The 57,671-nt window shown below is 72.1% G+C and carries 42 protein-coding genes (1 of these 42 running past the window's edge); 24 read left to right on the top strand and 18 right to left on the bottom strand.

The genetic code is table 11. The features are described 5' to 3' along the window. From gcvT to ACIBCA_RS33715, 5 genes are all read left to right on the top strand, one after another. Nucleotides 1–268, top strand: the 3' end of a protein-coding gene (gene gcvT / locus ACIBCA_RS33735) for a glycine cleavage system aminomethyltransferase GcvT (RefSeq protein WP_396286905.1). The gene continues 854 nt to the left of window position 1, outside the view; 268 of the gene's 1,122 nt are visible here — the last part of the coding sequence; its start codon lies beyond the left edge, outside the window; it ends in the stop codon at nt 266–268. 113 nt (nt 269–381) lie between these two features. Further along, nucleotides 382–765 carry a glycine cleavage system protein GcvH gene (gene gcvH, locus ACIBCA_RS33730; RefSeq protein ID WP_396286904.1) on the top strand — a complete coding sequence of 128 codons (384 nt, stop codon included), beginning with the start codon at nt 382–384 and terminating at the stop codon, nt 763–765. Nucleotides 766–850: 85 nt separating this feature from the next. Further along, on the top strand, nt 851–2,131 hold the full coding sequence (gene glyA, locus ACIBCA_RS33725; protein WP_396286903.1) for a serine hydroxymethyltransferase: 1,281 nt from the start codon (nt 851–853) through the stop codon (nt 2,129–2,131). 153 nt (nt 2,132–2,284) lie between these two features. Continuing rightward, the gene (locus tag ACIBCA_RS33720; protein ID WP_396286902.1) at nt 2,285–3,652 is read left to right on the top strand and encodes an L-serine ammonia-lyase; all 1,368 of its coding nucleotides are present in this window, start codon (nt 2,285–2,287) and stop codon (nt 3,650–3,652) included. Between the two features lie 372 nt (nt 3,653–4,024). Further along, nucleotides 4,025–4,741 carry a hypothetical protein gene (locus tag ACIBCA_RS33715; protein WP_396286901.1) on the top strand — a complete coding sequence of 239 codons (717 nt, stop codon included), beginning with the start codon at nt 4,025–4,027 and terminating at the stop codon, nt 4,739–4,741. A 23-nt stretch (nt 4,742–4,764) separates the two neighbouring features. On the opposite strand, the gene ACIBCA_RS33710 is transcribed toward ACIBCA_RS33715, so the two are convergent. Together ACIBCA_RS33710 and ACIBCA_RS33705 are read right to left on the bottom strand one after the other, a co-directional pair. Continuing rightward, nucleotides 4,765–6,324 carry an MDR family MFS transporter gene (locus tag ACIBCA_RS33710; protein WP_396286900.1) on the bottom strand — a complete coding sequence of 520 codons (1,560 nt, stop codon included), beginning with the start codon at nt 6,322–6,324 and terminating at the stop codon, nt 4,765–4,767. Nucleotides 6,325–6,347: 23 nt separating this feature from the next. Continuing rightward, nucleotides 6,348–6,941, bottom strand: a complete 594-nt coding sequence (locus ACIBCA_RS33705; RefSeq protein WP_396286899.1) for an NADPH-dependent FMN reductase — start codon at nt 6,939–6,941, stop codon at nt 6,348–6,350. Nucleotides 6,942–7,086: 145 nt separating this feature from the next. On the opposite strand from ACIBCA_RS33705, the gene ACIBCA_RS33700 reads away from it, so the two are divergent. Continuing rightward, a complete protein-coding gene (locus ACIBCA_RS33700; RefSeq protein ID WP_396286898.1) occupies nt 7,087–7,812 on the top strand; it encodes a TetR/AcrR family transcriptional regulator C-terminal domain-containing protein in 726 nt (241 codons plus the stop codon). Nucleotides 7,813–8,266: 454 nt separating this feature from the next. Here ACIBCA_RS33700 and ACIBCA_RS33695 read toward each other — a convergent pair whose 3' ends face one another. From ACIBCA_RS33695 to ACIBCA_RS33675, 5 genes are all read right to left on the bottom strand, one after another. After that, a complete protein-coding gene (locus ACIBCA_RS33695; protein ID WP_396286897.1) occupies nt 8,267–9,157 on the bottom strand; it encodes a DMT family transporter in 891 nt (296 codons plus the stop codon). A gap of 465 nt (nt 9,158–9,622) precedes the next feature. After that, nucleotides 9,623–10,171 carry an ATP-binding protein gene (locus ACIBCA_RS33690; protein WP_396286896.1) on the bottom strand — a complete coding sequence of 183 codons (549 nt, stop codon included), beginning with the start codon at nt 10,169–10,171 and terminating at the stop codon, nt 9,623–9,625. Between the two features lie 150 nt (nt 10,172–10,321). After that, on the bottom strand, nt 10,322–11,542 hold the full coding sequence (locus tag ACIBCA_RS33685; RefSeq protein ID WP_396286895.1) for an Ig-like domain-containing protein: 1,221 nt from the start codon (nt 11,540–11,542) through the stop codon (nt 10,322–10,324). 209 nt (nt 11,543–11,751) lie between these two features. After that, entirely contained in the window at nt 11,752–12,999 is a 1,248-nt protein-coding gene (locus tag ACIBCA_RS33680; protein WP_396286894.1) for an Ig-like domain-containing protein, read from the bottom strand. Nucleotides 13,000–13,186: 187 nt separating this feature from the next. After that, on the bottom strand, nt 13,187–14,416 hold the full coding sequence (locus ACIBCA_RS33675) for an Ig-like domain-containing protein (protein ID WP_396286893.1): 1,230 nt from the start codon (nt 14,414–14,416) through the stop codon (nt 13,187–13,189). Between the two features lie 220 nt (nt 14,417–14,636). Here ACIBCA_RS33675 and glgX point away from each other — a divergent pair, with 220 nt between their 5' ends. After that, nucleotides 14,637–16,820 (top strand): glycogen debranching protein GlgX, encoded by a 2,184-nt coding sequence (glgX, locus tag ACIBCA_RS33670; protein WP_396286892.1) that lies wholly within the window; start codon nt 14,637–14,639, stop codon nt 16,818–16,820. Here the strand turns inward: glgX and ACIBCA_RS33665 are convergent. Beyond that, the gene (locus tag ACIBCA_RS33665) at nt 16,745–18,175 is read right to left on the bottom strand and encodes a family 2B encapsulin nanocompartment shell protein (protein WP_396286891.1); all 1,431 of its coding nucleotides are present in this window, start codon (nt 18,173–18,175) and stop codon (nt 16,745–16,747) included. The genes glgX and ACIBCA_RS33665 overlap by 76 nt on opposite strands. Nucleotides 18,176–18,411: 236 nt before the next feature. On the opposite strand from ACIBCA_RS33665, the gene ACIBCA_RS33660 reads away from it, so the two are divergent. Both ACIBCA_RS33660 and ACIBCA_RS33655 read left to right on the top strand, forming a co-directional pair. Then, complete coding sequence (locus tag ACIBCA_RS33660) at nt 18,412–20,253, top strand: ABC transporter ATP-binding protein (RefSeq protein ID WP_396286890.1); 1,842 nt, start codon at nt 18,412–18,414, stop codon at nt 20,251–20,253. After that, nucleotides 20,250–22,148, top strand: coding sequence for an ABC transporter ATP-binding protein (locus ACIBCA_RS33655; RefSeq protein ID WP_396286889.1), 1,899 nt, complete (start codon nt 20,250–20,252; stop codon nt 22,146–22,148). The genes ACIBCA_RS33660 and ACIBCA_RS33655 overlap by 4 nt, the downstream gene beginning before the upstream one ends. Before the next feature lie 152 nt (nt 22,149–22,300). Here ACIBCA_RS33655 and ACIBCA_RS33650 read toward each other — a convergent pair whose 3' ends face one another. Both ACIBCA_RS33650 and glgP read right to left on the bottom strand, forming a co-directional pair. Then, nucleotides 22,301–23,203: a hypothetical protein gene (locus ACIBCA_RS33650; protein WP_396286887.1), complete on the bottom strand. Its 903-nt coding sequence runs from the start codon at nt 23,201–23,203 to the stop codon at nt 22,301–22,303. 91 nt (nt 23,204–23,294) lie between these two features. Next, nucleotides 23,295–25,961: an alpha-glucan family phosphorylase gene (glgP, locus tag ACIBCA_RS33645; protein ID WP_396286886.1), complete on the bottom strand. Its 2,667-nt coding sequence runs from the start codon at nt 25,959–25,961 to the stop codon at nt 23,295–23,297. A gap of 1,043 nt (nt 25,962–27,004) precedes the next feature. Here glgP and ACIBCA_RS33640 point away from each other — a divergent pair. From ACIBCA_RS33640 to pyk, 7 genes are all read left to right on the top strand, one after another. Further along, nucleotides 27,005–28,960, top strand: coding sequence for an alpha-1,4-glucan--maltose-1-phosphate maltosyltransferase (locus ACIBCA_RS33640; RefSeq protein ID WP_396286939.1), 1,956 nt, complete (start codon nt 27,005–27,007; stop codon nt 28,958–28,960). Beyond that, the gene (gene treS, locus ACIBCA_RS33635) at nt 28,957–30,681 is read left to right on the top strand and encodes a maltose alpha-D-glucosyltransferase (RefSeq protein WP_396286885.1); all 1,725 of its coding nucleotides are present in this window, start codon (nt 28,957–28,959) and stop codon (nt 30,679–30,681) included. The genes ACIBCA_RS33640 and treS overlap by 4 nt, the downstream gene beginning before the upstream one ends. 243 nt (nt 30,682–30,924) lie before the next feature. Continuing rightward, nucleotides 30,925–32,397: a phosphotransferase gene (locus tag ACIBCA_RS33630; protein WP_396286884.1), complete on the top strand. Its 1,473-nt coding sequence runs from the start codon at nt 30,925–30,927 to the stop codon at nt 32,395–32,397. A gap of 124 nt (nt 32,398–32,521) precedes the next feature. Beyond that, entirely contained in the window at nt 32,522–34,846 is a 2,325-nt protein-coding gene (glgB, locus tag ACIBCA_RS33625; RefSeq protein ID WP_396286883.1) for a 1,4-alpha-glucan branching enzyme, read from the top strand. Nucleotides 34,847–35,044: 198 nt separating this feature from the next. Beyond that, a complete protein-coding gene (gene pta / locus ACIBCA_RS33620) occupies nt 35,045–37,174 on the top strand; it encodes a phosphate acetyltransferase (RefSeq protein WP_396286882.1) in 2,130 nt (709 codons plus the stop codon). After that, a complete protein-coding gene (locus ACIBCA_RS33615) occupies nt 37,171–38,409 on the top strand; it encodes an acetate kinase (RefSeq protein ID WP_396286881.1) in 1,239 nt (412 codons plus the stop codon). Before pta ends, ACIBCA_RS33615 begins: the two co-directional genes overlap by 4 nt. A 94-nt stretch (nt 38,410–38,503) precedes the next feature. Beyond that, complete coding sequence (gene pyk / locus ACIBCA_RS33610) at nt 38,504–39,931, top strand: pyruvate kinase (RefSeq protein WP_396286880.1); 1,428 nt, start codon at nt 38,504–38,506, stop codon at nt 39,929–39,931. 78 nt (nt 39,932–40,009) lie between these two features. On the opposite strand, the gene ACIBCA_RS33605 is transcribed toward pyk, so the two are convergent. The 4 genes from ACIBCA_RS33605 to ACIBCA_RS33590 all read right to left on the bottom strand — a co-directional run bounded on the left by ACIBCA_RS33605 (nt 40,010) and on the right by ACIBCA_RS33590 (nt 44,668). Beyond that, nucleotides 40,010–41,383 (bottom strand): hypothetical protein, encoded by a 1,374-nt coding sequence (locus ACIBCA_RS33605; protein ID WP_396286879.1) that lies wholly within the window; start codon nt 41,381–41,383, stop codon nt 40,010–40,012. After that, nucleotides 41,380–42,129 carry a DUF6114 domain-containing protein gene (locus ACIBCA_RS33600; protein WP_396286878.1) on the bottom strand — a complete coding sequence of 250 codons (750 nt, stop codon included), beginning with the start codon at nt 42,127–42,129 and terminating at the stop codon, nt 41,380–41,382. The genes ACIBCA_RS33605 and ACIBCA_RS33600 overlap by 4 nt, the downstream gene beginning before the upstream one ends. Nucleotides 42,130–42,287: 158 nt before the next feature. Beyond that, entirely contained in the window at nt 42,288–42,959 is a 672-nt protein-coding gene (locus ACIBCA_RS33595) for a DUF6230 family protein (RefSeq protein ID WP_396286877.1), read from the bottom strand. A 707-nt stretch (nt 42,960–43,666) separates the two neighbouring features. After that, the gene (locus ACIBCA_RS33590; protein ID WP_396286875.1) at nt 43,667–44,668 is read right to left on the bottom strand and encodes a tetratricopeptide repeat protein; all 1,002 of its coding nucleotides are present in this window, start codon (nt 44,666–44,668) and stop codon (nt 43,667–43,669) included. A gap of 368 nt (nt 44,669–45,036) precedes the next feature. On the opposite strand from ACIBCA_RS33590, the gene ACIBCA_RS33585 reads away from it, so the two are divergent. After that, on the top strand, nt 45,037–45,687 hold the full coding sequence (locus ACIBCA_RS33585; RefSeq protein ID WP_396286874.1) for a TetR/AcrR family transcriptional regulator: 651 nt from the start codon (nt 45,037–45,039) through the stop codon (nt 45,685–45,687). Between the two features lie 245 nt (nt 45,688–45,932). Here ACIBCA_RS33585 and ACIBCA_RS33580 read toward each other — a convergent pair whose 3' ends face one another. From ACIBCA_RS33580 to ACIBCA_RS33570, 3 genes are all read right to left on the bottom strand, one after another. Next, complete coding sequence (locus ACIBCA_RS33580; protein ID WP_396286873.1) at nt 45,933–47,618, bottom strand: methylmalonyl-CoA mutase; 1,686 nt, start codon at nt 47,616–47,618, stop codon at nt 45,933–45,935. 214 nt (nt 47,619–47,832) lie between these two features. Then, nucleotides 47,833–48,165 (bottom strand): DUF3817 domain-containing protein, encoded by a 333-nt coding sequence (locus ACIBCA_RS33575; protein ID WP_031068217.1) that lies wholly within the window; start codon nt 48,163–48,165, stop codon nt 47,833–47,835. A 20-nt stretch (nt 48,166–48,185) separates the two neighbouring features. Beyond that, nucleotides 48,186–48,722, bottom strand: a complete 537-nt coding sequence (locus ACIBCA_RS33570; RefSeq protein WP_396286871.1) for a MarR family winged helix-turn-helix transcriptional regulator — start codon at nt 48,720–48,722, stop codon at nt 48,186–48,188. A gap of 501 nt (nt 48,723–49,223) precedes the next feature. On the opposite strand from ACIBCA_RS33570, the gene ACIBCA_RS33565 reads away from it, so the two are divergent. Continuing rightward, nucleotides 49,224–50,810 (top strand): M4 family metallopeptidase, encoded by a 1,587-nt coding sequence (locus ACIBCA_RS33565; RefSeq protein WP_396286870.1) that lies wholly within the window; start codon nt 49,224–49,226, stop codon nt 50,808–50,810. A 369-nt stretch (nt 50,811–51,179) separates the two neighbouring features. Further along, nucleotides 51,180–52,805 carry a M4 family metallopeptidase gene (locus ACIBCA_RS33560; protein WP_396286869.1) on the top strand — a complete coding sequence of 542 codons (1,626 nt, stop codon included), beginning with the start codon at nt 51,180–51,182 and terminating at the stop codon, nt 52,803–52,805. A 112-nt stretch (nt 52,806–52,917) separates the two neighbouring features. Here the strand turns inward: ACIBCA_RS33560 and ACIBCA_RS33555 are convergent, their stop codons facing one another. Continuing rightward, entirely contained in the window at nt 52,918–53,229 is a 312-nt protein-coding gene (locus tag ACIBCA_RS33555) for a DUF3817 domain-containing protein (RefSeq protein WP_396286868.1), read from the bottom strand. A 242-nt stretch (nt 53,230–53,471) separates the two neighbouring features. Between ACIBCA_RS33555 and ACIBCA_RS33550 the strand changes: the two genes are divergently transcribed. The 5 genes from ACIBCA_RS33550 to ACIBCA_RS33530 all read left to right on the top strand — a co-directional run bounded on the left by ACIBCA_RS33550 (nt 53,472) and on the right by ACIBCA_RS33530 (nt 57,135). Then, the gene (locus ACIBCA_RS33550) at nt 53,472–54,269 is read left to right on the top strand and encodes a DUF2127 domain-containing protein (protein ID WP_396286867.1); all 798 of its coding nucleotides are present in this window, start codon (nt 53,472–53,474) and stop codon (nt 54,267–54,269) included. An 83-nt stretch (nt 54,270–54,352) separates the two neighbouring features. Beyond that, the gene (locus ACIBCA_RS33545; protein WP_396286866.1) at nt 54,353–54,991 is read left to right on the top strand and encodes an AIM24 family protein; all 639 of its coding nucleotides are present in this window, start codon (nt 54,353–54,355) and stop codon (nt 54,989–54,991) included. After that, on the top strand, nt 54,991–55,641 hold the full coding sequence (locus tag ACIBCA_RS33540; protein ID WP_396286865.1) for an AIM24 family protein: 651 nt from the start codon (nt 54,991–54,993) through the stop codon (nt 55,639–55,641). Before ACIBCA_RS33545 ends, ACIBCA_RS33540 begins: the two co-directional genes overlap by 1 nt. Continuing rightward, nucleotides 55,641–56,579, top strand: a complete 939-nt coding sequence (locus ACIBCA_RS33535; RefSeq protein ID WP_396286864.1) for an AIM24 family protein — start codon at nt 55,641–55,643, stop codon at nt 56,577–56,579. The genes ACIBCA_RS33540 and ACIBCA_RS33535 overlap by 1 nt, the downstream gene beginning before the upstream one ends. 40 nt (nt 56,580–56,619) lie before the next feature. Further along, nucleotides 56,620–57,135, top strand: coding sequence for a MarR family winged helix-turn-helix transcriptional regulator (locus tag ACIBCA_RS33530; RefSeq protein ID WP_396286863.1), 516 nt, complete (start codon nt 56,620–56,622; stop codon nt 57,133–57,135). Nucleotides 57,136–57,671 lie beyond the last annotated feature (536 nt).

Below are 57,671 nucleotides of genomic sequence, written 5' to 3'. Positions count from 1 at the left end.
CGAGACCAACCCGCCGAGGATCCTGGTCGGCCTGGTCTCCGAGGGCAAGCGCGTGCCGCGCGCCGAGTACACCGTGGTGTCCACCGAGGGCGCCCCGATCGGCCGGATCACCTCCGGCTCGCCGTCCCCGACGCTCGGCAAGCCGATCGCCATGGCGTACGTCGACGCCGCCCACGCCACCCCCGGCACCACCGTCGCGGTGGACGTGCGCGGCAAGCACGAGCCGGTCCAGGTCGTGGCGCTGCCCTTCTACAAGCGCACCCGCTGACCCGCGCGCTTCCCGCCGCGCTTCCCCCGCGTTTCCCCCATCACCGCACGTCGCAGCCGCCCCGGTGACGGCCCGCGTCGTCGTACCCGCTTCGCATCCTGGAGAATGACGCCATGAGCAGCAAGAACCCCCAGCACCTGAAGTACACCAAGGAGCACGAGTGGCTGAGCATCGCCGAGGACGGTGTCTCCACGATCGGCATCACCAAGCACGCCGCCGACGCCCTCGGTGACATCGTCTACGTGCAGCTGCCCGAGGTGGGCGACACGGTGACCGCCGGCGAGACCTGCGGCGAGCTGGAGTCCACCAAGTCGGTCAGCGACCTGTACTCCCCGGTGTCCGGCGAGGTCGTCGAGGTCAACCAGGACGTCCTGGACGACAACGCGCTGGTCAACGGTGCCCCGTTCGAGGGCGGCTGGCTGTTCAAGGTCCGCGTCGAGGACACCGACGAGCTGCTCAGCGCCGAAGAGTACGACGCGCTCACCCACGCCGGCTGACGCCCGCGTGACCCGGGTGGGCCTTGACGGCGAGGCCCACCCACCACCGTCCCCCTCGCTCTCCTCCTCCCGGGAAGACCACACCATGACGGTTCTGAACCAGTCCCTGCACGCCCTCGACCCGGAGATCGCCGCCGCGGTCGACGCCGAGTTGCACCGCCAGCAGACCACCCTGGAGATGATCGCCTCCGAGAACTTCGCCCCGGTGGCGGTCATGGAGGCCCAGGGCTCGGTGCTCACCAACAAGTACGCCGAGGGCTACCCCGGCCGCCGCTACTACGGTGGCTGCGAGCACGTCGACGTGGTCGAGCAGATCGCGATCGACCGGATCAAGGCCCTGTTCGGCGCCGAGCACGCCAACGTCCAGCCGCACTCGGGCGCGCAGGCCAACGCCGCCGCCATGTTCGCGCTGATCCAGCCGGGCGACACCATCCTGGGCCTGAACCTGGCCCACGGCGGTCACCTGACCCACGGCATGAAGATCAACTTCTCCGGCAAGCTCTACAACGTGGTCGCGTACCACGTGGACGACAAGACCGGCCAGGTCGACATGGCCGAGGTCGAGCGCCTCGCCAAGGAGCACCAGCCGAAGCTGATCATCGCCGGCTGGTCCGCCTACCCGCGCCAGCTGGACTTCGCCGAGTTCCGCCGCGTCGCGGACGAGGTCGGCGCGCTGCTGATGGTCGACATGGCCCACTTCGCGGGCCTCGTCGCCGCGGGCCTGCACCCCAACCCGGTGCCGTACGCGGACGTGGTCACCACCACCACCCACAAGACCCTGGGCGGCCCGCGCGGCGGCGTGATCCTGTCCAAGGCCGAGTTCGCCAAGAAGATCAACTCCGCGGTCTTCCCCGGCCAGCAGGGCGGCCCGCTGGAGCACGTCATCGCGGGCAAGGCGGTCGCCTTCAAGGTCGCCGCCTCCGAGGAGTTCAAGGAGCGCCAGCAGCGCACCCTGGACGGCGCGCGCATCCTCGCCGAGCGCCTCCTCCAGGCCGACGTCGCCGAGGCCGGCGCCTCCGTGCTCTCCGGCGGCACCGACGTCCACCTCGTCCTGGTCGACCTGCGCAACAGCCAGCTCGACGGCCAGCAGGCCGAGGACCGTCTGCACACGGTCGGCATCACCGTGAACCGCAACGCGATCCCCAACGACCCGCGCCCGCCGATGGTCACCTCCGGCCTGCGCATCGGCACCCCGGCCCTCGCCACCCGCGGCTTCCAGGCCGAGGACTTCCGCGAGGTCGCCGACATCATCGCCGAGGCCCTCAAGCCGAGCTTCGACGACACCGTCGCCGAGGCGCTCAAGGCCCGCGTCACCGCGCTGGCCGAGAAGTACCCGCTGTACCCGAACCTGGCCAACCAGGACTGACGCCGTACGGGCTGGGGTGACCGGCCTCACCCCGTACGCGTACCTGGGACCCCGGGGCACCGCGCACACTGGACAGTGCGTGCGGTGCCCCGTCCCGTGTCCCCACTCGCCTTCTGCTCTGTCCTTCCACGAGACCAGACAAGGACGTCCCCCGTGGCCATCAGCGTCTTCGACCTCTTCTCCATCGGCATCGGCCCCTCGAGCTCCCACACCGTCGGCCCGATGCGTGCGGCCCGGATGTTCGCCCGCCGCCTGCGGTCCGAAGCCCTGCTGCCCCGGGTGACGGCCGTACGCGCCGAGCTCTTCGGCTCCCTGGGCGCCACCGGCCACGGCCACGGCACGCCGAAGGCCGTCCTCCTCGGCCTCGAGAACAACTCCCCGCGCACCGTCGACGTCGACCAGGCCGACCGGGACGTCGCGCGGATCACCGCCGAGAAGAAGCTCAGCCTCGTCGGCGAGCACACCATCGACTTCGACCCCGACACCCAGCTGGTGCTGCACCGCCGCCGCTCGCTGCCGTACCACGCCAACGGCATGACCCTGTGGGCGTTCGCGGAGGACGGCTCCACGCTGCTGGAGAAGACGTACTACTCCGTCGGCGGCGGGTTCGTCGTCGACGAGGACGCGATCGGCGCCGACCGGGTCAAGCCCGACGACACCGCGCTGCGCTACCCGTTCCGTACGGGAGAGGAACTGCTGCGCCTGACCCGGGAGACCGGGCTGTCGATCTCCGGCCTGATGCTGGAGAACGAGAAGGCGTGGCGCAGCGAGGAGGAGATCCGCACCGGCCTGCTGCAGATCTGGGCCGTGATGCAGGAGTGCGTCCGCGCCGGCATGAGCCGCGAGGGCATCCTGCCGGGCGGCCTCAAGGTGCGCCGCCGGGCCGCCGCCGGGGCGCGGGCGCTGCGGGCGGAGGGCATCGGCCCGGCCAACGCGATGGAGTGGGTGACCCTCTACGCGATGGCCGTCAACGAGGAGAACGCCTCGGGCCGCCGGGTGGTCACCGCCCCGACCAACGGCGCGGCGGGCATCATCCCGGCCACCCTGCACTACTACCTGAACTTCATCCCGGGCGCCGACGACGACGGCATCGTCCGCTTCCTGCTCGCGGCCGGCGCCATCGGCATGCTCTTCAAGGAGAACGCCTCCATCTCCGGCGCCGAGGTCGGCTGCCAGGGCGAGGTCGGCTCCGCCTGCTCCATGGCCGCCGGCGGCCTCGCCGAGGTCCTGGGCGGCACGCCCGAGCAGGTCGAGAACGCCGCCGAGATCGGCATCGAGCACAACCTCGGCCTCACCTGCGACCCGGTCGGCGGGCTCGTCCAGATCCCCTGCATCGAGCGCAACGGCATGGCCTCGGTGAAGGCCGTCACGGCGGCCCGGATGGCCCTGCGCGGGGACGGGCGGCACCACGTCTCGCTGGACAAGGCGATCAAGACGATGAAGGAGACCGGCGCCGACATGAAGATCAAGTACAAGGAGACCTCGCGCGGCGGCCTCGCCGTCAACGTCATCGAGTGCTGACGGGGAACGCGTAGTAGTCGCGCGGAACGGGGGCTACCGCTACAGGGCGGCGCTCCGTAGCGGTAGTCTCCGGTCTCGCCCCCGGCCGTCGCCGGACGGGCGGGGCAGGTCTCGAACTTGGGGGGCGGCGTGGGGGCGTACTGGGACGAGCAGCGGCGGCAGTGGGTGCAGCAGGCTCCGCCCGCGCCCCCGCTGGGCGCGGTACCACCGCCCATCGGGGCGGTGCCGCCCCCGCCGATGGCTCCGCCGCCGCTGACGGCGCCGCTGCTGGGCGGCGCTCAGCCGGTGCCGCCGCCGCCTTTCTCTCCCTCCGCACCCCCTGCGGCTGCTCCCCCGCCTCCCCCGCTTCCCCCGGAGCGCTCGGGCGGGCGGATGCGGCCGCGGGCGGTGCTGGTGGCCGCGCTCATCGGGGTGCTCGCCGGGGCGGGCGTGGGCGGCGGGTGGTACCTGTACTCGCGGAACGACGGCGGCTCGAACGGCTCGAAGGTGCCGGCCGCGCTCGGCACGCCGCTTCCGACCACCCCGGGCGCCGCGCCACCCTACTCGGACTTCACCTTCCCGGCCTCGCCGACCGGCAGCCCGACGGCGACGCCGACCCCCACCCCGACCACCGGGCCGCACTCGACGACCGTCCAGGACGCGGCCGGGTTCACACTGACCGTGCCGGACGGGTGGCAGCGGCGGGTGGACGGCACCTCGGTCTTCTACGACTCGCCGGACGGCGGCAGCCTCGTCCAGGTGTTCTCCATGGGCACCGACAGCCCGTACAACCAGGCCGTCGCCACCGACGCCAGCCTCGCCTCCAACCCCTCGCGGTTCCCCAACTACCGGAAGCTCTCGCTCACCCAGACGCCGGACGGCGGCGCGGTGCTGGAGTACTCGTACGACCTCGCGGGGAAGGGGGTGCGGCACACCGTCGACCAGATGGTCACCACCCCTGGGGGGCAGGTGTACGCCCTGCTCGTCGCCGGGCCCGAGACCGGCTGGCCCACGCCGCTGCGCGACGTCCAGCAGTCCCTGGTGTCCTCCTTCTGCCTCGCCGGCCACTGCCCGGCCACCCCGGCCACCCCGACCACCCCCGGCGGCTGACGGGCCCTCTCCCCGGGCCGGAGTCACGCCCGCTGTGACACCGGGCCCTCGCCGGGGCTGGGGGCGGGCGCCGGGCTCGGGGCGGGCGCCGGGCTCGCGTTCGGCCGGGTCAGGCAGGCGACGGCCGTGGCCACCGCCGCCAGGGCCACGCCGCCGATCACCGTGGCGTGCAGGCCACTGGTGACGGCGCTGCCGACGGCGTGTCGGACGGTCGGGGGCAGGCCCGTCAGGGAGGCCGGGGTGAGGCCGCCACCGGTGAGGCGGGCGGCCTCCGCCGGGCCGAGGCGTTCCTCCAGCGAGGCGGTCAGCCGCGCGGTGTAGGCCGCGCCGAGGGCGGCCATGCCGAGCGAGCCGCCGATGCTGCGCAGCAGGGTCACCACGCCCATCGCCGCGCCCATGTCCTGGAGCGGCACCGCGCCCATCGACGTCAGCATGGTGCTCTGCATCAACAGTCCGATGCCGATCCCGGCGACCGCCGTGAGCCCGGAGGCCAGGGCCACCGGGGTGTCCGTCCCCAGGAGCAGCAGGAGCGCGGCCCCGGTCAGGGTCAGCGCGCCGCCCAGCAGCGGGTAGCGCCGTTCGCCGCCGGGGCGGCCCATCAGCCGGGCGGTGACCAGCTGGGTGCCCATCATGCCGAGCATCAGTGGCAGCAGGAGCAGGCCGCCGGTGGTCGGTGACACGCCCTGGACGAACTGGAAGTACTGCGGCACGTAGCCGATCAGGGCGATCATGACCGCGCCGGTGAGGAAGCCCAGCACCTGGGACACCGTGAAGTTGCGGCTGCAGAACAGCGCGGGCGGGATCAGCGGCCCGGGGGCGCGCCGTTCGGTCCGGACGAAGCCGGCCAGTGCGGCCACCGCGAGCAGAGCTGTCCCGAGGATCAGCGGCGACGCCCAGGCGTACTGCGTGCCGCCCCAGCTGCCGACCAGGGTGAGCCCGAGGATGCCGGTGGTCAGCAGGGCGACCCCGGCCCGGTCGAAGGGGGCGCGGACCGGCTCGGCCTTCGCCAGCCGTACGCCGACGCCGACCGCGAACAGGGCGAACAGGCCGACCGGCAGGTTGACGTAGAAGGCCCAGCGCCAGCTGAGCCGGTCGGTGAGGAAACCGCCGAGCAGCGGCCCGCCGACGAAGGCGACGGGCATCAGCACGCCGATCACCGACTGCACCCGGCCCCGGTCGGAGGCGGGCACGAGCACCCCGATCACCGAGAGCGCACCGACCATCAGCCCGCCCGCACCGACGCCCTGGAGGGCGCGGAAGGCGATCAGCTCGGTCATGTCCTGCGCCAGTCCGGACAGGGCCGTGCCGGCCAGGAAGACCACCACCGCCCACTGGTAGGCGCCCTTGCGGCCGTAGAGGTCACCGAGCCGGCCCCAGAGCGGGGTGGCGGCGGCGGAGGTGAGCAGGTAGGCGGTGACGGCCCAGGCGAGGTGTTCCAGCCCGCCGAGGTCGCCGACGACGGTCGGCAGTGCGGTGCCGATGATCTGCCCGTCGAGGGCCGCGAGGAAGATGCCGAGCATCAGCCCGATCACGCCGATCAGCGGCGGCTTGGGGCGGTCGTCGGCGACCGGTTCCGTGGTCATGGTGGCGCCGTGCCCTTCCCGGCTCAGGCTGCGAACGGACGGGCCTGCCGGGCGACCCTCAGCCCCCGGGCCCACCAGTCCAGTTGGTCGAGCAGCGCGTCGGCGGCGGCGTCGGCGGCCGGATCGCGCGGCCTGCCGTGCTCGTCGAAGCTCTGGGCGGCGCCGTGGAAGCTGACGGTGTTGCGGATCGTCACGGCGTTCAGCTCGGCCATCACCACGCGCAGCTGCTCGACGGCCCGGAGCCCGCCGGAGAGCCCGCCGTACGAGACGAAGCCGACCGGCTTGGCGTGCCACTGGTGGTTGTGCCAGTCGATGGCGTTCTTCAGCGCGGCCGGGAAGCTGTGGTTGTACTCGGGCGTGACGACCACGAAGGCGTCGGCCGCCTCCAGCCGGGGCGAGACGGCGCCGAGCAGTTCGATCTCCTCCGGCGGGAGTTCGCCGCCGAAGGAGGGCATGACGGTCGGCAGCGGGGTGGTCTTCAGGTCGACCAGGTCGGCGGTCATGTCGCCGCGGGCCTTGAGGTGGCCGAGCAGCCAGTCGGCGACGACCGGGCCGAAGCGGCCGTCGCGGGTGCTGCCCAGGAGGACGGCGACCTTGAGGTTCTGGTGCGTGGACATGGAGATCCCCTCCGGACAACGGGTACGGGTACGACGGGTACGGCGACTCTGTGTACGCCGTATCACCTTCGATACAACGTACACATCGGCGCGTACGTCGTCCACTCGCCGATACGACGTACACTCAAGTGGTACCGTGGGCCTCATGCCCGCCCAGCAGACGCCCTCCGACCAGCCCTCACTCTGGGAGCGGCTCGACCGCCCGAGCCCCGCGCCGCGCAGCACCCTGACCCCTCAGCGGATCGCCGCCGCCGCGGTCGCCATCGCCGACACCGAGGGCCTGGACGCCGTCACCATGCGCCGCCTGGCCGCCGTCCTCGACGTCGCCCCGATGGCCGCCTACCGGTACGTCTCCGGCAAGGACGAACTCATCGAGCTGATGGTCGACTTCGTCTACGGCCGCCTCCCCCTGGACACCCCGGCCGGCGGCTGGCGCGCGACCATGCACTCACTGGCCGTCCACCTGCGCGCGATGAACCTGGAGCACCCCTGGATCGTCCGGGCGGCCGCCCCGACCGTCCTCAGCCCCAACCAACTCGCGGTTCCCGAACGGGCCTTCGCCGCCCTCGCCGAACACGGCCTGGACGCCGACACCACCATGGCGGTCTTCCGCACCGTCACGGGCTACGTCTACGGCTCCGTCGCCACCGAACTCGCCCTGGAGAACCTGCGCCGCGACCACGGCTGGGCCGACGGCGAGGAGACCCGAGCCGCCCTGGCCCCCCGGATGTCCTACCTGATGGGCACCGGCCGCTACCCCGCCTACGAGCAGTACCTCCACCGCGCCACCCGCAAGGACGACCCCGCCTGGCACTTCCACACGGGCCTCGACTGCGTCCTCGACGGCGTCGCCACCCACTTCGGGCTCTAGCGCCGCGTCAGATTGAGGAGCCGGAATGGGTCGGATGCCTCCCGCCCTTCACCGCCCCCGCTGAGCGGGGAGGTGCCGGTGGCGTCGACCGGCGATTCCCGGCGCCTGCCGCGCAGGATCACCTGGTCCGCGCGCCGTCCTCGCCGAGCCGATCGGGCTCCACACGGCACAGGGCCATCAGGTGGTTCGCCCAGAACCCGGCGCGCTCCAGCAGAGGTTCACCTGCCACACAAGGCCCGTCCGGGTACCCGCCGATGGACACGCTCGGAGATTCGCTCACCCGCCGAGTCAACCAGCCTCCCCCGCGCAGGAAGTCGGCCGGGCCGACTTCCTGCGCGAACCGATCCCAGCGGGTTGAGCGGGGCTGGGGTTGTGACGCGGCCGCCTCTGCCTCGTCATGGACCCGGACCGGACCCGCAGGGAGGAGAAGGACCTCCTTCGCAAGCCCCCGTGATCAGGCGGCGAGGGCGGCCAGGCCCGTGGCGAGGAGGGCGAGGCCGCACCAGGAGAGGGGCGGGAGGTGTTCGCCGAGGGCCAGGACGCCGAGGAGGGCGGCTACGGCGGGTTCGGCGAGGGTGAGGGTGGTGGCGGTTTGGGCGGTGGTGTGGCGGAGGCCGTGGCCGAAGAGGCGGTAGGCGAGGTAGGTGGTGATGACGGCGAGGTGGAGGACCACGGCCGTGCCGCGCACGGAGGCGAGCCAGTGGGCCGGTTCCAGGGCGAGCACGGGGAGGACCAGCACCGCCGCGCCGCCGAACATCGCGCCCATGACGGCGCCGGAGGGGTGCCCGGCGGTGATGAGGCGCCCGCCGATCAGCGAGTAGAGGGCGTACGAGAACCCGGCGAGCACCGCGAGCAGCACGCCGAGGGGGTCGATCGGGGTGCCGCCCGAAAAACGGGGGCCGAGGACGAGGAGGGCGCATCCGAGGACGGACAGCGCCGTCGCGCCGGTCCAGCGCGCACCGGGGCGCCCCTGCCCGGTGAGCCAGGCGAGGAGGCCCGTGAACACGGGCGCGCTGCCGAGGGCGATCACGGTGGAGACGGCGACGCCCGTACGGACGACGGCCGGGTAGAAGGTGACCGGGTACCCGACCACCCCCACCGCGCCGAGGGCGAGCAGCCACCGTTCGCGCGCACGGCAGGCCCGGGGCAGGGTCCAGGCGGCGCGGGAGGTGAGGAAGAGCAGCAGCCCGCCGAGCACCAGGGCGGCGGCGCCGATGCCGGCCGCCGGGGCGCCGCCGGGTGCCAGGGAGCTGGCGGTTCCGGTGGTGCCCCACAGCAGGGCGGCGGCGAGGATCGGGGCGGGCCCGTCGAGAAGGCGGGCAGGGAGGAACGTACGCGTCGTCACAGTCGTGAACTTCCGTCGTCGAAAACCAGCGGATGGGGTGGTTTCGAGAACGGGCGCACGCAGAACTCAGACCACCGTCGCGTACGCCCGGTCAGGCGGCGAGCGGTGGCAGGCAGACGCGCCAGTAGTGGTTCACGGAGCCGATGCTACTCGGCACCCCGGACCGTGGCAGGAGGATGGGCGAGTTGTGACGCCGACGCGCGATCACGGTGAATATTCACAGGCGCCAGCGTTAACCTATGCAAAATCCAAAGGTGAAGTAGGTTACAAACCTTTCATTCCAAGCCACCGGGTTTGCCCACATGCTGAGATCCGTGCGATAGTCAAGACACGACTTCGGCGGGCCCGACCTGGCACTGCCGACGACCATCGCACGGCACGCACCCCCTTGGCCGGCGCGATGACTAGCAAGGGCCCCCTCCGCCGAACAAACGGCGCACCCGGGGGCCCTGCGTGTTTCCCGGCTCAGCCGCGCTCGCGCACCTTCAGCTCGAACCACACGCCCTTGCCGCGCGGCAGCAGATCAGCCCCCCAGCGGTCCGCCAGGTCATCCACGATCTTCAGCCCCCGCCCCCGCTCGTTCACCGGGTTCGGCTCCGCCAGGATCATGCACGGCAGCGACCGCGACGAGTCCCTCACTTCGATCCGCAGCCACCCGGGCTTCCGGCCGACGTGCAGCCCGATCGTCCTCCCGCCCGCGTGCCGCACCGCGTTGCTCACCAGCTCGCTCGTGAGTAACTCCCCCACCTCCAGGTGCTGGTGCAGGTCCCAGGACTCCAGCACCGACAGCACCAGCCGCCGCGCCACCGGCCCCGACTCCGTCCTGGACGGCAACCGCACCTCACTGGGCGAGGACGGGTCGCACAGCCTCCCGGAATACATCTCCTCCAGCTCCTCGGAGCTGAGCCGTTCCAGCGCCGAGAGCGTGCCCTGGACGTCGATCCAGGACGCCCCGACAACCGGGCCGCCGACCCCGGGAACCGTTGACTGATCTGTTTCGCCCCAACCCGCCATGCGGACCATCATTGCGGAACGCAAGCGGCCGCGTACGGACAATGAGCAAACGATCTCCCACGAGTCGGCATATGCCGGAAGCAACCCGGCCACGAAAACGGGTCAACCCGGGCCGACGCACGTCAAGCCCGGGTTGACCCGTACAGCGACCTACCAGGCAGTCCAGGGGATGTTCCACCCGCTGAGCCCGTTGTCCGGCTCCAGGGTCTCCTTCTTGATGGAGTTCTTCACGATCACCACGTCCCCGACGATCGAACCGGCGTAGAACTTGCCGGCCGCCGACGAGTCGCTGCCGCCCTCCACGTCCTTGAGCGCGACGCAGCCGTGGCTGACGTTGTCCCCGCCGAACACCCCGTTCCTGGCCCAGTAGTTGCCGTGGAAGTACGTCCCCGAGGTGGTCAGCCGCATGGAGTGCGGCACCTGGAGGTCGTACGAGGGGCCGCTCATGCCGGGCAGGGTGCTGGACTGCATCCGCACCGTGCCCTCCTTCGACATGATCACCATCGTGCCGTTCCAGGTCGGGTGGTCGTCCGATCCGGAGGTGATGTCGAGCTGCGAGGTCTGCCCGGCGGAGACCAGCGTCATCTGGTGCGCGGCGGCGTCAACCGTCGCGATCTGGCTTCGCCCGATAGTGAAGGGCTCGTCTCGGTCCGTGCCGTAGATGCCGGGGGCGATCTCCACGCTCTTCAGCCGGTAGTGGACGGTCACCTTGGTGCCCGGCTTCCAGTACTCGGCCGGACGGAAGTCCAGCCGCCGGTCGCCGAACCAGTGGCCCTTGACCGCCGTGCCGTTGTCCGTGTCGAAGGTGATGGCCTTCGCCACCGCCTCCTTGTTCTTCACGTCCTTGCTGAACTCGACCGAGACGATCATGCCGACGCCGTACGTGGCGTCGTTGTCCACGTTGTCGGCCGCCTTCGCCAGCGCCTCGGGCGTCAGCGTCGTGAAGTTGCTGTCTGCCTCCGCCACGACTCCGTCGGCGTCCGCCGCCATCGCGCTGACCAGGTACGCGGTGCCGACCGACAGGCCCGTCGTCGGCGTCCAGGAGAGGCCGTCCGCGGCGATGGTGCCGGGAACCTCCTTCCCGGTCTTGTCACTGACCTTGACGGTGGTCAGCTTGCCGCCCGTCGCACCGACCTTGAGCGCGCCCGGCGCCACGTCCACCGCGCCCGCCTTCGGCTCGATGGACACCTTGGCCTGCGACACCTTCGGCGCCGCGCTGGTCGGCGCCGCCGACGCCGAGGCGGGGGCCGCACCGGCCCCGATGTCGGCCTTGGCACCGCCGCCGCCGCTCCCGCCGCTGCTGCACGCCGCCGTCATCACCATCGCGCCGCCGACCAGTCCGGCGGCCACGACCCTGCGTATCGACCTCACAGCCGATCCCTCCCTTGCTCCCCACGGGCCAGAAGCCCCGACCGCTACACGCTCCGGCCCTCGGAAAGGTTGCGCCTTTCGAGGGTCTGCTTGCCCCGAAAATCCGGACGGTCCGACCCCAACGGGTGAGGTCGGACCGCCCGGCTGTGAAAAACCCCGCACAAACCCCCGGGAAGCCCGGATTCACCAGGCCGACTCCCGGGTAGGGCCTACCAGTTGGCCCAGGAGATGTTCCAGCCGCCCAGCCCGTTGGAGGGCGAGACGGTCTTCTCCTTGCTGTTCACGATCTTGACGACGTCGCCGACCATCGAGTCGTTGAAGAACTTCCCGGCGACCGAACCGTCGCTGCCGCCCTTCTCGTCGGCCATCGACACGCAGCCGTGGCTGGCGTTGGTCTTGCCGAACGGGCTGGCCCAGTAGTTGCCGTGGACGAACGTGCCCGAGGTGGTCAGCCGCATCGCGTGCGGCACGTCCTGGATGTCGTACTCCCCGCCGAGACCGACGGTCTGCGAGTTCATCCGGGTGACCTTCTCCTTGGACATGATCACCATCGTCCCGCCCCAGGAAGGCGTGGCGTCCGCGCCCAGGGTCACCGGCAGGGTCGTGGACTTGCCGGCCGTCTCGACGGTCATCATGTGCGACTTGGCGTCCGCCGTGGAGACCCGGGAGCGGCCGACGGTGAACGGCTCATCCTTGTCGATGTCCCCGTAGATGCCCGGCGCGACCTCGACGCTCTTCAGCCGGTACTTGATGGTGACCTTGGTGCCCGGCTTCCAGTACTCGGCCGGACGGAAGTCCAGCCGCCGGTCGCCGAACCAGTGGCCCTTCACCTCGGTGTTGTTGTCCGTCGCGAAGGTGATGCCCTTCAGCACGGCGTCCTTGTTCTTGACGTCCTTGTTGAACTCGACGGAAACGATCATGCCGACGCCGTAGGTGGAGCCGTCACTGATGTTGTCGTTCGTCGAGACCTTCTTCGCCGGCGTCAGCGTGGTGAAGCTCGTCGTCGACGCGGCGACCAGGCCGTCCGCGTCCTTCGCCTGCGCGTTCACCTTGTACGCCATGCCCACGGCCAGCGCCGCGGACGGCTTCCAGCCGGTGCCGTCCGGGGTGATCGCGCCCTCGACCGGCTTGCCGTTCTTGTCCGTCACCTCGACGGTCGTCAGCTTGCCGTTCGCGACCGCCACCGCCAGCGCACCCGGCGCCACGTCCTGGGCGCCGTCCTTCGGCTCGACGCTCAGCACCGCTGCCGAGTTCTTCGGCGCCGCCGAAGCCGCGCCCGTACCCGCTCCCGCATCCGCCGGCGCCGTGGCGGCCGCGTCCGTGGACCCGCCGCCCTTGTCGTCGTTGCAGGCCGCCGTGAGCAGCAGCACCCCACCCATCAGCACCGCCGCCGCACCCCTGCGCCCGAAGCGCCGACCGGTGCGTATCGCGGCGCCTGCCGCCGTACCCGTACTCACGGTTCTCTCCCTCCCGGTGTCCACTCAGATGACGCCTCGAACGCCCTCCCGAGTTGCACCGGGCGCCGATCTTCCACGCCGGGACCCCGGCGCGCCGGAGAAGGATAGCTGGGCCGTCTGAGTGAATCCCGAGGGGAGGTGGGTGGAGCAGGGGTGAATCCCCCGTGAAGAGTCGCCCCCGCCGCTCTCAGCGCAGCGCGCTGCCCGCCAGCCACTGGTCCCAGGGCAGGTTCCAGCCGTTCAGCCCGTTCGACGGCGGCACCGTGTCGCCCGTCGCGGCCCTCACCTCCACCACGTCCCCGGGGACGGTGTGCTCGAACAGCCAGCCCGCCGGGGTGTCCCTGCCCGCGCCGCCCTTCGCGTCGGCCAGGCCGATGCATCCGTGGCTCGTGTTCGCCGAGCCGAACACGGACGGGTTGGCCCAGTAGTTCCCGTGGACGAACGTGCCCGAAGCCGTCAGCCGCATCGCGTGCGGGACGTCCTTGATGTCGTACTCGTCGCCCATGCCCACGGTCTGCGAGTTCATCCGCGTCACCTGGTACTTCTCCGACACCACCATCACGCCGCGGTACGTCGAGTGCTCGGGGCTCCCGCCCGACACCTTGAGCACCCGGACCACCTTGCCGCCCTGGCCCGCCCGGACCGTCAGCGTGTGCGCGTCCAGGTCGACCGTGGAGACCTGCGCCCGGCCGATCACGAAGCGCAGATCACGGTTCTGCGAGCCGAAGTCGCCCGGCGCGCCCTGCACGTCCTTGAGGCGCAGCGCCACCGAGACCTTCGTGCCCGCCGCCCAGTACTGCTGCGGACGGAAGTCCAGCCGCTGGTTCCCGAACCAGTGCGCGGCCACCGGCACCGGCGGATCCGCGCTCACCTGCACGGCGCGCTCCACCGCCGCCCGATCCACGATCGGGCGGCTGAAGCGCAGGGAGACGGGCATACCGACGCCGACCGTCGAACCGTCCTCCGGGGTGAAGAACGCCACGAAGGTGTGGGCGCGGGCCACGGTCGAGAACTCCGAGTGCTGGGCGGCCTTCTGGCCCTGCTCGTCCTCGGCGACGGCGTCCAGCGTGAACGCCGTCCCCAACGGCAGCGGCCCGTCCGGCGCCCAGGACGCCCCGTCCGCGGCGATCGCCCCCGGAACCTCCGCGCCCTTGGCGTCCGCCAGCCGCACGGAGACCAGCCGCCCCTGCGCCGCACTCACCCGCACGGCGCCCTCCGGCTGGACGTCCTGCGCCCCGTCGGCCGGCTGCGCGCTCACCACCGCCCGCGACATCGCCGGCGGAGCACTCGGCCCGGCCGACGCCACGTCCCCGGCCGGACCCGCGCCACCGCCGCTGCACCCGCTGAGCAACACCAGCCCCCAGGCCGCCGCCCCCACACGCCGCGCCCACACCCACATTCCGGGGCCTCCCACCATCCACAACCGCTGCCCCCGGCACAACGAGAACCAACCCGCCGGAGACACGCCGACCACCCCGAAAGCCCCGGGCGCGCAGCCGCGAACGACACCGTGGGCGGGTGCGTGGGGTGGGTGTCGGGTGTTGGCAAGGTGCCGTTCATCTGCTTCCCCTCGCCTCAATCCGGGAAAGAGAAAGCGAACGGGCCCCCACCCACCCCCACGCACGGAGGGCACAGCCATGGACACCGCAACGCCCCCGTGGCCCGGTAGCTGGCAGCCCCTGGGGGCCCGCGTGCATTCCGACGGGACGAACTTCGCGCTCTGGGCGCCCGACGCCGAGGCGGTCGACCTCTGCCTGTTCGACGAGGACGACCGAGAGACCCGCCTCCGCCTCACCGAGCAGACCTTCCAGGTCTGGCACGGCTTCGTCCCCGGCGTCACCCCCGGCACCCGCTACGGTTTCCGCGTGCACGGCCGGTGGGACCCGTGGACGGGCGCCCGCTGGAACCCCGCCAAGCTGCTGCTGGACCCGTACGCCCGCGCCGTCGACGGCGACTACGCCTCCCACGACGCCGCCTGCGCCGCCGTCCGCAACTGGCCGGAGGCCTCCGTCGCCGACACCGTCCGCGACAACCGCGACTCGGCCCCGCACGTGCCCCGCTCGGTCGTCGTCCACGACGACGACGACTGGTTCGACGACCACCGCCCCAAGACCCCCTGGGCGGAGACCGTCCTCTACGAGCTGCACGTGCGCGGCTTCACCATGCGCCACCCCGACGTCCCGCCGCCCCTGCGCGGCACCTACGCGGGCCTCGCCCACCCGGCCGCGATCGCCCACCTCACCCGCCTCGGGGTGACGGCCGTCGAGCTGCTGCCCGTCCACCAGTTCGCCAGCGAGGACCACCTCCAGGCCCGGGGCCTGGTCAACTACTGGGGCTACAACACGATCGGCTACTTCGCCCCGCACGCCGCCTACTCCTCCTCCGGCTCCCGCGGCGCCCAGGTGGGCGAGTTCAAGCGCATGGTCCGCGCCCTCCACGCGGCCGGCATCGAGGTGATCCTGGACGTGGTGTTCAACCACACCGCCGAGGGCGCCGAGCTGGGTCCGAGCCTGTCCTTCCGGGGTGTCGACAACGCCGCCTACTACCGCCTCGCCCCTCACCGCCCGCGCGGCTACGCCGACTTCACGGGCTGCGGCAACACCCTGGACACCCGCCACCCGCAGGTGATCCGCCTGATCACCGACTCACTGCGCTACTGGGTGACCGAGATGGGCGTCGACGGTTTCCGCTTCGACCTGGCCGCCGCCCTGGCCCGCACCGCCGACGGCGTGGACATGCACCACCCGTTCCTGGCCGCCGTCTCCCAGGACCCGCTCCTCAGCCGGGTGAAGCTCATCGCCGAGCCCTGGGACGTGGCCCCCGGCGGCTACCAGGTCGGCGGCTTCCCGCCGCTGTGGGCGGAGTGGAACGACCGGTACCGCGACACCGTACGGGACTTCTGGCGCGGCGCCCGCCCGGACGTCCGCGAGCTCGGCTACCGCCTGTCCGGCTCCTCCGACCTCTACCAGCGCGGCGGGAGACGCCCGTACGCCTCCGTCAACTACGTGACGGCGCACGACGGTTTCACCCTCCGGGACCTGGTCTCGTACGACCACAAGCACAACCACCCCAACGGCGAGCAGAACCGGGACGGCACGGACGACAACCGCTCCTGGAACCACGGCGCCGAGGGCGAGACCGCCGACCCGGCGGTCACCGCGCTGCGCCTGCGCCAACTCCGCAACCTGATGGCCACGTTGCTGCTCTCCACCGGCGTCCCCATGATCACCGCCGGGGACGAGCTCGGCCGCACCCAGCGCGGCAACAACAACGCCTACTGCCAGGACAACGAGACGAGTTGGCTCGACTGGTCGCTCCTCGACCACCCCGACTGGCGCGAACTCGCCGACCTGACCGCCCGCCTGGTCCACCTGCGCCGCGCCCACCCCGTGCTGCGCCGGCGCGCGTTCTTCTCCGGCCGTGCCGCCGGGCCGGACGGCCGGCCCGACCTGGCCTGGTTCACCCCCCAGGGCAAGGAGATGACGGAGGCGGACTGGTTCACCCCCACGGCCTGTCTGGGCATGCTGCTCGCGGGCACCGAGCCGGCGGACGACAGCTTCCTCCTGCTGCTCAACGCGGGGCACGAACCGGCGCTGTTCACCCTGCCCGAGGAGCCCTGGGCCGCCCCCGACAGCCCGTACACCACGCTCGTCGACACCGCCGGCACCACCGAGCGGCACCCCCGCACCGCGGTCCCGCTGGGCGGGCGCGCACTGCTCCTGCTGCGCGCGCCCGCCCGGGAGGATCAGCCCCGCGCGTGCCCGACCTCGACGTTCTCCAGCACGCCGATCGCGTCGGGCACCAGCACCGCCGCCGAGTAGTACGCGCTGACCAGGTACGAGGCGATGGCCTTCTCGTCGATCCCCATGAACCGGACGTTCAGCGAGGGCTCGACCTCGTCGGGGATGCCGATCTGGTTGAGCCCGATGACGCCCTGGTTCTGCTCGCCGACCCGCATCGCGATGATGGAACTGGTCTGGTCGGCCGCCACCGGGATCTTGTTGCACGGGAAGAGCGGCACCCCGCGCCAGGTCGGCCGCTGCCTGCCGAGCACCTCCGCGGTGCCGGGGTAGACGCCGAGCCGGTTGCACTCGCGCTCGAACGCGGCGATGGCCCGCGGGTGCGCGAACAGGTAGTCGGTGTCGCGGCGCATCGCGAGCAGGTCGTCCAGGTCGTCGGGGGTGGGCGCCCCGGAGTGGGTCTGGATGCGCTGGTCGAAGTCGGTGTTGCCGAGCAGGCCGAACTCGGGGTTGTTGATCAGCTCGTACTCCTGGCGCTCGCGCAGCGCCTCGATGGTCAGCCGGAGCTGGTGCTCGGTCTGGTTCATCGGCTGGTTGTAGAGGTCGGCGACGCGGGTGTGCACCTTGAGCACGGTCTGGGCGACGCTGAGCTCGTACTCGCGCGGCCTGAGCTCGTAGTCCACGAAGGCGCCGGGCAGCTCGTACTCGCCCTCGTGGCCGGCGGAGAGGTCGATCTCCGCCTCGCCGTGCGCGTTCTGGGCCTGGGCGGCGTCGGCCGCGAAGCCCAGCAGGTGCTCCCGCAGTTCGGGCGAGCGGTCGGTCAGCTCCTGGAACTGCGACCACGGCAGCGCCATCGCCACGCCCGGCGTCGCCGCCCGGACGGTGTACGGCCAGTCGCCGGACGCCTCGGTCAGCCCCTCGTCGCCGATGTGGTCGCCGTCGGCGAGGGTGCCGACGACGGTCTCCTCGCCGTACTTGCCGGTGCCGAGCCGCTCGACCTTGCCGTGCGCGATCAGGAACACCTCGGCGATCGGCTCGCCCTCGCGCACCAGCACGTCGCCCGGCGCGAAGTCCCGCTGCACGAACCGGCGGGCCAGCTCCTCCAGCACCGCCTCGTCCCCGAATCCGCGCAGGGCGGGCACCTCGGTCAGCGAGGGCGCGATCACCGTCACCGTGGAGCCGGTCTTGGCGAAGCCGACCCGGCCGCGCCCGGTGGAGTAGCTCAGCCGCCGGTTGACCCGGTACGTGCCGGCGTTGACCTGCACCCAGGGCAGCATCCTGAGCAGCCAGCGGGAGGTGATCTCCTGCATCTGCGGGGCCGACTTGGTCGTCGTGGCCAGGTTCCGCGCGGCCGCCGTGCTGAGGCTGAGCTGGGCCCGTACCTGGACGAATGCGGCGCCGCCGCCGGGGGCCGTGGGTTCCGTGTCGACCGTCATGTCCTGAATCTCCCGCCACTCGTTTCACAGGTGAACACTCGTCAGGAGATGTAATCGGCCGTTTCGGGGGCGCCCGCAAGAGGCGCGCGGCGCACTGCTCCCTGCACGAACCGCCGCGCGCGCCCCGGGATTCGCCTCCACCCCGCCCGTTCGGGTGGCCGGTTCTCAACGGGCTGCGGCGACAGGGGCGAAAAACCGGATGATAAATGTCGCCCTCCCGGCCTACCCTCACCGCGATGGCCGAGAACAGACAAGCCGAGACCGGACAATCCGAGAACAGCCGAGCCGACCTCCCGACCGGGCGCCGCTCCACGGTCCGCTCCCTGCTGCGCCTGTGGCCCTACGCCCGGCCCGTGCGCCGCCGGATCGCCGTGTCGATGGCGACGGCCACCCTCGGCATGCTCACCACCATCGCCGTCCCCGTGGTGCTCGGCTGGATCGTCGACGGCCCGCTCACCCGGCCCGACCTCGCGGGCCTGTGGCCGCTGATCGGCCTGGTGCTGCTCCTCGGCCTGGTCGAGGCCGGGCTCTTCTACACCCGCCGGGTGGTGCTGGCCCGCCCGCTGGCCGCGGTGGAGGGGCGGATGCGCGCCGACCTGTTCGCCAAGCTCCAGCGGCTGCCCGTCGCCTTCCACGACCGCTGGGGTTCCGGCCAGCTGCTCTCCCGGGCCACGGCCGACCTGTTCGTCATCCGGCTGTTCCTGGCCTTCGCCCTGATCTTCCTGCTCGTCAACACGACGGCCTTCGTGGCCGGCGCGGTGGTGATGTTCGCCCAGGACTGGCGGCTCGCGCTGCTCTTCCTGCTGCCCGCCGCCCCGATCCTGCTGCTCACCAAGCGCTTCGAGACGGACTACTCCGCGGCCTCCCGCCGCGCCCAGGACCAGAACGGCGACCTCGCCACCGTGGTCGAGGAGTCCGTGCTCGGCATCCGCATCCTCAAGGCGTTCGGCCGCCACCGCTCGATGGCCGAGCGCTTCCGCGCCCAGTCCCGGGAGCTGCGCGGCACCGAGATGCACAAGGCCCACCTGCTGGCCCGCCTGTCGGCCGTGGTCGTCGGGCTGCCCGAGGTCGCCCTGTGCTGCGCCCTCGCGGTCGGCGCCTACCTCGTCGCCCACGACGAGATGAGCGCCGGAAGCCTCGTCGCCTTCCTGTCGACGGCGCTCGCCCTGCGCTGGCCCATCGAGTCGCTCGGCTGGCTGCTCGCCTACACCAACGAGGCCGCCACCGCGACGGACCGTTTCTTCGAGGTGATGGACGAGCCCGCCACCGAAACCGTCACATACCAGGACGGGGGCACCGTCACCGACCTCGACGGCGGGAAGGACGGCATCCGCCTCACCGGCGTCCGCTTCCGCTACCCCGACGCCCCCGACGGCACCCCCGACCTGCTCACCGGCATCGACCTGCACATACGCAGCGGCGAGACGATGGCCCTGGTCGGCGCCACCGGCAGCGGCAAGACCACCCTGACCGCCCTGCTCCCCCGGCTGTACGAGGCCACCGCAGGAACGATCACCCTGGACGGCGTGGACGTCCGCGAGCTGCCCCGCGAGCGGCTGCGCGAGCTCGTCGCCGTCGCCTTCGAGGAGCCCACGCTCTTCTCCGCCACCGTCCGGGAGAACGTCCTGATGGGCGCCCCCGGCGCGAGCGCGGAGCAACTGGCCGCCGCCCTCGCCACCGCCCAGGCCGGCTTCGTCGACAAGCTGCCCGAGGGCGTGGACACGGAGGTCGGCGAGCAGGGCCTGAGCCTGTCCGGCGGCCAGCGCCAGCGGCTCGCCCTGGCCCGCGCGGTGGTCGGCGCCCCGGCCTTCCTCGTCCTGGACGACCCGCTCTCCGCGCTGGACGTGCACACCGAGGCCCTGGTCGAACGGGCGCTGCGCCAGGTGCTCGGCTCCACCACCGCCCTGGTGGTCGCTCACCGGCCCAGCACGGTGCTGCTCGCCGACCGGGTCGCGGTGCTGGCCGACGGCCGGATCGAGGCGGTCGGCACCCACCAGGACCTGCTGCGCGACTGTCCGCGCTACCGCGCACTGATGTCGGGCGAGGCCTCCCTCGTCCCCGAGGGGAGCAGCGCGTGACGACCGTCCAGGCCGAGCCGGCCAAGCCCGCCGAACCCACCGACCCCGTCGAGCCCGTCCAGCCCGCCGAGCCCGTCGAGCCCGTCGAGGAGGAACTGCCCCCGCCGTCGGAGGACGAGGAGGACATCCCCGTCCCGCCCGGCGCGGCGAGGGCGCTGCTGCGCTCGCTGCTGGGCCCGCACCGGGGCCGGATCGCCGTCGCGATGACGGCCATCCTCGTCCAGCAGGCCGTCCTGCAGTCCGGCCCGCTGCTGGTCGCCGTCGCGATGGACCGCGGCATCCCGGCCCTGCGCGAGCACGACGCCGGGCCGCTGATCGCCGTGATCGGCGCGTACGCGCTCTGCGCGGTGCTCGGCCCGCTGCTCCAGTGGGCGTTCGTCAAGATCGGCGCCCGGATCAACCAGGACGTCCTGCTGGAGCTGCGCGGCCGGATCTTCCGCCACGCCCAGCGCCTCAGCCTGGACTTCCACGAGCGCTACACCTCGGGCCGGATCATCTCCCGCGCCACCAGCGACATCGACGCGCTGCGCGAGCTGCTCTCCGAGGGCCTCCAGGAGCTGCTGACCGTCTTCCTGTCGGTCTGCTACATCTCGGTGCTGATGCTGGTGATGGACTGGCGCCTCGGCCTGGTCTCGCTGGCGTCGTTCGTGCCGCTGGGCCTGATCGCCCGCTCCTTCCGCCGCCGCTCGCTGCGGGTCTACCGCCGCTCCCGCACCAAGGCCGCCTCCATGATCGTCCGGTTCACGGAGACCATGAACGGCATCCGCCCCGTCCAGGCGTTCCGCCGCGAGCGGGCCGGGGACGCGGCCTTCGCGGTGGTCAACGAGGAGTCGGTGCGGGCGACGGCCGACGGCCTGCTGGAGATCGCCCGCTACGTGGGCCTGTCCCGCGTCACCGCCAACGTGTGGATCACCGGCGTCGTGCTGCTCGGCGCCTACCGCGTCTCCGACGGCACGCTGGCCCTGGGCGTGCTCACCGCCCTGACGCTGTACCTGCGGCGGCTGTTCGACCCGATCGACCACCTGGCGATGTTCCTGAACTCCTACCAGTCGGCCGCCGCCGCCCTGGAGAAGATCGCGGGCCTGCTCGCCCACGAGCCGACCGTCGCCGAGCCCGCCGAGCCCGCGCCCCTGCCCGTACGCGCCGACCGGGACGGCAAGGGCCGCGAGGTCCGGTTCGAGCGGACGGCCTTCGGCTACCGCACCGGCAAGCAGGTGCTGGAGCCCTTCGACCTGGCCGTCCCGGCCGGGCAGACCGTGGCCGTGGTCGGCGCGACGGGCGCGGGCAAGTCGACGGTCGCCAAGCTGCTGGCCCGCTTCTACGACCCGACGGACGGACGCGTCCTGCTGGACGGCGTGGACCTGCGCGAGCTCGCCACCCCCGAGCTGCGCCGCGGCGTGGTGATGGTGACGCAGGAATCCTTCCTGTTCTCCGGCACCGTCGCCGAGAACATCGCCATCGGCCGCCCCGGCGCCGGCCGCGCCGAGGTCGAGCAGGCCGCCCGGGACATCGGCGCGTACGAGTTCATCGCCGCCCTGCCCGACGGCTTCGACACCGACGTGCGCAAGCGCGGCGGCCGGATCTCGGCCGGCCAGCGCCAGTTGGTGGCCTTCGCCCGCGCCCTGCTGGCGGACCCGGCCGTGCTGATCCTGGACGAGGCGACCAGCTCGCTGGACGTCCCCGGGGAGCGGGCCGTCCAGCACGCGATGCGGACGGTGCTGGCCGGCCGTACGGCGGTGATCATCGCGCACCGGCTCTCCACCGTGGAGATCGCCGACCGCGTCCTGGTGATGGACCAGGGCCGGATCGTCGAGGACGGCTCCCCGCAGGAGCTGATCGACGGCTCGGGGCGGTTCGCCGCCCTCCACCGCGCATGGCGGGACAGTCTCGTCTAGCGTGGCCACAGATGTGCCCGGCCGGGTGCGCCGTCACGTACCCGGCCGGGCCTTTACGTTTCCCGGATTCGCTTCCCGGATTCGTCTCCCGGATTCGCTTCCCGGATTCGCTTCCCGGAGCGGGTCGGTCGGAGCGGGCCGGTCGGAGCGGCTCAGTCCACGGTCACCACGAAGTCGGTGTGCCAGTCGGACATCGGGCCGCTGTCCTCCTCGGCCGAGGGGATCACGTCGAACGTCCCGCCGGGGAGGACCTGCCCGGCGACGGTGTCCGGGTCGATCTCCACGGACGGGCCGATGTAGATCGCGTTCTGGTAGCGCGGCCCCTCCCCGAAGTGGCAGGCCAGCGACCTCGGCCCGGTGGCAGCGCAGCCGAACGGCGGGGTGCCGGTCAGCGCGGTGTGCTCGGGCACGGTGACCAGCAGGTCGATCGGGTGCCGCGAGTAGGAAGGACCGGCGTTGTACACCCACAGCGGCAGGGTGATCGTCGACCCGGGCTTACCGGTGAGGTCGCCCGGCTGCGGGACGGGGTGCCCGGCCTGCCAGGCGGAGGAGGCGCCGACCATCATGTGCGCCTTGGTGTCGGCGACGGTGAAGCTGTACGGCGTGGTGTGGCCGGACTGGTCCGGGTCGCCCGGGTAGAACGCCTTGACGTCGCCGCTGATGGTCTCGCCCGGCAGGGTGATCGGCGCGACGTACATCGCCAGCTTCTCCACCGAGGCGGCACCGGGGGCGAGGCCCGCCGGGATCGAGTAGGAGCTGCCGGTGCCGAAGTAGGTGAGCGCCACGGGCGGGTCGGCGGACTTGACGACCCCGGGCGGCGGGAAGTGCACGACCACCAGGGTGGCGTCGGTGGTGGCGTTCGGGCCGTTGTTGGTGACCTTCACCTCCAGCGTCCCGGACTCGCCGGGGACGACCGCGTCCGGCGGGCACAGCTCCACGGAGATCTGCGCCTCGGCCGGAGGGGCGGCCAGGGGGCGGGCGGCGGCCTGGGCCGGGCCCGCCACGAGGACGGCGGACAGCGCGGCGAGGGCGACCGCGCGCAGGGTTCGCATCATGGCCCTCACGCTCCCGCCGCCCGACACGCCGGGCAACCGGACGGCTGCCGTCCGTAGTACCCGGCGCATCGGGCGGGGTCGGGCGGGAGCGTCAGCGCAGCAGCCCCGCGTCCATCCCGGCCGACTCGGCCGGAAGGGCGACAAGCCCGAGCTCGGCCGGGGAGGCCAGCCGGGGGTGGGAGGGCAGCACCCGGACGGTGTAGCCGAAGGGGCCCGTCCGGTCCAGCTCCAGCGAGCCCTCGTAGCGGGTCCGCCCGTCGAGGTCGGGCCCGCCGACCGGCTTGAGGGCGAGCACGGCGGCGTCGGAGATGCCGTCCCCCTCGTCCACCCGGCCGGAGACCACCTGCACCTCGACGTCCCCGGGCTCCAGCGCCCCGAGCGCGACCTGCACCCGCAGCGCGAGCGCCCCGCCGAGCTCCTGCGCCTCGCCCGTCCCCTCCGCCTCCACGTGCTCGACCCGCACGGCCGGCCAAGCTTCGCGCACCTTGGCCTTCCACAGCGCCAGCTCGCGCGCCCCGGCGTGCCGGCCCGCCGCCAGCTCCCGCTGGGCCAGCGCGCCGGGGGCGTACAGCCGGTCGACGTACTCGCGGACCATCCGGCCGGCCAGCACCTTGGGCCCGAGGGTGACCAGGGTGTGCCGGACCATCGCGATCCAGCGGTGCGGCAGCCCGTCCCCGTCGCGGTCGTAGAAGCGGGCGGCGACCTGGTCCTCGATCAGGTCGTAGAGCGCGGCCGCCTCGATGTCGTCGCGCCGCTCGGCCTCGCTGCTGTCCGGGTCGAGGACGCCGGCGCCCTCGTCGGCGGTGGGGATCGCCCAGCCGTTCTGGCCGTCGTACCACTCGTCCCACCAGCCGTCCAGGACGGACAGGTTGAGGCAGCCGTTGAGCGCCGCCTTCATCCCGGAGGTGCCGCAGGCCTCCAGCGGGCGCAGCGGGTTGTTGAGCCACACGTCGCAGCCCGGGTAGAGGTGCCGGGCCATCGCCATGTCGTAGTCGGGCAGGAAGACGATCCGGTGGCGCACGGCCGGGTCGTCGGCGAAGGCGACCATCTGCTGGATCAGCCGCTTGCCGCCGTCGTCGGCCGGGTGGGCCTTGCCGGCGACGACGATCTGCACGGGCCTGGTCGGGTGCAGCAGCAGGGCGCGCAGCCGGTCGGCGTCGCGCAGCATCAGGGTGAGCCGCTTGTACGAGGGCACGCGGCGGGCGAAGCCGATGGTGAGCACGTCGGGGTCGAGCACGGAGGAGACCCAGCCGAGCTCGGCCTCGCCGGCGCCGCGCTGGCGCCAGGAGGCGCGCAGCCGGTGGCGGGCCTCCTCGACCAGCTGGGCGCGCAGGCTGCGGCGCAGGTCCCAGATCTCGGTGTTGCCGATCCGCTCCAGGCCCGTCCAGCGCTGCGTCTCGCCGGTGGTCATCGCCTCCTCGGCGCGGTCGGCGCCGATCTCGGCGGCGCCCAGGCGCACCACGGCCGGGTCGATCCAGGTGGCGGCGTGCACGCCGTTGGTGACGGAGGTGATCGGCACCTCGGCGGGGTCGAATCCGGGCCAGAGGCCGTTGAACATGGCCCGGCTGACCTCGCCGTGCAGGGTGGAGACCCCGTTGGCGCGCTGGGCCAGGCGCAGGCCCATGGCGGCCATGTTGAAGAGCTCGGGGTCGCCGCCGGGCCAGGTCTCGGCGCCGAGGGCGAGCACCTGCTCGACGGGCACGCCGGGCAGGGCGGTCCCGCCGCCGAAGTGACGGGCGACCAGCTCGCGGTCGAAGCGGTCGATGCCGGCGGGGACGGGCGTGTGGGTGGTGAACAGGGTGCCCGCCCGGACGGACTCCAGGGCGGCGGCGAAGTCCAGGTCGGCGGCCTCGTCGGCGACCAGCTCGCGGATGCGCTCGACGCCGAGGAAACCGGCGTGGCCCTCGTTGGTGTGGAAGACCTCGGGCGCGGGGTGCCCGGTGAGGCGGCAGTACGCGCGCACGGCCCGGACGCCGCCAATGCCGAGCAGCATCTCCTGGAGGAGCCGGTGCTCGCTGCCGCCGCCGTACAGCCGGTCGGTGACGTCGCGTTCGGCGGGCGAGTTCTCCTCGGTGTCGGAGTCGAGGAGCAGCAGGGGGACGCGCCCGACCTGGGCCTTCCAGATCCGGGCGGCCAGGGTGCGGCCGCCGGGCAGGGCGAGGTCCACGCGGGCGGGGGCGCCGTCGGCCTCGCGCAGGAGGCTGACGGCGAGCTCGTCCGGGTCGAGCAGCGGGTAGCGCTCCTGCTGCCAGCCGTCGCGGTCCAGGGACTGCCGGAAGTAGCCGTGCCGGTAGAACAGGCCGACGCCGATGATCGGCACGCCCAGGTCACTGGCGGCCTTGAGGTGGTCGCCGGCCAGGATGCCGAGCCCGCCGGAGTACTGGGGCAGCGCGGCGGCGATGCCGTACTCGGGGGAGAAGTAGGCGATGGCGGCGGGCGGCGGGGCGGACCCGCCGGCCTGCTGCGCCTGGTACCAGCGCGGGCCGCTCAGGTACTCGTGCAGGTCGTCGGCGAGGTCGCCGAGTCTGCGCAGGAAGCGCCGGTCGGTGGCGAGGGCGGCGAGCCTGGCGGCCGGGACCTCTCCGAGCAGCCGCACCGGGTCCTCACCGGCGGCCGCCCAGACCTCCGGGTCCACGGACCGGAAGAGGTCCCTGGTCTCGGGGTGCCAGGACCAGCGCAGATTGAGGGCCAGCTCGTGCAACGGCTGGAGTTGTTCGGGCAGGACGGTGCGGACGGTGAATCTGCGGATTGCCTTCACGGCGTGAAGCGTAGCCCCGACGGCCGTCATGACAGTGCGTCAAGCGGGCTATTGGGCATCCGTTCGGCCTATTGATGAGATCGCATTCGGCGCATCCGTCGGCACGGGGGGCGCGCGGGGCGCACATTTCGGGGGTTCGCACCACCGCTTCTGTGAACTCCGTGGAACGAATCCATTTCCGCGCTCTCCTGGGATCACGGCCATACCCGAAACTACTGTCGTACCGCTGCAAAAATCCTCTCCCCGGTGCGAGGATGGGCCGGAGTCGTTAGATGTCGTGGGGACTACGGCGACGGGTGGAGCCCCCTTCGGCAGCACGTCCGAACCCTTTTCATGTCGGCCCTTCACCTTCCTCCTTAGCCCATTCGGCGTGCGCCGCGCACCGACGCGTGTCCTCCCGCCCGGGCCGCTCGTTCACGGGTGGACCGGACCGCCAGGGGGCGCGTCGCGGCAGCCGCGCGCCGGGACGCGCGGCTCCGGGGCTCCCCGCCACCGGCTCGACGGGCGCCGGGCGGGTTGCCGGGGCGAGCGGCACGGGCAGGCTTCCGGTCGCGCGTCCACCCCCACCCACGCAGTCCTCCCGGTACTCCCCCTGCCCGCGGGCCGCGGGAGTTGCCGCCGATCTCGGGCAGGAGCTTGGCATGCACGGCGACACGCGGGACCAGTCCACACCGGTGGCCGACACTCTCGGCGCAGCGGTCGCGGAATCCGCCGTACGGACGGATTCTGACCCTCGGACGGACACGGCGATGCCGGCCCCCCGGGCCGCCGGGGCCGTCCGCGAGGAACGCGAGGAACGCGAGGAGCCCGCCGAGGCCCGACAACCCGGGGCCGAGGAGGGCCGGACGGCCGCACCCCGCCGGCGCGCCACCACCACGCGCCGCACGGCCGCCACCGCGACCACCGCCGCCACCGCCTCCGCCTCCGCCGCGAAGCACCCGAAGCCCGCGACCGCCGACAAGGCCGCGGCGGCCCCGAAGACGCCCGCCCGCAAGACCCCCGCTCGCAAGACCGCCGCCCGCAAGACGACAGAGAGCGACACCGTGATCGGCCGCATCCCCGTCCTGGACGTCAGCCCCCTCGTCGACGCCGGCCGCCGCCCGGCCAAGGCGGTCGCCGGCGAGTCCTTCCCGGTCACCGCGACCGTATTCCGCGAGGGCCACGACGCCGTCAACGCCAACGTGGTGCTGCGCGACCCGCGCGGCCGCAGCGGCCCGTGGACGCCGATGCGCGAGCTCGCCGAGGGCACCGACCGCTGGGGCGCGTACGTCACCCCGACCGCCCCCGGCCGCTGGTCGTACCTGGTGGAGGCGTGGAGCGACCCGGTCGCCACCTGGCGCAAGGCCGCCGCGATCAAGCTGCCCGCCGGGATCGACACCGCGCTCGTCCTGGAGGAGGGCGCGCGGCTGCTGGAGCGCGCCGCCGCCGGGGTGCCGAAGAAGGAGGGCCGCGCGCACGTGCTGGCCGCCGCCGACTCCCTGCGCGACCCCGGCCTGCCGCCGCTGTCCCGCCTGGCCGCCGCCCTCGCCCCCGAGGTGCTGGAGCTGCTGGCCCGCTACCCGCTGCGCGAGCTGCTCAGCTCCTCCCGTCCGCTGCCGCTGCAGGTGGACCGCGAGCGCGCGCTGTTCGGCTCCTGGTACGAGTTCTTCCCCCGCTCCGAGGGCGCCGTGGTGGACCCGACCGGCGTGGAGCCCCCGCGCTCGGGCACCCTGCGCACCGCCGCCGAGCGGCTGCCGGCCGTCGCCGCGATGGGCTTCGACGTGGTCTACCTGCCGCCCGTCCACCCGATCGGCCGAGCCTTCCGCAAGGGCCCGGACAACACCCTGACGGCCGGTCCGCACGACGTCGGCTCGCCCTGGGCGATCGGCTCCCCCGAGGGCGGCCACGACGCCGTCCACCCGGACCTGGGCACCATCGAGGACTTCGACCACTTCGTCGCCGAGGCGCAGGCCCTGCACCTGGAGGTGGCGCTGGACTTCGCGCTCCAGTGCTCCCCCGACCACCCGTGGGTCAACAAGCACCCGGAATGGTTCAGCCACCGCGCGGACGGCACCATCGCGTACGCCGAGAACCCGCCGAAGAAGTACCAGGACATCTATCCGATCAACTTCGATCAGGACATGGACGGAATCGTCAAGGAAACCCTCCGCGTCCTGCACTTCTGGATGTCCCACGGCGTAAGGATCTTCCGCGTCGACAACCCCCACACCAAACCGGTGGTGTTCTGGGAGAAGGTCCTCGCCGACGTCGCCCGCACCGACCCGGACGTGGTGTTCCTCGCGGAGGCGTTCACCCGCCCCGCGATGATGCACACCCTCGGGAAGATCGGATTCCACCAGTCGTACACGTACTTCACCTGGCGCAACGACAAAACCGAACTCACCGAGTACCTCACCGAACTCACCGGTGACGCCGCCGCCTACATGCGGCCCAACTTCTTCGCCAACACCCCCGACATCCTGCACGCCTACCTCCAGCACGGAGGCCGCGCCGCCTTCGCGATCCGCGCCGTCCTCGCCGCCACCCTCTCCCCCAGCTACGGCGTCTACGCCGGCTTCGAGCTGTACGAGAACGAGCCGGCCCACCCCGGCTCCGAGGAGTACCTGCACTCGGAGAAGTACGAGCTGCGCCCGCGCGACTGGAACCGCACCGACACCCTCGCCCCGCTGCTGACCGTGCTCAACCGGCTGCGCCGGCGCCACCCCGCCCTCCAGCAGCTGCGCGACCTGCGCTTCCACGCCACCGACAACGACCGGGTGATCGCCTACTCCAAGACCGCGACCACCGAGGACGGCCTCACCGACCAGGTCATCACCGTGGTCAACCTCGACCCGCACCACGCGCAGGAGGCCACCGTCACGCTGGACGGCGACGGCCCCCACCTGGTGCACGACGAGCTGACCGGCGCCGCGTACACCTGGGGCCGGCACAACTACGTCCGGCTCGATCCCTCAGCCGAGCCGGCTCACCTCCTCACGGTTCGGAGGAACCCAGCGTGACAGTGAACGAGCCCGTCCCCGACACCTTCCCGGAGACCTCGACGAAGAACCTGGACCCGGATTGGTTCAAGCGCGCGGTCTTCTACGAGGTGCTGGTGCGGTCCTTCCAGGACAGCAACGGCGACGGTGTCGGAGACCTCAAGGGGCTCACGACCAAACTCGACTACCTGCAGTGGCTCGGTGTCGACTGCCTCTGGCTCCCGCCCTTCTTCGCCTCACCCCTGCGCGACGGCGGGTACGACGTGGCCGACTACAAGTCGGTGCTGCCCGAGTTCGGCGACCTCGCCGACTTCATGGAGTTCGTCGACGCCGCCCACGCCCGCGGCATGCGCGTCATCATCGACTTCGTCATGAACCACACCAGCGACCAGCACCCGTGGTTCCAGGCGTCCCGCTCCGACCCGGACGGGCCCTACGGCGACTTCTACATGTGGGCCGACGACGACAAGCAGTACCCCGACGCCCGGATCATCTTCGTCGACACCGAGACCTCCAACTGGACGTACGACCCCGTCCGCAAGCAGTACTACTGGCACCGCTTCTTCTCGCACCAGCCGGACCTCAACTACGACAACCCCCGGGTCCAGGACGAGATGATCGCCGGCCTGAGGTTCTGGCTGGACCTCGGCATCGACGGCTTCCGGCTCGACGCGGTGCCGTACCTGTTCGCCCGCGAGGGCACCAACTGCGAGAACCTGCCGGAGACCCACGAGTTCCTCAGGCGGGTCCGCAAGGAGATCGACGCCGACTACCCGGACACCGTCCTCCTCGCCGAGGCCAACCAGTGGCCCGAGGACGTCGTCGACTACTTCGGCGACTTCACCGCCGGCGGCGACGAGTGCCACATGGCCTTCCACTTCCCGGTGATGCCGCGGATCTTCATGGCCGTGCGGCGCGAGTCCCGCTACCCCGTCTCGGAGATCCTCGCCAAGACCCCGGCGATCCCGGGCGGCTGCCAGTGGGGCATCTTCCTGCGCAACCACGACGAGCTGACCCTGGAGATGGTCACCGACGAGGAGCGCGACTACATGTACGCGGAGTACGCCAAGGACCCCCGGATGCGCGCCAACGTGGGCATCCGCCGCCGGCTCGCCCCGCTGCTGGAGAACGACCGCAACCAGATCGAGCTCTTCACCGCCCTGCTGCTCTCCCTGCCCGGCTCCCCGGTGCTCTACTACGGGGACGAGATCGGCATGGGCGACAACATCTGGCTCGGCGACCGGGACGGCGTGCGCACGCCGATGCAGTGGACCCCGGACCGCAACGCGGGTTTCTCCTCCGCCGACCCGGGCAGGCTCAGTCTGCCGCCCATCATGGACCCGGTGTACGGCTACCAGGTGACCAACGTCGAGGCGCAGCAGAGCAGTTCGAGTTCACTGCTGCACTGGACGCGTCGCATGATCGAGATCCGCAAGCTCAACCCGGCGTTCGGCCTGGGCACCTACACCGAGCTGCCGTCCAGCAACCCCGCCGTCCTGGCCTTCGTGCGCGAGCACGAGGGGGACCTGGTCATGTGCGTGAACAACTTCTCGCGGTTCGCGCAGCCGACCGAGCTGGACCTGCGGCGGTACGGCGGACGGTACCCGGTCGAGCTGATCGGCGGGGTGCGCTTCCCGTCGATCGGCGAGTGGCCCTACCTGCTCACCCTCGCCGGCCACGGCTTCTACTGGTTCCAGCTCCGGCAGCCCCCGCGCCTCAGCGGCACCAGGCGCCCGAAGTAACGATCCACCGCGCCGAGCGCCGGACAGCACCACCAGACCCTCCGGGGGCGCGAGTTGAACCCCAGCGCCCCCGGAGTTCTCTGCACCACCGCGTACGGAGAACAGCCCAACGGCCACCCACACGAATGCGTGACACCCGAGCCGAGCTCGCGTGCCGCGACCGCCGCGCCGCCGAAATCCGGAAGACTGCCAGACCCGGCCACGACCGTCGGGCCGTCCGCGCGCTTCCGGGGAAAGGGAGTCATGTCCGAAACCTCCCGTTCTCAAGCCCACCTCCAGCACGACGCGCCGGCGGGCGCGCGGGGCTCGGGGGCCCGCAGAACCGCCCTGGGGGTCAGCGAGCTCGTCCAGGCGGCCCTGCCGCTGATCGCGCAGTGGCTCCCCACCCAGCGCTGGTACGCCGGCAAGGGCCGGCCGATCACGGGCCTGACCCCCGTCGTCGGCACCCCGCTCCAGGTCGGCGACCCCGCCCTGCTCCACCTGCTGCTGCGCGTCGAGCACGCCACCACCGCGGGCCTGCCCCACGGCGACGTCTACCAACTCCTGCTCGGCATCCGCTCCCAGGGGCCCGCGACCATCGAACCGGCCGCCGTGCTCGGCCGCCTCAGCCAGGGCCCCTACGACGGGGCCGCGCTCTACGACGCCGTCCACGACCCCGAGCTCACCGGGCGGCTGCTCGAGCACCTCGCCACCGGCGACCGGTTCGGCGCCCTCTCCTTCCGCCGCACCCCCGGCTCCGGGCTGCCCGCCAACCTGCCCGGGCGTGCCTCCACCGCCGAGCAGTCCAACAGCTCCGTCATCTACGGCACCTCGTACATCCTCAAGCTGTTCCGCCGCATCCACCCCGGCACCAACCCCGACCTGGAACTCTCCCTCGCCCTCTCCCGGGCCGGCTCCACCCGCATCCCCCGCGTCGCCGCCTGGTTCGAGAGCCGCATGGAGCGCGCCGAGCCCGCCACCCTGGGCCTGCTGCAGCGCTACCTGCCCGACGCCGAGGACGGCTGGGAGCTCGCCCTGGACCAGGTCGGCCGCCTCAAGGGCGACCGCTCCCCCGGCAACTTCGCCATCGAGGCCCACCGGCTCGGCCGGGCCACCGCCGAGGTCCACCGGGTGCTCTCCCGCTCCATGCCCGTCGCCCGGCTCGACCGCACCCAGACCGGCCGCCTCGCCACCGCCATGGCCGACCGCCTCGACAGCGCCGTCGCCGCCGTCCCCGGGCTGCTGCGCTACCGCGCCGCCCTGCGCACCGCCTTCCAGCAGCTCGCCGACGCCCACCCCGACGGCCTGCCCGTGCAGCGCATCCACGGCGACCTGCACCTCGGGCAGGCCATGCGCACCCCGCACGGCTGGGTGCTGCTCGACTTCGAGGGCGAGCCCGCCAAGTCCGTCAACGAGCGCCGCGAGCCGCAGCCCGCGCTGCGCGACGTCGCCGCGATGCTCCGCTCCTTCGACTACGCCGCCGCCCATCTGCTCGCCGGCGGGCCGCCCGACCCGGAGCTGGCGCACCTCGCCGCCGCCTGGGCGCAGCGCAACCGCACCGCCTTCTGCGCCGGCTACACCGCCGGGGGTGGCGCCGACCCGGCGGCCTCGCCGGAGCTGATGCGGGCGCTGGAGATCGACAAGGCCGTCTACGAGGTCGTGTACGAGGCCCGGCACCGGCCGGGCTGGCTGCCGATCCCGCTGGCCGCGATCAACCGGCTCGCGCTCACCGTCTGAACCCGAACCAGAACCCGCCCGCACCGCTGTACCGCCGTACCGCTGTACCCGCTCCATCGCCGTCCCCCGCAGTCCGCCCACCCCGTAGTCCGCCCACCCCGTCGCCGCCGCAGGAGGACCCGTCGTGACGCCGCTCGACCCGACCGGCCGCCCCACCCGCCCCGTACCGGCCACCTTCCTGGCCGGGCCCGCGGCGCCCGTACCGACCGAGGAGCCCCAGGAGCCGGCGGCGGAACCCGCCCGTCCGGCCCCGCTGCGGCTGCCCGAGGCGCCGCTGCCGCCCTCCGAAGTGGACCGGCTGGTCGGCGGGCAGCACCACGACCCGCACTCCCTGCTCGGCGCGCACCCCGTGCACGGCGGCACCGCGATCCGGGTGCTGCGGCCCCTCGCCGAACGGGTGGTGGTCGAGACCGGCCAGGGCCCGGCCGAACTCACCCACCAGCAGGGCGGGTTGTTCACCGGCCTGCTGGCGGGCGGCGAACTCCCGCGCTACGAACTGCTGGTGACGTACCCGGACGGGGAGCCGCTGCGCCAGCAGGACGGCTACCGCACCCCGCCCACCCTCGGCGAGCTCGACCTGCACCTGATCTCCGAGGGCCGGCACGAGCAGCTGTGGCGGGTGCTCGGCTCGCACGTGCGCGCCGTCGACGGCGTGGCCGGCACCGCCTTCGCCGTCTGGGCGCCCAACGCCGCCGGCGTCCGCCTCATCGGCGACTTCAACCACTGGGACGGCACCGGGCACCCGATGCGCTCCCTCGGCTCCTCCGGGGTCTGGGAGCTGTTCGTCCCGGGCCTGGCCGAGGGCGCAGCCTACAAGTACGAGATCCACACCCGGCAGGGCTGGGTGCTCGACAAGGCCGACCCGCTGGCCCGCGCCGCCCAGTGCCCGCCCGGCACCGCCTCGGTGGTCACCTCCTCGGCGTACCGGTGGCAGGACGGCGAGTGGATGGAGCGCCGGGCCCGCGCCGCGCACCACCGCGCACCGATGTCGGTGTACGAGCTGCACCTCGCCTCCTGGCGGCCCGACCTCACCTCCTACCGCGCCATCGCCGAGGAACTGCCGCGCTACCTCAAGGAGTTGAACTTCACCCACGTGGAGTTCATGCCGGTGATGGAGCACCCCTTCGGCGGCTCCTGGGGGTACCAGGTCTCCGGCTACTACGCCCCCACCGCCCGCCTCGGCACCCCCGACGACTTCCGCCACCTCGTCGACACCCTGCACCGGCACGGCATCGGCGTGATCGTCGACTGGGTGCCCGCGCACTTCCCCAAGGACGACTTCGCCCTCGCCCGCTTCGACGGCGAGCCGCTGTACGAGCCCGCCGACCCGCTGCGCGCCGAGCACCCCGACTGGGGGACCCTGGAGTTCGACTACGGCCGCAAGGAGGTGCGCAACTTCCTCGTCGCCAACGCCGTGTACTGGTGCGAGGAGTTCCACGTCGACGGCCTGCGGGTCGACGCCGTCGCCTCGATGCTCTACCTCGACTACTCCCGCGACAGCGGCGCCTGGACGCCCAACCAGTTCGGCGGCCGGGAGAACCTGGACGCGGCCTCCTTCCTCCAGGAGATGAACGCCACCGTCTACCGGCGCTGCCCGGGCGCCGTCACCATCGCCGAGGAGTCCACCGCCTGGGACGGCGTCACCCGGCCCACCGACGCCGGGGGCCTGGGCTTCGGGCTCAAGTGGAACATGGGCTGGATGCACGACTCGCTGGTCTACATGTCCAAGGAGCCCGTCCACCGCCGGTACCACCACGACGAGATCACCTTCTCGATGGTGTACGCGTACTCGGAGAACTACGTCCTGCCGATCTCCCACGACGAGGTCGTGCACGGCAAGCAGTCGCTCGTCTCCAAGATGCCCGGCGACTGGTGGCAGCAGCGCGCCAACCACCGCGCCTACCTCGGCTTCATGTGGGCCCACCCCGGCAAGCAACTCCTCTTCATGGGGCAGGAGTTCGCCCAGGGCTCCGAGTGGGACCACGAGCAGGGCCCGCAGTGGTGGGTGCTGCGGCCCGACTGGCCCGCCCATCAGGACCACCTCGGCGTGCGCGACCTGGTCCGCGAGCTCAACGGGACGTACCTCGACACCCCCGCCCTCTGGGAGCTCGACACCACCCCGGACGGCTTCCGCTGGCTCGACGGCGGCTCCGCCGAGGACAACCTGCTCTCCTTCGTCCGCTACGCCGCCGACGGCACCCCGCTCGTCGCCGTCTGCAACTTCTCCCCCGTCGTCCGCCACGGCCACCGCGTCGGCCTGCCCGCCCTCGAAGGCCGCGACCAGCTGTGGGAGGAGGCCCTCAACACCGACGCCGAGCAGTACGGCGGCAGCGGCGTCGGCAACTCCCACCCCGTCAAGGCCGACCCCGTCCCCTGGAACGACCAACCCCGCTCCGCCGACCTCATCCTGCCGCCGCTCGCGACCGTCTGGCTCCGACCCGTGCGCTGAACCCCGTGCATTTGAACCCCGGGCGCTGAACCCCGTGCATTGAACCCCGGGCATTGAAGCCCGGGCGAAGGTCCCCGAACGCCCGGGGACCTTCGCCCCTTGCCCCTCCTCCACCCCTCTGCTCGCGGGCGGCCGTGACCGGTGCGAATGTATGGTCGATACGACCATCTGCCGAGGCAACGGGACGGAGACAGCCGGGTGGCGCGCAGCGTGTACGTGACCGGGATCGACCGGGGGGACGGCCGCCAGGCGGTCGAGCTCGGGGTCATGGAACTGCTCACCCGGCAGGTGGACCGGGTCGGGGTGTTCCGGCCGCTGGTGCACGCCGGCGCGCCCGGGGAGCCCGGGGCCGACCACGTGGTCGAGCTGCTGCGCGGGCGGTACCGGATCGACCTGCCCGGCACCGAGCTGTACGGGCTCACCTACGAGGAGGCCGCGGCCCTCCAGGCCGCCCAGGGCCAGGACGAGCTGGTCTCCGTCCTCATCGACCGCTTCCGCGCGGTGGAGCGCCGCTGCCAGGCGGTGCTGGTGCTCGGCACCGACTTCGCGGACACCAACATCCCCGACGAGCTGGCCTTCAACGCCCGCCTCGCCAACGAGTTCGGCGCCGCCGTGCTCCCGGTGGTCGGCGGGCACGGCGAGGACGCCGAGGCCGTGATCGCCGAGGTGCGCAACGCCCACCGCGCGTACACCGACCTCGGCTGCGAGACCCTGGCGATGATCGCCAACCGCGTCGCCCCCGGCGTCAAGCAGCGCGTCCAGCGCACCCTCACCGAGAAGCTGCCGATCCCCGCGTACGTCATCCCGGAGGAGCCGGCCCTCGCCGCGCCCACCGTCGGGCAGCTGGTCGAGGCCACCGGCGCCGAGGTCCTGCTCGGGGACGCCGCGGGCCTGGCCCGGGACGTGCGCGGCTACGTCTTCGGCGGCGCCATGCTCCCCACCTTCCTGGACGCCCTGACCGAAGGGGCCCTCGTCGTCACCCCCGGGGACCGCGCCGACCTGGTGATCGGCTCCCTGGCCGCGCACGCCGCCGGCGCCCCGCCGATCGCCGGGGTGCTGCTGACCCTCGGCCAGCACCCGGGCCCCAACGTCATGGCGCTGGCCGCCCGCCTCGCCCCCGGCACCCCGGTGGCCGTCGTCCCCGAGGGCAGCTGGCCCACCGCCGCGACCCTCACCCACCTCGAGGGCAAGCTCACCGCGGCCAGCCCCCGCAAGGCCGAGATCGCCCTGGGCCTGTTCGAACTGCACGTCGACACCGCCGAGCTGACCAACCGGATCGAGGTCGGCCGCTCCGAGCGCGTCACCCCGATGATGTTCGAGCACGAGCTGCTGGAGCGCGCCCGCGGCGAGCGCCGGCACGTCGTGCTGCCGGAGGGCACCGAGGAGCGGGTGCTGCGCGCCGCCGAGATCCTGCTGCGCCGCAACATCTGCGACCTCACCCTGCTCGGCGAGGTCGACGCCGTACGCCGCAAGGCCGCGAGCCTGGGCATCGAGCTGCCCCGGGAGACCTCGGGCGCCGACCGCGCCCAGGCCCGGATCGTCGACCCGACCACCAGCCCGCTGCGCCGCCAGTTCGCCGAGCTGTACGCCAAGCTGCGCGCCCACAAGGGCATGACCGTCGAGCTGGCGCTGGACCTCGTCACCGACGTCTCGTACTTCGGCACCCTGATGGTCCAGGAGGGCATCGCCGACGGCATGGTCTCCGGCGCGGTGCACTCCACCGCCGCCACCATCCGGCCCGCCTTCGAGGTCATCAAGACCTCGCCGGGCGCCGCGATCGTCTCCTCCGTCTTCTTCATGTGCCTGGCCGACAAGGTGCTGGTGTACGGCGACTGCGCGGTCAACCCCGACCCGGACGCCCAGCAGCTCGCCGACATCGCCATCCAGTCCGCCGCCACCGCCGCCCAGTTCGGGGTGGAGCCGAGGGTCGCGATGCTCTCGTACTCGACCGGCACCTCCGGCTCGGGCGCGGACGTGGACAAGGTCCGCAAGGCCACCGAGCTGGTGCGCGAACTGCGGCCGGACATCCTGGTCGAGGGCCCGATCCAGTACGACGCCGCAGTGGACCCGAACGTCGCGGCCACCAAGCTGCCGGGCTCGGAGGTGGCCGGGCGGGCGACGGTGCTGATCTTCCCGGACCTCAACACCGGCAACAACACCTACAAGGCCGTCCAGCGCTCGGCGGGAGCCGTGGCCGTCGGCCCGGTGCTCCAGGGGCTGCGCAAGCCCGTCAACGACCTCTCGCGCGGCGCGCTGGTGCAGGACATCGTCAACACCGTCGCGATCACCGCCATCCAGTCGCAGGAGAAGAAGGAGCCGCAGGCATGAGTGAAGGAACGCGCGTCCTGGTGCTCAACGCCGGCTCCTCCTCGGTCAAGTACCAGCTGATCGACATGCTGGACGGCGCCAGGCTCGCCTCCGGCCTGGTCGAGCGGATCGGCGAGCCCGGCGGCCGCCTGGTGCACACCTCACACGCGGGCGGGCCGCGCTCGGGCGAGGCGCGCGAGACGCTCCAGGTCTTCCCCGACCACACCGCCGCGCTGAAGGCCGTCGCCGAGGAGCTCACCGCGGACGGCCTCGGGCTGGACTCCCCCGAGCTCGCCGCGATCGGCCACCGGGTGGTGCACGGCGGCAAGCGGTTCACCGAACCGACCGTCATCACCGACGAGGTGCTCCAGGAGATCCGCCGCCTCATCCCCGTCGCGCCGCTGCACAACCCGGCGAACATCATCGGCGTCGAGGTCGCCCGCGCGCTGCGCCCCGACCTGCCGCAGGTGGCGGTGTTCGACACCGCCTTCCACGCCTCGATGCCCGAGTACGCCGCCCGGTACGCGATCGACAAGGCCGTGGCCGACGAGCACCGGGTGCGCCGCTACGGCTTCCACGGCACCTCGCACCAGTACGTCTCGCGGGCGACGGCCCGGCTGCTCGGCAAGGACCCGGCCGAGGTGAACGTCATCGTGCTGCACCTGGGCAACGGCGCCTCCGCCTCGGCCGTCGGCGGCGGCCGCTGCCTGGACACCTCCATGGGCCTCACCCCGCTCGAAGGCCTGGTCATGGGCACCCGTTCGGGCGACATCGACGCCGGTGTGGTGTTCCACCTGCACCGCGTCGGCGGGATGTCGGTCGACGAGATCGACGACCTGCTCAACCGCCGCAGCGGCCTGCTGGGCCTGAGCGGCGACAACGACATGCGCGAGATCATGCGCCGCGCGGACGCCGGGGACGCGGACGCGGAACTCGCCTTCGACGCGTACATCCACCGGCTGCGCAAGTACATCGGCGGCTACTACGCCGTCCTCGGCCGGGTGGACGCCATCGCGTTCACCGCGGGCGTCGGGGAGAACGCCGCGCCGGTGCGCGCCGCGGCCACCGCCGGGCTGGAGGAGCTGGGCATCGCCGTGGACCCCGAGCTGAACTCGGTGCGCTCGGGCGAGCCTCGGATCATCTCGCCCGCGTACGCCCGGGTCGCGGTGGCCGTGGTGCCCACCGACGAGGAGCTGGAGATCGCCCGCCAGACCTTCGCACTGGTCCACCGCGAAAGCGGCGAGTCCGAGGAGTGAGACGGTTCGGTCTCGTTCCCCGGGACGATTCGACGGCGATTCCTCCCTATTCCCGCCGAATGCGCCCTCAACTCGAACGGATAGACTGACGGATATGCGCCGAGCGAAAATTGTCTGCACCCTGGGTCCCGCGACGGACTCCTACGAACAGCTGAAGGCCATCGTCGAGGCGGGCATGAACGTCGCCCGACTGAACATGAGCCACGGCAACCACGCGGACCACGAGGAGCGGTACCGCAAGGTCCGCCAGGTCTCGGAGGACACCGGCAAGGCCATCGGCGTCCTGGCCGACCTCCAGGGTCCCAAGATCCGTCTGGCGACCTTCGCCAACGGCCCGGTGACCGTCGACAACGGCGACGAGTTCACCATCACCACCGAGGACGTCCCCGGTGACCAGCACATCTGCGGCACCACCTACAAGGGCCTGCCCGGCGACGTGAAGCCCGGCGACCCGATCCTGATCAACGACGGCGTCATCGCCCTGGAGGTCGTCAGCGTCGACGGCCCGCGGGTGAGGACCGTGGTGGTCGAGGGCGGCGTGCTCTCGAACAACAAGGGCATCAACCTGCCCGGCGCGGCCGTGAACGTGCCCGCGCTGTCCGAGAAGGACAAGGACGACCTGCGCTTCGCCCTGCGCCTGGGCGTCGACATGGTCGCGCTGTCCTTCGTCCGCAACGCGGCCGACATCAAGGACGTCCACGAGGTCATGGACGAGGTCGGCATCCGCGTGCCGGTCATCGCCAAGATCGAGAAGCCGCAGGCCGTCGAGGCCATGGAGGAGATCGTCCTCGCCTTCGACGCCATCATGGTCGCCCGCGGCGACCTGGCCGTCGAGTACCCGCTGGAGCGGGTGCCGCTGGTCCAGAAGCAGCTGATCACGCTGGCCCGCCGCAACGCCAAGCCCGTCATCGTCGCCACCCAGATGATGGAGTCGATGATCCACGCCTCGCGCCCGACCCGCGCCGAGGTCTCCGACGTCGCCAACGCCATCCTGGACGGCACCGACGCGGTGATGCTCTCCGCCGAGTCCAGCGTCGGCAAGTACCCGATCGAGACCGTGCGCACCATGAGCCGGATCTGCGAGAAGGCCGAGGAGGAGCTCGTCGCCCAGGGCCTCCAGCCGCTCAACCCGGGCCGCAAGCCGCGCACCCAGGGCGGCTCCGTCGCCCGCGCCGCGTGCGAGCTCGGCGACTTCCTGAACGGGCAGGCGCTGGTCGCGTTCACCAAGTCCGGTGACACCGCGCGCCGGCTGTCCCGCTACCGCTCGCCGATCCCGGTGATCGCGTTCACCCCGGACAGCGCCACCCGCAACCAGCTCTCGCTGAGCTGGGGCGTCGAGGCGTACGTGACCGAGCAGGTCGCCACCACCGACGCGATGGTCGCGCAGGTCGACCGCGAGTTGCTCAAGATGGGCCGCCTGGAGGAGGGCGCCACGGTGATCGTCACCGCCGGTGTCCCCGTCGGCATCCCCGGCACCACCAACATGGTGCAGGTCCACCACGTGGGCAACCGGGGGCAGTAACGCAGACGCGGTCGAGGCGGTCCTCCCGTCCCGGGAGGGCCGCCTCGACTGCTGTACGGGCCCTGCTGCTCGTCGCCGCTACTTGTCGCTGTAGGGCGCGTTGTCGTTGAACAGGTGCATCCCCGGGATGTGCAGGGTGCCGCCGAACTGGCCGGCCTGCTTGGCGGTGACGCCGGTGAACTCCAGATCCAGCGGGATCGGGATGGAGCCGATCAGGTCGTAGAGCCAGCGGGGCAGGGTGTCCGGGGTGAGGGTGATCTCGCCCAGGTCGATCGGGATCGGCAGGCCCAGCACCTTGGAGAGGTGGCCGGAGAGCCGCTCCACGTACATGGTGACCTGGCCCTCCCGGATGGTCGAGGTGGAGCCGGGGGCGCCCTGGACGTGGAAGGTGACGCCGTTGCCCTCCAGGGTCGACATGTCGAGGTTCTCGATGTCGACGCCGTTGACCACGAACTTGAGCACCCGCTTGGTGCCGCTCGGGGTCTTCACGTCGTAGACGCCGTGGAAGGCGGCGCCGTGCAGGCCCAGCCTGCTGCTCAGCAGCGTCCAGTTCTGCTCGGGGACGACCTGCTCGGCGGCCGCCTTGCCGGCCGTCAGGTTCCGGGCGTCCACCGCGCAGTTGGGGTCGGCGGTGGGCGAGGCGGTCGGCGAGGCCGCCGGGGTCGCGCTCGTGGACGGGGTCGCCTTCGGGGCGGCGGTCGGGGCCGCGGAGGGCGTCTTCTGCGGCGCGGCGGGCTTCCCGGCGGACGGAGCGGACGAAGCGGACGAAGCCGCCGGGGCCTGCTGGGCCTGCGGCTGTACGGGCTGCGCCGGGGTGCCCACGCGCGGGGCGGGTACGGCCGGGGCCGGGACGGCCGGAGCCTGGGTGGTCGGGGTCGCGGTCGGCGAGGGGGTCGAACCGCCCGGGTTCAGCAGGTGGCTGACGCCGCCGATGATGTCGTCGATCAGCCCGGCCTGGGCGACCGTTCCCGTCCCGGCGTCGGCACCCTGGTAGACGGCGCTGACGGTGTTCGCACCGCCGGTGGCCGCCGAGCGGGCGGCGGGCGTCTGCACCGGCGCGGTCGTCGGGGCCGTCGGGGTCTTGGCCGTCGGCGTCTGCGTCGGAGCGGGCACCGAACTCGGGCCGCCCGTCGGCAGGTTGGTGGGCGCGCCGGTGGGCGTGGCGGACGGGCCGGGCGGTGGCGCGGGCAGCTCGCTCTTCGGGACGGGCGTCTCGACCGGCGCTACGTCCGGCACGGCGGCGGGCGCGGTGCCGCACTTGCCCGCGGCGGACTCGGCGACGGCCGGGTTCGGCGTGTAGGCGGCGGCCATCAGCAGCGCGGTCGGCACCGCCGCCATCGCCAGCGCGCGGCCCCGCAGCCGGATCCGTACGGGCGTGCGCGGCGCGGCGTGCCGGCCCGCTCTGCGCTCGGGGACGGCCCCGCCGTCCGCTTGCTCGGCCCGCTCGCTCACCGCGTCTCCTCCCGCTCCTCCGCGGCCTGCTTGTCCATGGACACGGCCTGCTTCTCGGCAGCCTGCTTCTCGGCGGCCTGCTCCTCCGCGGCCTGCTCGGGCAGCTTCGCCTCGGCGGCGGGCTCGGCCGCTCCGCCCTTGGCGAGCGCCTTCGTGGACCACTTGGCGAGCGGCTCGGCGGACGACTGGGCGGGCAGCTTGGCGGTCGGTGCCTCGGGCGCCGACGTCTCGGCTGCCGGAGTCTCGGCAACCGGCGCCTCGGCGGGCTCGGTGGCGACGCTCTCGGCGACGGCCGCGCCCTTGCGGGCCCGGTGGCCGCGACGCCCCTCGGCCTTCGGCTCCGGCAGCGGCGCCCAGGAGACCATCAGCCCGCCGCCGATCAGCCCGGGCAGCAGCGCCATCCCGAAGCCGGCCAGGTTGGAGACCGGGATGGAGACCAGGGTCAGCAGGATGGTCGCGATGCCACCGAAGACCCGGACGGCGGGCTGGAACCAGGCGGTCAGGCCGAGGATGATCATCAGCACGCCGATGATCAGCGACCCGGCGCCCGCCGTGGTGGACATCGCGATGGTCACGCCACCGAGCGAGAGGTGCGCGTAAGGGAAGTAGAGGATCGGAACGCCGGCGATCATGGCCAGCAGGCCGCCCCAGAACGGCCTGGTGCGGCGGAATTCACGGAAGTGCCGCCAGAGCCACACGACGGGGTTCTGGGGGGTGGGCCGCGGTTCGACCGTTGCGCTGGACATGGTGCAGCTCCTCGATGTCGCTACGAGGGAAGGAACGAAAGGGGGTCGGCCGGGAACGGCGGTCGCCCGCCGCCCCCGGCCTCGCGAAGACCCTCGCCAGGCCCCGCCGTCCGCCGGAGCGTCAGCGCGGGGCCTCGGTGCGAGGGGTCAGACGGTGCTTAGTAGCACTCCTTGCCCGCACCGTCGCCGTTCTTGAGCGACAGGTTCAGGTTGCTGAGCTTGAACGACCCGGCGGAGGTGGCCCGCGCGGTCTGCTGGACGCCGTCCAGGCTGGCCGTCTTGGCCGACTGGGCGAAGCCGGTCAGGCCGGTCGGCAGGCCGGCGCCGCCGCCCGCCTTGGTCACGCCCGGGTGGGGGTGCCAGCCCTGGGTGGCCTCACCCGGGAGGGTGGAGGCGTCCTGGCCGATGTTGAGCTCCTTGAAGGTCGCGTCGGCCTTCAGCTCCTCCAGGTCGATCAGGAGCTTCTCGGCCTCGACCGGCTTGGCCGGGTCGGTGCCGGCCTCCAGGCGGAGGGTGATCTTGCCCAGGCCGAAGGCGGAGAGGTCGGTCACGACCGACTGGCACAGGTTGCTGAGGGTGGCCTTGTCGAAAGCGGACACGGCGACCGGGTGCGGCTTGCCGTTGGCCTCGATGTCGACGGTGCCGAACTGCGAGAAGTTGGTGCCCTCCAGGTGCGTGGTGGTCACCTTGAACTGCTGGCCGGAGATGCTGAACGAGGCGGCGAGCGCACTGTTCGCGATCGAGACACCGACCATCGCGGTGGCCGCGACGCTGGGCACCATCACCAGGGCGAAGCGCTTCCAGCGGGTCTTGCCGTAGGTCTGGGACATGCGAGTCCTCCTTCTAGGACGTACATCTCCGGCCCTCCGAGCGGCGCGTCCCGCACCGGTGGGGGCCTGGGATGGGAGAGAGCTACGTCCTCGGTAGCGGAGAGCGCCTTGGGCGTCGTCGGTCGCGGGAGCGGCCGGTGTACGGCGGCGCTCCCGTCCCTCCGCCGACCGTCCGGGTGGGACGGCGGGCTGGACCGGCGACAATTCGGCGATCACCCCCGAGCGACAACCAGCGACCGCGCAGGGGTGCGCGGCCGTGTCGAAGGACAGGAACCGCCGTGGGACCGCGGATACCCCCCTGCCCTCCCTACCGCCGACCGGAGCCGACGGAGCACCCGGTGGGGTTCCCCTCGCTCCTCGCGCCGACCGGCTGTCGGAGGGTGTGGAGTCTGGGGACCGGGCGTGGCCGATCGTGCTTGAATCCCCGGCGAAGCACAAGGGGTTGCTTACTGACGGGTAATGCAACATCCGGTGACGCCGCGCGCGGAATCGACGCCATCTGCACCCTGTGTGACATCCAATGGTCGGGCCGTGGACGAAATCCCCCGGAAACACCAGTGAAACACCCGTGGGTGGTCACCGAAAGTGACCACCCACGGGTGAAATCAAGATTTGGTAAACGTCTCGACGGCTGACCGGATTGTCGGCAAATCCCCTGGCGACACCGCAGGTCACCCGCCGTGCCGTCCGACCGGCGGGAAGAGCTGCTAGAACAGCACGCGCGCCAGCGCGGTCCGGGCCGCGACGACCCGCGGGTCCTCCGTGCCGATCACCTCGAACAGCTCCAGCAGCCGGACCCGGGCGGTGTCCCGGTCCTCCCCGGCCGTCCGGCCGACGGTGTCCACCAGGCGCCCGAAGGCGTCCTCGACGTGGCCGCCCACCAGGTCCAGATCCGCCGCCCGGAGCTGGGCCTGAACGTCCTTCGGGTCCGCCGCGGCCTCCGTACGGACGGCCTGCGGGTCCAACACCTCGACGCGGCTGAGCAGTTCGGCCTGCGCCAGACCCAGCTTCGCCTCGGTGTTGCCCGGCTGGTCGGTCAGCACGTTCTTGTACGCCTGGATGGCGCCGCCCAGGTCGCCCCGGTCCAGCGCGTCGTGCGCGGCGGACAGCGCCGGGTCCTCCGGGCGCAGCGGCGCGGCGTCCGGGCCCTCGCCCTCGGCGGCGGGCGCGCCGGCCCCGCCGACGATGCCGAAGCGCTGCTCGGCGACCAGCAGCAGCTGGTCCAGCACCTTGCGGACGTTGGCGGCGCTCTCCGCGCCCTGGAACAGCGGGACCAGCTGGCCCGCGACCACGGCCATCACGGCCGGGATGCCCTGGATGCCGAACTGCTGGGAGATCAGCGGGTTGGCGTCCACGTCGATCTTGGCGAGCACGAAGCGGCCGGCGTACTCCTCGGCCAGGCCCTCCAGCACCGGGCTGAGCTGCTTGCAGGGGCCGCACCACTCGGCCCAGAAGTCGATGACGACCGGCACCTCGGTGGAGCGCTGGACGACCTCGGTCTCGAAGGTGTCCTCGGTGACGTCGATGACGAGCTCGTACGGGGCCTGCGCGGGGGCGACCCCGGCCGCCTCCGCGGCGGCCGCCTGGCGGGCCCGATCGGCCCGGGCCTGCTCGGCCTTCTGGGCGGCCTCGCCGGCGGCCTTCACTGCGGCGAGGTCGACGGCGCCGCGCAGGGCGGAGCTGTTGAGACGCGAATTCCGTGGCTGCATGGCACTATCCTCCCCCGTCCGCACTGCTCGCGGGCACCAACCTCCGGAAGTTCGCCCCGCACGGGCTGTGCGGCGCGGATTCCGGGGTGCGGTGCCGTCCCCCCGGTAGCCTGAACCGTTCGGCGCGGGTCCCCACCCGCGCCTGCGCCGCTCCCGTCCCACGGGTCGCGGTGCTCTGGTTGTCGTCAGCTTTCGCTACGAGTCGTAGCGTAACTGGAGCCGGGGGCGTGACCGCAAGCCCCGCCGGTCGTTCGAGGACGTGACGTGCCCCACTTTCCCGTCCCGCGCGCCTCCCCGAATCGGCGAACAGTCGCTACCGTTACCAGCCCCACCCAAGTTACCCATGAGTAAAGCGCAAGGAGGCCCCGGTGCCGGCCGCCCAGCCCCCCGAGAGCCCGGACAACCGACACCCCGAGGCCGCCTCCCGCGCCAAGGGCCGCCCGCGCAGCGCCGCCGCCGACCGCGCGATCCTCGACGCCACCCGCGAGGCCCTGGCCGAACTCGGCTGGGGCGGGCTCACCATGGGCCACGTCGCGACCCGTGCCAAGGTCGCCAAGACCACCCTCTACCGCCGCTGGCCGTCCAAGAACGAACTGGTGGTCGACGCCGTCGCCAGCCTCTTCGACGAACTGGAGATGCCCGACCTCGGCAACCTGCGCGCCGACATCGAGGCCGTGGTCGGCCAGTTTGCCGACCTCCTCGCCCGCCCCGAGACCCAGGCCGCCCTGCTCGCCCTCTTCGCCGAGGGCACCCGGGACCCCCAACTGCGCCGCCGCATCCGCGAGTCCATCGTCGACCCCCAGAAGCGCCTCGTCCGCCAGGGCCGCGCCGCCGCCCAGGCCCGCGGCGAACTCGCCTCCGACGCCGACCACACGACCGCCTGCGAGGAGGTCGACATCATCTTCGACACCATCGCCGGCACCGTCGAACACCGCGTCCTCGTCAGCGGCGAACCCATCACCCCCGACTGGACCCGCCGCTTCACCGACCTCCTCCTGGGCCCCCTCACCCTCACCTGACCCCCGCCACCTTCGAGAGCCCTCACGGGCACGCGCAGATACTGCGGCCCGATCGCGCTCCTGGGTGGCCCACCCGTCCTCCTCTGAGCGGTGCGTGTTCGCCTCCTTTGCGCAGGAAGTCGGCTGGGCCGACTTCCTGCGCAAAGGCCGCTGCCCGCCCTGGTGGGGGCGGGCAGCGGCCTGGGGCCTTGTGACCGGGGTCCGGTTGGTCCGTGGTGGGCCGACGGGACTCCGCGGCTCAAGGGTCAGAACATCGCGTTCTCCTGGTAGGTGCCCCACTCGTCGCGGAGGGCGTGGCAGATCTCGCCGAGGGTGGCTTCGGCGCGGACGGCGTCGAGCATGGGGGGGATCATGGACTCGCCGGAGCGGGCGGCGGCGAGCATGGCGTCGAGGCCGGCGCGGACGGCGGCGTCGTCGCGGGTGGCCTTGCGCTCGCGCAGGACGCGAACCTGCTCGCGCTCGACCTCGTGGCTGACCCGCAGGATCTCCAGCTCCGGGGTGACGCTGCGCGGGTGGCAGTTGACGCCGACGACGCGCTTCTCGCCCTTCTCCAGGGCCGTCTGGTACTGGAAGGCCGCCTCGGCGATCTCCCCCGTGAACCAGCCCTCCTCGATGCCGCGCAGGATGCCGGAGGTGATCGGGCCGATCTCGTGGTCCTCCCGGCCCTTGTCGAGGATGCGCTGGAAGATCGCCTCGGCCTGCTGCTCGATCCGGTCGGTCAGCGCCTCGACGTACCAGGAGCCGCCCAGCGGGTCTGCCACGTTGGTGACGCCGGTCTCCTCCATCAGCACCTGCTGGGTGCGCAGCGCGATCTCCGCGGCCTGCTCGGAGGGCAGCGCCAGGGTCTCGTCCAGGGCGTTGGTGTGCAGCGAGTTGGTGCCGCCGAGGACGGCGCTGAGCGCCTCCACCGCGGTGCGCACCACGTTGTTGTACGGCTGCTGCGCGGTGAGCGAGACGCCGGCGGTCTGGGTGTGGAAGCGCAGCCACTGCGCCTTGTCGGTCTTGGCGCCGAAGCGGTCGCGCATCCAGCGGGCCCAGATCCGGCGGGCGGCGCGGAACTTGGCGATCTCCTCGAAGAAGTCGAGGTGCGCGTCGAAGAAGAAGGACAGGCCGGGCGCGAAGACGTCCACGTCCAGGCCCCGGGACAGGCCCAGTTCCACGTACGCGAAGCCGTCCGCGAGGGTGTACGCGAGCTCCTGCGCGGCCGTGGCCCCGGCCTCGCGGATGTGGTAACCGGAGACGGACAGCGGCTTGTACGCGGGGATGCCCTGGGCGCAGTGCTCCATCAGGTCGCCGATGAGGCGCAGGTGCGGCTCGGGGGAGAAGAGCCACTCCTTCTGCGCGATGTACTCCTTGAAGATGTCCGTCTGCAGGGTGCCGTTGAGCACGCCGGGGTCGACGCCCTGGCGCTCGGCGGCGACGAGGTACATGCAGAAGATCGGGACGGCCGGGCCGCTGATCGTCATCGAGGTGGTGACCTCGCCGAGCGGGATGCTGTCGAACAGCACCTCCATGTCGGCGGCGGAGTCGATGGCGACGCCGCAGTGGCCGACCTCGCCGAGCGAGCGGGCGTCGTCCGAGTCGTAGCCCATCAGGGTCGGCATGTCGAAGGCGACGGAGAGGCCGCCGCCGCCCGCCTCCAGGATCATCTTGTAGCGCTCGTTGGTCTGCCGCGCGTTCCCGAAGCCGGCGAACTGGCGGATGGTCCACGTCCGGCCGCGGTAGCCGGTCGGGTGCAGACCGCGGGTGTACGGGTACTCGCCCGGCCAGCCGATCCGCTCGAAACCCTCGTACGGCTGCCCGGCGGGCGGGCCGTACACCGGCTCGACGTCGTCGCCGGACAGGGTGGTGAAGTCCGCGTCACGCTTGCGGGCCTTGTCGTACCGCTCCTGCCAGCGCCGGCGTCCGCGCTCGATCTCCTCGGCGTCCATGCCAGAACTCCGCTCCGTGCGGCCGCCTCGGCACCGGGCGGCAAACAGTGATAGGACGTCCTACTAATTTACTCGGACGTCCTAGTAGTTGTCGACGGTCGTCTTGGAGGCGCGCCGGAGAACCCCTGGAAAACCCGGAAACCGGGGCCGCCGGAGGCCCGGGAACGCCGAGGGCCCCACTCCCGGGGGGAGTGGGGCCCTGGAAGCGGGGCGATCAGGCGGAGACGGGCTCCGGGGCGACGATCAGCGGCGCCACCTCGCGGGACACCCTGCGCTCGACGAAGAAGGCGGCGGTGGGGACGACCCCGGCCAGCAGCACCCACACGAGCTTGCCGATCGGCCACTTCGCCTTGCTGCCCAGGTCGAAGGCGAAGGCCAGGTAGACCACGTACAGCCAGCCGTGCGCGAAGCCCACCGCGGTGGTGAATCCGGACGCGCCGTCGATGCCGAGCACGTACTTGGCGATCACACCGGCGGTCAGCAGGACGAGGAGGACACCGGTGACATACGCCATGGCCCGGTAGCGGGTCAGCACACTCTGCTTCATGGCATCGAGGGTAGCCGCCTTCACGCGCGCTCCTCCTCAGCCCCCTCGTCCGGATCGGCGAAGTCCCCGGCGGCGACCCGCAGCGGCCTGAGCAGCTCGAACACCTGGCGGCACTGTTCGGGGCCGTACTCCTCCAGCCCGAACTCCATCCCCATCAGCTCCCGGGTCGCCTCCTCGACGACCTCGCGGCCGCGCTCGGTGATCGAGGCGAGCACGCCGCGGCCGTCCAGCGGGTTGGGGCGGCGGGCGACGAGGCCCGCGCGCTCGAGGCGGTCGACGGTGTTGGTGACGCTGGTGGGGTGGACCATCAGCCGCTCGCCGATCTTGGAGAGCGACAGTTCGCCGGTGCGGCTGAAGGTGAGCAGCACCAGCGCCTCGTACCGGGCGAAGGTCAGCCCGTACGGCTTGAGCACCGCGTCGACCCGGGACAGCAGGATCTGGTGGGCGCGCATGATCGAGGTGATCGCCGCCATCGAGGGGACTCCGCCCCATCGGCGGGTCCACAGTTCGTCGGCGCGGGCGATCGGGTCGAAGTCGAGTGCGAGGGGCTTGGCCACCCGCTTACCGTACCGGCGCACGGTACGTGGGCTACCAGCCGTCCTGATGGTGGACAAGCGCGACGCGTGGCGGGATCCCGCCAATAGGGCGGCCAGGTCCATACCAGGACATTGCACCGGTGTGAACGCCACGCAACCCGGCCACCGCGTAAGGGGGTTGTCGACCGGGGGCCCGAACTGACCTGTACCAGGGCGGGATTCGGCCGGTAACCCGCCGAACGACCGGGGTGGTTCGCCCCGTTTCGCCCCCCTGTTCACAAAGCGCGCGGCTGGCGGGCCTTGGCCAATCCATGAACAAGACCTGTCATTTGATTTGCTCGATTGTCATGCTTTCCGCCAACCCCGCCAGGCAGGCCACCACCCCCACCCACCGGTGGCCAGCCGTCCGGCCGCGCGGGGTCACTGCACGTCAGCGCCCGTCCCGCCCCTCAGGAGCCGAGCCCGGCCCCCGGGACGAGGTGCGACCGCGCCCGACCCGCGGTTTCCCGGAAGGACCCGTCAGTGAAGCGAAAGCTCGCAGCAGTCGCCGTACTCTCCGCCACCGCCCTGCTCACCGGCATCGTCCAGGCGGGTACCGCCCAGGCGGGCCCCATCGGCGCCCCCTCCGACGCCGGCCAGCTGGCCAAGGCGCTCAAGCTCGGCGGCCAGGAGAAGCTCGTCGCCAAGGACGCCGTCGTGGACCGGGACGGCACCCGGCACCTGCGCTTCGAGCGCACCTTCGCCGGACTCCCGGTACTCGGCGGCGACCTGGTCGTCCACCAGAGCGTCAACGGCTCCGTCGAGGCCGTCGACAAGGCGGTCGGCGCCCAGCTGAGCCTGCCGAGCCTCACCCCGAAGATCCCGGCCGACCAGGCCGCCGCGCAGGCCAACGGCGCCGTCCAGGCCACCGTGGGCGTCGCCGCCGACAAGGACGAGTCCCCGATCAAGGCCGTGCACCAGACCGGCCAGCCCGAGCTGGTCATCTGGGCGAGCGACGGCAACCCGCGCCTGGCGTACCGCACGACGGTCGAGGGCGAGCGCGCCGACGGCACCCCGAGCAGCCAGCTGCTCGTCACCGACGCCGCGACCGGCGCCGTCCTCTCCACCCACGAGCAGGTGCAGACCGCCACCGGCACCGGCAAGGGCGTCTTCGTCGGCACCGTACCGCTGACCACCACCCAGAGCGGCAGCTCCTTCCAGCTGAAGGACGCCACCCGTGGCGGCCAGGCCACCTACAACCTGGCCAACAAGACCTCCGGCAGTGGCACCCTCGTCGCCAACACCACCGACAGCTTCGGCAACGGCCTGGCCTCCAACAAGGAGTCCGCGGCCGTGGACGCCCAGTTCGGCGCGGCCGCCACCTGGGACTTCTACAAGAAGACCTTCAACCGCAACGGCATCAAGAACAACGGTGTCGGCGCGACCAGCCGCGTCCACTACGGCTCCAACTACGTCAACGCGTTCTGGAGCGACACCTGCTTCTGCATGTCGTACGGCGACGGCTCGGGCAACACCCACCCGCTCACCGAGATCGACGTGGCGGGCCACGAGATGACCCACGGCGTCACCTCCGCCACCGCGGGCCTCAACTACTCCGGCGAGTCCGGCGGCCTCAACGAGGCCACCTCCGACATCTTCGGCACCATGGTCGAGTTCTCCGCCAACCTGCCCACCAACCCGCCGAACTACTGGATCGGCGAGCTGATCAACCTCAACGGCGACGGCACCCCGCTGCGCTACATGGACAAGCCCAGCAAGGACGGCGGTTCGGCCGACTCCTGGTACTCGGGCGTCGGCAACCTGGACGTCCACTACTCGTCCGGCGTGGCGAACCACTTCTTCTACCTGCTCTCCGAGGGCAGCGGCGCGAAGACCGTCAACGGCTTCAGCTACAACAGCCCGACCTCCAACGGCTCCTCGGTCACCGGCATCGGCCGGGACAAGGCCGCGCAGATCTGGTACCGCGCGCTGACGGTCTACTTCACCTCCACCACCAACTACGCCGGGGCCCGCACCGGCACCCTCAAGGCCGCCTCCGACCTGTACGGCGCGGGCAGCGCCGAGTACGCGGCCGTGGCCGCGGCCTGGAGCGGCGTGAACGTCAACTGACGTACCGCTCAACGCAGTAGAACGGCAACAGAACGGCAGTGGCGACGCCCGGGGCCCCCGTGGAGGGGAGGCCCCGGGCGTCCGCCCGTCCCGCCGGCCTTTCGGCCGCGTTTCGACGATGTTCCGTTCCGTTTCGTGTCATGGCGATTCCTGGCCAATCCTGTTCGCGGTCTGTCCAATCCTGGCGTCGATTGTCATGCTTATGACCACGCCCCGTCCCGACCTCCGCCGCCCCACCCACCGGCGCCGCGTCAACAGCCGTACGGGAGCAGTACGTTCGCGCCCTACCGCCCCAACGGCGCCGACCGGCGCCCCGGTACGCGGCGCACCCGCGCCCCCGCGCGGGCTCATGGAAGGGAACCCCCCTACGTGAAGCGTCAGTTGACAGCCACCGCCGCCCTCACCGTCGCCGCCCTGCTGGCCGGTGTCGCCCAGGCCGCCGCCGTTCCCGCCGACCAGGCCCCGGCGCCCGCGGAGCAGCAGCAGTCCTCGCTGCTCTCGATCGCCGACGGGCAGAGCAGCCGGATCGCCGGCGCGATCGGGCTCGACGGCCGGGAGAGCCTGGTCGTCAAGGACGTGGTGGCCGACCGCGACGGCACGCGGCACCTGCGCTACGAGCGCACCTACGCGGGCCTGCCGGTGATCGGCGGCGACCTGGTCGTCCACCAGCGCCCGGACGGCTCGGTCGACTCCGTCGACCGCGCCTTCGCCGGCCGGCTGTCCCTGCCGACGCTCTCCCCCGGCCTGGCCGCCGACCACGCCTCCGAGCAGGCCCTCGCCGCCGTCCGCGCCACCATCGGCCTCTCCGACGACGAGGACGCGGCCGACCTCGTCCGCGTCGACGGCGTCGTCGCGGCCCAGCTGGTCGTCTGGGCCGCGGACGGCTCCCCCCGCCTGGCCCACCGCACCACCGTCACGGGCGAGCGGGCGGACGGCACCCCGAGCCGCCAGCAGATCGTCACCGACGCAGCCACCGGCGCCGTGCTCTCCACCCACGAGGAGATACAGGCGGCCGCCGGCACCGGCAAGGGCGTCAACGTCGGCACCGTCCCGCTCACCACCACGCAGAGCGGCTCCACGTACTCCCTCAAGGACGCCACCCGCGGCAACCAGTCCACCACCGACCTGAAGGGCGCCACCTCGGGCAGCGGCTCGCTCTTCACCTCGACCAGCAACAGCTGGGGCAACGGCCTGGCCTCCAACCGCCAGTCCGCCGCCGTGGACGCCCAGTACGGCGCCGGGGCCACCTGGGACTACTACAAGAAGACCTTCAACCGCACCGGCATCAAGAACAACGGCGTGGGCGCCGCGAGCCGCGTCCACTACGGCTCCAACTACGTCAACGCGTTCTGGGACGACTCCTGCTTCTGCATGACGTACGGGGACGGCTCCGGCAACACCCACCCGCTGACCGCCATCGACGTCTCCGGCCACGAGATGACCCACGGCGTCACCTCCGCCACCGCGGGCCTCAACTACTCCGGCGAGTCCGGCGGCCTCAACGAGGCCACCTCGGACATCTTCGGCACGATGGTCGAGTGGTACGCCAACCTGCCGGCCAACCCGCCGAACTACCTGATCGGCGAGAAGCTCAACCTGTTCGGCAACGGCAAGCCGCTGCGCTACCAGGACAAGCCCAGCAAGGACGGCAAGTCCGCGGACTCCTGGTACTCGGGCGTCGGCAACCTCGACGTCCACTACTCCTCGGGCGTCGCCAACCACTTCTTCTACCTGCTGTCCGAGGGCAGTGGTGCGAAGAGCATCAACGGGTACAACTACGACAGCCCGACCTCCAACGGCTCGAAGGTGACCGGCATCGGCCGGGACAAGGCCGCGGCGATCTGGTACCGCGCGCTGACCGTCTACTTCACCTCCACCACCAACTACAAGGCCGCCCGCACCGGCACCCTCAAGGCCGCGAGCGACCTGTACGGCGCCACCAGCGCCGAGTACAAGGCGGTCGCCGCCGCCTGGAGCGGCGTCAACGTCAACTGACCGCCCCCATGAGCCACTTCCGGTGAAAAACGGCGGCAGGCTGCCGCGGCCCTTTGGGAGAGGAGGCCGTGGCAGCCTGTCGACCGTGCGTTGCGGGGTCCAGAGGGGGCGCTCAGGCGGTGGCGGGCTCCAGCTCGCCGCGCTCCTCCTGGCCCAGGGTCTTCTCGGCGAAGAAGCCGCCGAAGGGCAGCACCGAGAGGACGAACAGCAGGATGCCGCGCTTGGGCTCCCACTTCTGCGTCTGCCACGCCTGGATCCAGAACACCACGTACAGGATGAACAGGATCCCGTGGACCGAGCCCATCACCGGCACGGCGTCGAAGGAGGTCGTCCGCTTCAGCACCGAGCAGGTGAGCAGCAGGATGAACGAGATCCCCTCGGGGACGGAGACCAGGCGCAGGCGGTGGACGGCGCTGCTGTTCACGATGGATACCTCACTGCGGGGGGGTCGGTGATCACTTGTGAACCGACTCACAAGCTCCGGGTCATTATCACCGAGCACATGTCCGAACCCCCGGCCGGGGTGGGCCCACGTGCCCGATGTCACAGCCCTGCGCCAGAAGCCCTGCTGGCGCAGCGCCCCGTCACCCGCAGCCCCTATCCTGCTGCCCGCGCGCCCACCGATCCGGGCGTCCACGAGGCATCGCACACGGGGGTAGCCACCAGATGTTCAAGAGGGACTGGGACCGCAGGACCTGCGCCAAGCGCGGCCACATCACGTACCGGCCCGCGGAGCCCGAACTCGCCGCCCGGCTGCACGCCGCCACGGCCGTCGGCGACGCCTGGCGCTGCCTGCGCTGCGGGGACTTCGCCCTCGGCGACCCGCACGGCTCCGGCCCCGCCGAGAACGCCCCGCTGGTGCCGCGCGGCAAGGCCCTGCGCGACCTGTTCATCCTGCGGTTCCTGGCGGTCGAGCGGGTGATCCGCGGCATCGTGATCATCCTGATCGCCTGGGGCGTGTGGAAGTTCTCCAACAGCCAGGACGCGGTGCACCGGGTCTTCGACGAGAACCTCACGGTCTTCAAGCCCGTCACCGAGCACTTCCACTGGGACCTCGACCACGCGCCGATCGTCGAGACGGTCCGCAAGACCTTCGACTACAAGAAGAGCACCCTGCTGATCGTCGCGGGAGCGCTGGTGGCGTACGCGGTGATCGAGATCGTCGAGGCGGTCGGCCTCTGGCTGAACAAGCGCTGGGCCGAGTACCTGACGGTCGTCGCCACCGCCGCCTTCCTGCCGCTGGAGGGCTACGAGCTGAGCCACCACGTCAGCCCGCTCAAGATCTGCACGCTGCTGCTGAACATCGCCGCCGTGCTCTGGATCATGCTCTCCAAGCGCCTGTTCGGCCTGCGCGGCGGCGTGGTGGCCTTCGAGGCCGAGCGCCACTCGGCCTCCCTGCTGGAGGTCGAGGAGGCGGCCGGCACCGTCCCGCGCCCCGGCCACGGCGCGCACGCCCGTACCTGAACCGCCTGAACCAGGTGAACCACCTGAACCCTTAGGGGGACGCCCCCTCCCCGTGCCACGGCCGCTGCCGCTAGATTGCGGCCGTGGCACAGTTCAGACTCCAGGGATCGCGGGTGCTCGCGGTCGAGTTGGCGGGCGACGCGGTCAAGGCCCGGCACGGCTCGATGGTCGCGTACACCGGGCAGATGACCTTCAAGAAGATGACCGGCGGCGGGGACGGCCTGCGCGGGGTCGTCACCCGTCGGCTGACCGGCGAGAAGATGACGGTCATGGAGGTGAAGGGGCAGGGCACCTGCTACTTCGCCGACCGGGCCACCGAGATCAACCTGGTGCGGCTGACGGGCGAGGCGCTGTACGTCGAGGCGGACAACCTGCTCTGCACGGAGGCCGGCCTGCACACCGGCACCAGCTTCACCGGGCTGAACGGCATGTCCTCGGGCAACGGCCTGTTCACCACCAAGGTCGAGGGCCACGGCTGGGCCGCCCTCACCTCCAACGGGCCCGCGATCATCCTGCGCGTCGGCCGGGACATGCCGCTGCGGGTCGACCCGGGCGCGTACGTCGCCCACACCGGCGACCTCCACCGCTCGCTGAAGTCCGGCGCGGGCTGGACGACGGTCATAGGCGAGGGCGGCGGCGAGGCCGTGCAGGTCGAGTTCACCGGCGAGGGCCTGGTGTACGTCCAGCCCTCGGAGAAGACCACCCTCGGGGGCGACGTCTGATGGCCTTCACCCGGATCAACGGCAAGATGATCGAGGCCGACGTCCAGCCCGGCCAGCGGCTGTTCAGCCAGCGCGGCGCGATGCTCGCGTACACCGGAGACGTCCGCTTCACGCCGAACATCACTGGCGGGCAGGGCGGGGTGATGTCGATGATCGGACGCCGGGTCGCCAACGAGGACACCCCGCTGATGACCGTCGAGGGCCAGGGCCGGGTGATGTTCGGCCACGGCGGCCACCACGTGCACGTCATCGACCTGGCGGGCGACACCCTGTTCGTCGAGGCCGATCGGCTGCTCGCCTTCGAGGGCACGCTGCGCCAGTCCACCGTGTTCCTGGGCTCCCAGGGCGGGGTGATGGGCATGGTGCGCGGCCAGGTGAGCGGGCAGGGCCTGTTCACCACCCGGCTGGAGGGCCACGGCTCGGCCGCGGTGCTGGCCCACGGCGGCGTCTTCGAACTGCCCATCCACCCGGGGCAGTCGGTGCACGTCGACCCCCAGGCGTACGTGGGCCACCGCGGCGACGTGCGCAACAAGCTGTCCACCGCGATCGGCTGGCGCGAGATGGTCGGCCGGGGGTCGGGCGAGGCGTTCCAGCTCGAACTGTCCGGCCAGGGAACGGTGTTCGTCCAGGCGAGCGAGGAGAAGCTCTGATGTCGTCCTACCCCCCGCCCCCGCCCCCGCCGTCGTCCCCGTACCACGACCAGCCGACGCAGCCCGGCTTCGTCGTCCCGCCCGTACCGCCGAAGCCCGCCGGGCAGCCGTACCCGCCCCAGTACGCGCCGCAGCACGCGCCCCAGTACGCGCCCCAGTACGCGCCCCAGGTCGAGGCGCCGCCGGTGCACGACGCGTACTCGCTGCCCGTCAACGACAACGTCAGCCCGTACGCCTTCTCGGTGGAGCTCGACGGCTCGTACTTCCTCCAGAAGGGCAAGATGATCGCCTACTACGGCGACATCACCTTCCGGGGCGTCGGCGCCGGGATGATCGACCGGATGCTCGGGATGCACTTCAACTCCCCGATGCACGCGGCCGACTGGGTGGTCGCCCAGGGGCGGGGCAAGCTGCTGCTCGCCGACCGCTCCTTCGACCTGAACTCCTACGACCTGGACGACGGCAACCTCACCGTCCGCTCCGGCAACCTGCTCGCCTTCGACCCGACGCTGCGGCTGAAGCAGTCGATCATCCCCGGCTTCCTGACCCTGCTGGGCACCGGCCGCTTCGTCGCCGCCTCCAACGGGCCGGTGCACTTCGTCGAGCCGCCCGTCCGGGTGGACCCGCAGGCGCTGGTCGGCTGGGCGGACTGCCCCGCGCCGTGCCACCACTACGACCACGCGTACCTCCACGGGGTGGTCGGGGGCCTGCGCCGGCTGACCGGCATCGGCGGGGCCTCCGGCGAGGAGCACCAGTTCGAGTTCATCGGCGCCGGCCAGGTGCTGCTGCAGTCCAGCGAGCAGCTGATGGCGGAGCGGGCGGTCGGCGCGGTCGAGCACGAGGCGGGCGTCCCGACGGGCTCGGCGCACGCGGGCTCCGTGCCCGCCCAGCCGGGGCTGGGTAACCTTGGCGAACTCGGGCGTCGTTTCGGCCTGTAAACTTGTACAATATTTAACTAAATCGGGTATGGTGGACCCCATGGATACGCACACGACCGACACCGCCGACACTCCTCCGGCCAGGCCCGAGGAGGAGGCCCCCTGGCTGACCGCCGGGGAGCAGCGGATGTGGCGCGCCCATCTGGAGGTCGCCAAGCTGCTGGAGTACCAGCTCAGCCGCGAGCTCCAGCCGCACAACCTGGCGATCAACGACTACGAGATCCTCGTCGTCCTCTCCGAGGCCCCCGACCACCGGATGCGGATGACCGACCTCGCGACCGCCACCCTGCAGTCCAAGAGCCGCCTCTCCCACCAGATCACCCGCATGGAGAACGCCGGCCTCGTCCTGCGCCAGGACTGCCCCGGCGACCGCCGCGGCCTCTACGCCCACCTCACCGAACAGGGCTGGGAGACCATGCAGCGCGTCGCCCCCGACCACGTCCGCAGCGTCCGCGCCCACTTCATCGACCGCTTCACCCCGGCCCAGCTCGAAGCCATGTACGAAGCCCTCGCCCCCATCGCCACCCACCTCCGCAACCTCCGCGGCCGCTCCTGACCTGCACAGGAAGTCGGCCCGGCCGACTTCCCACGCAGGCCCCGGGACGCCCCCGGCGCTGGCTGCCTTCCGCCCCGCCGCGATCACATCGCGGCGGGGCGGAACACATACCGGAGACCGACCCAGGAAACCTGGGAGACGAGCGGCCCGGCATCTGAAGACGCTGGGCCGCCCGAACACCAGATCTCCCCACCCACCCGCCCCAAGCACAACAACCTTCGGGTGGCCCGGCCAGGCCACCCGTAAGAGCTCCAACACCCTTGGCTAGCGATTCGGGCGGGCCCGAGTGCAAGCACTCGGGCCCGCCCGAACAAACGGGTGCCCCGCCCGCCCGCCCTTTCCCGAAACGCAAAGCAGGAGCGGCCCCGGCCAAAGCTAGCCGGGGCCGCCGATATCAGGGTCTCCCCTACAGTTCGGCGGGGCGGCGGGCCCCCCCCCCCCCCGCCGCCACCCCCCCCCCCCCCCGCAAACAACACCGGGGGGGGGCGGGGGCCCCGCCCCCGCCCCCCCCCCCCCCCGGAAGCACAAACAACGAC

It is taken from the genome of Kitasatospora sp. NPDC051170 (assembly GCF_044455705.1).
GTDB lineage: Bacteria > Actinomycetota > Actinomycetes > Streptomycetales > Streptomycetaceae > Kitasatospora.
Note: the sequence above shows the minus strand (reverse complement) of the source record. Positions and strands in the feature narration are given on the sequence as shown.

Excerpts from the sequence above, each read along its gene's own strand:
- gcvH (WP_396286904.1), top strand. The coding sequence starts at position 382 with ATGAGCAGCAAGAACCCCCAGCACCTGAAGTACACCAAGGAGCACGAG.
- glyA (WP_396286903.1), top strand. The coding sequence starts at position 851 with ATGACGGTTCTGAACCAGTCCCTGCACGCCCTCGACCCGGAGATCGCC.
- ACIBCA_RS33715 (WP_396286901.1), top strand. The coding sequence starts at position 4,025 with ATGCGGCCGCGGGCGGTGCTGGTGGCCGCGCTCATCGGGGTGCTCGCC.
- ACIBCA_RS33710 (WP_396286900.1), bottom strand. The coding sequence starts at position 6,324 with ATGACCACGGAACCGGTCGCCGACGACCGCCCCAAGCCGCCGCTGATC.
- ACIBCA_RS33705 (WP_396286899.1), bottom strand. The coding sequence starts at position 6,941 with ATGTCCACGCACCAGAACCTCAAGGTCGCCGTCCTCCTGGGCAGCACC.
- ACIBCA_RS33700 (WP_396286898.1), top strand. The coding sequence starts at position 7,087 with ATGCCCGCCCAGCAGACGCCCTCCGACCAGCCCTCACTCTGGGAGCGG.
- ACIBCA_RS33690 (WP_396286896.1), bottom strand. The coding sequence starts at position 10,171 with ATGGCGGGTTGGGGCGAAACAGATCAGTCAACGGTTCCCGGGGTCGGC.
- ACIBCA_RS33675 (WP_396286893.1), bottom strand. The coding sequence starts at position 14,416 with ATGGTGGGAGGCCCCGGAATGTGGGTGTGGGCGCGGCGTGTGGGGGCG.
- glgX (WP_396286892.1), top strand. The coding sequence starts at position 14,637 with ATGGACACCGCAACGCCCCCGTGGCCCGGTAGCTGGCAGCCCCTGGGG.
- ACIBCA_RS33665 (WP_396286891.1), bottom strand. The coding sequence starts at position 18,175 with ATGACGGTCGACACGGAACCCACGGCCCCCGGCGGCGGCGCCGCATTC.
- ACIBCA_RS33660 (WP_396286890.1), top strand. The coding sequence starts at position 18,412 with ATGGCCGAGAACAGACAAGCCGAGACCGGACAATCCGAGAACAGCCGA.
- ACIBCA_RS33650 (WP_396286887.1), bottom strand. The coding sequence starts at position 23,203 with ATGATGCGAACCCTGCGCGCGGTCGCCCTCGCCGCGCTGTCCGCCGTC.
- ACIBCA_RS33630 (WP_396286884.1), top strand. The coding sequence starts at position 30,925 with ATGTCCGAAACCTCCCGTTCTCAAGCCCACCTCCAGCACGACGCGCCG.
- ACIBCA_RS33615 (WP_396286881.1), top strand. The coding sequence starts at position 37,171 with ATGAGTGAAGGAACGCGCGTCCTGGTGCTCAACGCCGGCTCCTCCTCG.
- pyk (WP_396286880.1), top strand. The coding sequence starts at position 38,504 with ATGCGCCGAGCGAAAATTGTCTGCACCCTGGGTCCCGCGACGGACTCC.
- ACIBCA_RS33600 (WP_396286878.1), bottom strand. The coding sequence starts at position 42,129 with ATGTCCAGCGCAACGGTCGAACCGCGGCCCACCCCCCAGAACCCCGTC.
- ACIBCA_RS33595 (WP_396286877.1), bottom strand. The coding sequence starts at position 42,959 with ATGTCCCAGACCTACGGCAAGACCCGCTGGAAGCGCTTCGCCCTGGTG.
- ACIBCA_RS33590 (WP_396286875.1), bottom strand. The coding sequence starts at position 44,668 with ATGCAGCCACGGAATTCGCGTCTCAACAGCTCCGCCCTGCGCGGCGCC.
- ACIBCA_RS33580 (WP_396286873.1), bottom strand. The coding sequence starts at position 47,618 with ATGGACGCCGAGGAGATCGAGCGCGGACGCCGGCGCTGGCAGGAGCGG.
- ACIBCA_RS33575 (WP_031068217.1), bottom strand. The coding sequence starts at position 48,165 with ATGAAGCAGAGTGTGCTGACCCGCTACCGGGCCATGGCGTATGTCACC.
- ACIBCA_RS33550 (WP_396286867.1), top strand. The coding sequence starts at position 53,472 with ATGTTCAAGAGGGACTGGGACCGCAGGACCTGCGCCAAGCGCGGCCAC.
- ACIBCA_RS33540 (WP_396286865.1), top strand. The coding sequence starts at position 54,991 with ATGGCCTTCACCCGGATCAACGGCAAGATGATCGAGGCCGACGTCCAG.
- ACIBCA_RS33535 (WP_396286864.1), top strand. The coding sequence starts at position 55,641 with ATGTCGTCCTACCCCCCGCCCCCGCCCCCGCCGTCGTCCCCGTACCAC.
- ACIBCA_RS33530 (WP_396286863.1), top strand. The coding sequence starts at position 56,620 with ATGGATACGCACACGACCGACACCGCCGACACTCCTCCGGCCAGGCCC.